Origin of the sequence: Pseudomonas syringae group sp. J254-4 (genome assembly GCF_032586855.1) — a bacterium.
Taxonomy (GTDB): Bacteria; Pseudomonadota; Gammaproteobacteria; order Pseudomonadales; family Pseudomonadaceae; genus Aquipseudomonas; species Aquipseudomonas amygdali.
Genome location: NZ_JAWHOO010000021.1, coordinates 57,672 through 114,781, shown reverse-complemented (window position 1 = coordinate 114,781; position 57,110 = coordinate 57,672). Strand labels below are relative to the sequence as shown.

Annotated in this window: 8 protein-coding genes (1 of these 8 only partly in view); 4 read left to right on the top strand and 4 right to left on the bottom strand. The window is 61.0% G+C overall.

Annotated elements, in window-relative coordinates; translation table 11 throughout:
• The 4 genes from RYB09_RS21615 to RYB09_RS21600 form a co-directional block, all read right to left on the bottom strand.
• A partial coding sequence (locus RYB09_RS21615; protein ID WP_316890159.1) for a non-ribosomal peptide synthetase occupies positions 1-10,214 on the bottom strand: 10,214 nt, incomplete at its 3' end.
• Positions 10,215-10,252: 38 nt separating this feature from the next.
• Positions 10,253-26,284 carry a non-ribosomal peptide synthetase gene (locus RYB09_RS21610; protein WP_316890155.1) on the bottom strand — a complete coding sequence of 5,344 codons (16,032 nt, stop codon included), beginning with the start codon at positions 26,282-26,284 and terminating at the stop codon, positions 10,253-10,255.
• Positions 26,285-26,422: 138 nt separating this feature from the next.
• Positions 26,423-28,123 (bottom strand): cyclic peptide syringomycin export ABC transporter SyrD, encoded by a 1,701-nt coding sequence (gene syrD / locus RYB09_RS21605; protein WP_316890153.1) that lies wholly within the window; start codon positions 28,121-28,123, stop codon positions 26,423-26,425.
• A gap of 79 nt (positions 28,124-28,202) precedes the next feature.
• On the bottom strand, positions 28,203-29,264 hold the full coding sequence (locus tag RYB09_RS21600) for a TauD/TfdA family dioxygenase (RefSeq protein ID WP_316890150.1): 1,062 nt from the start codon (positions 29,262-29,264) through the stop codon (positions 28,203-28,205).
• Between the two features lie 333 nt (positions 29,265-29,597).
• On the opposite strand from RYB09_RS21600, the gene syrB1 reads away from it, so the two are divergent.
• From syrB1 to syrE, 4 genes are all read left to right on the top strand, one after another.
• Complete coding sequence (gene syrB1, locus RYB09_RS21595; RefSeq protein ID WP_058402103.1) at positions 29,598-31,442, top strand: syringomycin E biosynthesis L-threonine--[L-threonyl-carrier protein] ligase SyrB1; 1,845 nt, start codon at positions 29,598-29,600, stop codon at positions 31,440-31,442.
• A 17-nt stretch (positions 31,443-31,459) separates the two neighbouring features.
• Positions 31,460-32,392 (top strand): syringomycin E biosynthesis L-threonyl-[L-threonyl-carrier protein] 4-chlorinase SyrB2, encoded by a 933-nt coding sequence (gene syrB2, locus RYB09_RS21590; protein ID WP_003349549.1) that lies wholly within the window; start codon positions 31,460-31,462, stop codon positions 32,390-32,392.
• Between the two features lie 70 nt (positions 32,393-32,462).
• Positions 32,463-33,674, top strand: coding sequence for a syringomycin E biosynthesis aminoacyltransferase SyrC (syrC, locus tag RYB09_RS21585; RefSeq protein WP_316890144.1), 1,212 nt, complete (start codon positions 32,463-32,465; stop codon positions 33,672-33,674).
• A 387-nt stretch (positions 33,675-34,061) separates the two neighbouring features.
• Positions 34,062-57,110: the 5' portion of a syringomycin E biosynthesis non-ribosomal peptide synthetase SyrE gene (gene syrE, locus RYB09_RS21580; protein ID WP_316890142.1), read on the top strand. It continues 5,325 nt past the right edge of the window; 23,049 of the gene's 28,374 nt are visible here — the first part of the coding sequence; its start codon is at positions 34,062-34,064; its stop codon lies beyond the right edge, outside the window.

Genomic DNA, 57,110 nt, shown 5'->3' with positions numbered 1-57,110 from the left:
TCGATGGCCACCTCTTCCAGACTCAGTTTCGCGTTGCGCCAAACCACCTGTACCGGCTGCTCAAGCCCTTCCCAGACCACGCTGGTACGCAGGATGTCGTGACGTTCGACCACACTCTGCAAGGCCGCGGCGAAACCGGCCAGGCACTCGCGATCATCGAACGTGAAGAGCATCTGCAAGATGTAGGGGTCACCTTCATCCGCAGCCAGATGGTGATAGAGAATGCCTTCCTGCAAGGGCGCCAGGGCATAGATGTCCTGAATGTTGGCCAGGCCGCCCGGCACGCTCGCAACGACCCGATCAATCCCTGCCTGATCGAGGTCAGCCAGCGGCAGCATGTCCGGGGTAATACGCTCGCAGCCCGGCACGATCAGGTTATCCGGCACTTGCACGTCGGTGTGCCCGCCCACCGCTGCGGCGAGTGCGGCAAGGGTCGGCTGGTTGAACAGCGCACGTACGTCGGTACTCAGGCCGACCTGACGCATGCGTTCGATGAGCATCACTGCCAGCAGCGAATGGCCGCCCAGTTCGAAGAAGTGATCATGACGACCGACCTGTTCGACCGTCAGTACATCCGCCCAGATCGCTGCCAGCAGGGTCTCGACTTCGCCTTGCGGTGCTTCATAACCACGGCTGATCAGCGCTTGCGCATCCGGCACTGGCAGCGCCTTGCGGTCAAGCTTGCCGTTGGCGTTCAGCGGCAGAGCGTCAAGCTGCACGTAGGCTGCCGGCACCATGTAGTCCGGCAACGTGCCTTGCAGATGGTTGCGCAGGTGTTCGATGTCGACAGGCTGCTGTGCGGTGAAATAAGCCACCAGACGCTTGTCGCCAGGCACATCCTGACGGCACAGCACTACGGCTTCGCGAACAGCGGAGTGTTCGGCCAGGCGCGCTTCGATTTCACCCAGTTCAACGCGGAAACCACGAATCTTCACCTGCTCGTCATTGCGGCCGAGATACTCCAGGTTGCCGTCGGCGCGCCAGCGAACCAAATCGCCGGTGCGGTACATCAGTGCGTTTTCCGACGGATTGAACGGATCGAAGACAAACTGCGTGGTGCTCAATTCATCACGGTTCAAATAGCCCTTGGCAACGCCTTGCCCGCCGATATACAGCTCGCCGGGCACGGCCAACGGCACGGGTTGGCCTTGGCTATCGAGCACATACAGGCGGCTGTTGCCTACGGGTTTGCCAATAGGAATCGAGCCATTGCCGACCGAAACAATCTCGTAGGTTGCGGAAAAGGTCGTCGCCTCGGTCGGGCCATAACCGTTGAGCAGATGCTGTGGCGGATTATTCGCCAACACCCGGCCTATAACGGCCTGGTCCAGCACGTCGCCGCCGGCAATCAGGTAGCGCAGGCGCGAAAAGGCCTCGCCCAGCCCCGAAGCGTATTGATGGAATAAACCGGCGGTCATCCACAGCACGGTTACCGATTGCTCCAGCAGCAGGCGCTGGAAATTCAATGGGGAGAGCAAGTCGTTCTGCCCGATCACCACCACACAGCCGCCATTGAGCAGCGGTGCCCAGACATCCAGCGTACTGGCATCAAACGCCGGGTTGGAGGCAAATGCCACACGATCCTGTGCATTGAAATCGGCGTAACCGTTGTTGATCACCAGACGGCTTATGGCCCGATGCGGCACCAACACACCTTTAGGCGTGCCGGTAGAGCCAGAGGTGTACATGATGTAGGCGACGCTTTCGCCGGACTGCGGCAACGCCAGATCAGTGTCTTTCAGATCGTTCAGGGGCAAACCGTCGAGATCGACACGCTGGGCAGCGGTTTCCAGCGACACTTGGCTTTGGGTGAGCAGTACACTCGCCTGGCTGTCCTCAATCATGAACGCCTGACGTTCGACCGGTGCATTGACGTCCAGCGGCACATACACCGCCGCGCACTTGAGCACTGCCAGCTGACTGGCGAGCAGGTCATGGCTGCGTTCCAGCAAAATCGCCACGCTGTCACCCGGCTGCACACCAAGCCCCAGCAGATGCCGCGCCAGACGGTTGGCCCGAGTGTTGAGCTCGGCATAGCTCACTGCAACGCCGTCGTGGATTGCCGCACAAGCCTCGGGGCACGCCCGCACCTGAGCTTCAAACAGGCTATGCACGGTCTGTTGCTGCGGATAGTCCCGCGCGGTGTCGTTGAACGTCACCAGCAACTGCTCACGTTCGGCAGCGGGCAGGATCGGCAGGCTGTCGAGGGTCGAGGACGGTGACTGCTCCAGGGCATTCGACAGATGCTCCAGCACGGTCTGCATGTAGCCACAGACGCGTTTGGCACCGACGGTGCTGCTGACCAGTACCGTCAGGTTGAAACCGTTGCCTACGTCATCGATATTCAGGGTCAACGGGTAGTTGGTATGGTCTTTGGCACCGAAGGACTCGATCCCCTCCCAGGCAGTGGCGGTTTCCGCTGAAACGTCGCTCACGACGCTGTGTCGATAGTTGAGCAACGCACTGAACAGTGGTGCCGGGGCATCCACGCCGCTGCAGCGTTGGGCGAGTACCAGTGGCGCGTGTTCGTGGCCCAGCAAAGCCGTTAGTTGCCCGTGGGTCGCTTTCAATCCCTCGACCACCGTTGTCGCGCCGATATCGACGCGCAGTGGCAAGGTGTTGATAAACATGCCCAACGAGTGGTCTGCACCCTCGCCGGCCTGCATACGGCCCAGCAGTACTGTACCGAACACCACCTGTTCACGGGCCGAGACGCTGCCGAGCACCCGTGCCCAGGCCAGATGCATCAGGCTCGCGGCGCTGACGCCTGCCTGTCGAGCCTGAGCTCGCAAACGCAGGTTCAGTTCAGCGGGCAGGATCACGCTCGCCTCTTCGATGTCACCGCCGCCGTCCTGCACATCCTGCAAACCGAACGGTAGCGTTGGCTCGTCGATATCGCCGAGCATTTCGCGGAAGAAAGCTTCGTGCTGCGCATCGCTGACACCCAGCCGGGCCTGGGCCAAGTAGTTGCGATACGGCACGCTCTGACCCAGAGAAGCGCCCTGACCTAGCAAGTGCGCCTGCATTTCATGCAGCACCACGTACAGCGAGGTTGCGTCATTGACCAAGTGATGGAACAGCAGCATCGCCAGCCAGCGATCGTTGAGCGGGTCATGGGTAAAGACAATCTGCATCAAGGGCGCTTGACGCACATCGAGGCGGTAATGCCGGGGATCGAAGCGCTCGTGCAACTGCTCATCAATCGGGCCGTTTACCGGATCGAGGCACAACTCGGTGACGTGCATTTCAGCTTGGCGCAGCACCACTTGCACCGGTTCGTCGAGACCTTCCCACAGTACAGCGGTACGCAGGATATCGTGACGATTGATAACCGCTTGCAAGGCGTGGCTGAAATCGTCCAGTCGTGCGCGGTCGCGCAGACTGAACAGGGCTTTCAGGGTGTATGGATCGCCCTGCTCGGCACTGATGTGGTGATAAAGAATACCTGCCTGCAAAGGCGCCAGCGGGTAAATGTCCTGCACGTTAGTAGCACCGCCGGGCACATGCTTTACCACGCAGTCGATCTGCGCCTGAGTCAGGCTGATCAGCGGCAGCAGGTCCGGGGTAATGTGTTCGCAGCGTTCCGGAATCAGATTGGCTGGCACCACGACTTCCGTGCCACCGCCGACCGCTGTCGCCAGTGCCGCCAGCGTAGGCTGGCTGAACAGTACGCGCACATCGGCACTCAGGCCGACCTGACGCATGCGCTCGATCAATTTCACTGCCAGCAGCGAGTGGCCGCCCAGTTCGAAGAAGTGGTCATGGCGACCGACCTGTTCGACCGTGAGTACATCAGCCCAGATCGATGCCAGTTGGATCTCGACCTCGCCCTGTGGTGCTTCATAGCCACGACTGATCAGCGATTGCGCATCCGGCATTGGCAGGGCCTTGCGGTCGAGCTTGCCGTTGGCGGTCAGCGGCAGCGCATCGAGCTGCACATAGGCTGTCGGCACCATGTAGTCCGGCAATGTGCCTTGCAGATGGCTGCGCAGGTGTTCGATGTCGAGCACCGTTTCAGGCTGCTGCGTCGTGACATACGCCACCAGACGCTTGTCACCAGGAACATCCTGGCGGCACAGCACCACGGCTTCACGAACATCGGCGTGTTCGGCCAGGCGTGCTTCGATTTCACCCAGCTCAACGCGTAAGCCGCGGATTTTTATCTGATCATCGTTACGCCCCAGGTAGTCGAGAGTGCCATCGGCGTTCCAGCGTGCCAGGTCGCCGGTGCGGTACATCCGGGCGTTGGCGTGGAACGGATCACGCAGAAAGCGCTCGGCGGTCATCTCCGGTCGGTTCAGATACCCCCTCGCCACGCCTTCTCCGGCGACGTACAGCTCGCCCGCCACACCCAGCGGCACCAGTTGCTGATGCTCATCGAGCAGGTACACGCGGGTATTGGCAATCGGTGTGCCGATGTCGAGGCTGCCGTCGGGCAGCAAACGCCCCGACGTGGCGACCACTGTGGCTTCGGTCGGGCCGTAGTTGTTGATGACGGTGAAGCCCGGATCGCGATGGAACTGGCGCAGACGGTCGCCACCAATCAAGAGCGTACGCAAGGTGGGGTGAGACAGGTCGCGGCTGAAGGCATATTCGGCAACCGGCGTTGGCAGGAAAGCCACCTGCAGCGGCTGGGCGATCCACCAGTCGAGCAGCGCATCGATCTGTTCATTGCTCACGTCCGCAGGCGGCAGGTGCAGGGTCGCCCCGGCACACAGCGCCGGCCAGACTTCCCAGGCCATGGCGTCGAAGCCGAAGCCTGCGACGCTGGCGGTATGACTGCCAGCCTGCAGATCGAAGGCCTGGCAATGCCAGTCGATCAGGTTACCGAGGGTACGGTGCTCGACCATCACGCCCTTTGGTTGGCCAGTGGAGCCGGAGGTGTAGATTACGTAAGCCAGATGCGTGGGGTTGAGCCCCGCCACTTGCGGGTTTTCCAGGCGTTGCGGCCATTCAGGGCGGTCAAAGGCGATGACCGGTGCAGACGTTTGCGGCACACGGTTCATCAGGGCCTGCTGGGTTAGCAGCACTTTGGGCGCGCTGTCGGTCAGCAGATAGGCAATGCGCTCGTCAGGGTGCGACGGATCGACCGGGACATAGCCGGCGCCTGCCTTGAGGACGGCGAGCATGGCCACCAGCGTGTCCAGCCCGCGACGGGCCATGACCGCCACGCGATCATCGACACCTACGCCGAGACTGATCAGGTGGTGGGCCAGTGCGTTGGCGCGATGGTTCATCTCGCCGTAGTGCAGGCAATGCTCGCCCACCTGAGCCGCGACATTTTCGGGTGCGCTGACTGCCCGGGCTTCGATCATGGCGTGCACGGTCTGCTGCCGCGGGTAGTCTTGCTTGGTGTCGTTGAACGCCAACAGCAGTTGTCGACGTTCTGCTTCCGGCACCACCTGCAGGTTGCACACGGCTGAATCCGGGGCGGATTCAAGGGCCTCGACCAGATGACTCAAGGCGGTCTGCATGTAATCGCAGATGCGCCGCGCATCGATACCCGCCACCGCCTGTGCATTCAGGCTGAAACCGTCGCCAAAGTCATCGACGCTCAAGCTCAGTGGATAATTGGCACGTTCTTCACTGCTCAGAACATGAATACCGTACCAGGCCTGGACCGCCTGTTCGGAAACGCTGGCAGCTGCACTGTGGCGGTAGTTGAGCAAGGCGCTGAAAAGCGGCGTCGGTGCGGCAACGCCGCTGCAACGCTGAGCCAGGGCAAGGGATGCATGTTCGTGACCGAGTAACGCGGTCACGCGCTTATGGGTCGCCTTGACCTCGTCACGCACGCCCTGCTCACCTACCGAAACCCGCAGCGGCAAAGTGTTGATGAACATGCCCAAGGCGCGTTCGGCGCCCTCACCGGCCTGCATCCGCCCCATCAACACCGTACCGAACACCACGTCACGCTTGCCCGACACAGTGCCGAGCACCTGGCCCCAGGCCAGATGCACCAGGCTGGCGGCGCTGACGCCTTGCTGCCGGGCCTGAGCCCGCAGGCGCAGATTCAGTTGAGGGTCCAGCGTCAGGCTGGCTTCCTTGACGTGGCTGCCATCGCCCTGCACATCCAGCAGGCCGTACGGCAGGGTCGGCTCGAGGATATCGCCCAGCATGTCGCGGAAGAACGTTTCGTGATCAGCCTGGCTGACACCCTGGCGTGCCTGAACCACATAGTTGCGGTACGGCACGGGCACCGACGCTGCCAAGGCTTCGGCCTCGCCGAGCAAGCCGTTCTGTATTTCGTGCTTCACCACATCCAGCGCAGTGTGGTCCAGGGCCATGTGGTGGAACAGCAACATCGCGCAAATCCGCTGGTTGGGCGGATCTTCGGCATAGACCACGCGCATCAACGGTGCCTGACCGATGTCCAGGCGGTAGTGACGCGGGTCGAAGCGGCTGTGCAGTTGCTCGCCGATATCGCCGTTCACAGGATCCAGTTCGAGCGCTTCAAGGTGCAATTGGGCCTTACGCCAGACCACCTGCAGCGGGGACTCAAGGCCTTGCCACACCACACTGGTGCGCAGAATATCGTGACGGTCTATAACCGTTTGCAACGCTTGAACAAAAGCGTCCATACGTTCGCGGTTATCAAAGGCGAACTGAGTCTGCAACACATAGGGATCGCCGCTTTCGGCGGCCAGGTGGTGATAGAGGATGCCTTCCTGCAACGGTGCCAGCGGGTAGATGTCCTGCACATTCGCCACGCCACCCGGCACGCTTGCCACGACCTGATCGATCTGCACCTGGGTCAGATTGATCAACGGCAGCAGCTCAGGCGTAATGCTTTGGCAATCCCCGGCGATCAGATTGGCCGGCACCATGACTGGCGTGCCACCACCGACCGCAGCAGCCAGTGCGGCCAACGTCGGCTGGCCGAACAGCGCACGCACATCGGCGCTCAGGCCCAACTGACGCATGTGCCCTATGAGGCTGACTGCCAACAGTGAGTGTCCGCCCAGCTCGAAGAAGTTGTCATGTCTACCGACCTGTTCAACGCCCAGCAAGTCTTTCCAGATAGCAGCGATCTGCGTTTCGGTTTCACCTTGTGGGGCTTCGTAGCCACGGCTGATCAGTGAGTCACTGTCCGGCGCTGGCAGGGCTTTGCGGTCGAGTTTGCCGTTCGGGGTCAGCGGCATTGCGTCGAGCAGCACATAGGCTGCCGGGATCATGTGGGCCGGCAGTTGTTCCTGCAGCCAGCCGCGCAGGATTTCGATGCTCGGTTCCGTTTGCGCGGACTGGACCGTGTAATACGCCACCAGGCGTTTGTCGCCCGGAATGTCCTCGCGGGCGGTGACTACCGCTTCATGGACCGCGGGGTGTTTGGCCAGGCGTGCATCGATCTCGCCCAGCTCGATACGGAAGCCGCGGATTTTCACCTGATCGTCGTTACGGCCCAGGTATTCGATATTGCCGTCTGGCAGGTAGCGACCCAGGTCGCCGGTACGGTACATGCGTGCCGCTGGGTTTTGGCTGAACGGGTCTTTGAGGAAACGCTCGGCAGTCAGGTCGTCACGGTTCAGATAACCCCGCGCCACGCCAGCACCGCCGATGTAGATCTCACCGGCAACGCCCAGTGGCACAGGCTGTTGCTGTTCGTCCAGCAGGTAAAACTGTGTATTGCCGACTGGCTTGCCAATGTGCGCTGCGAAGCCATCTTCGCGGTCCATCGCCACCCAGCTTGAGTAGGTGGTGGTTTCAGATGGGCCGTAGAGGTTGCACAGGCGCTGCACGCCGGTTTTTTCGAATAGGTTTTCCACGAGGCTGCGTTTCAGCGCTTCACCGGCGACGTTGACTGTATGGACCGATTTCGGCAAACCATCGACTTCCAGCAAAGCCTTGAGCGCCGACGGTACGGTGTTGATCAGGCCGATATCGTGCTCGCCGTGTTGCAGTTCAAGGACGTTTTTTACCACTTCGATGCTGCCGCCCGAGGTCAGCGGCGCAAAGCACTCATAGACTGCGAGGTCGAAGTTCAATGAGGTGGAGAACAGCGTTTTTTCGAGCGCAGAGCCGTCAAAAGCCGTGTGCGCCCAGGTCAGGAAGTTAACGGTGTTGCGGTGTTCGATCATCACGCCTTTCGGCAGGCCGGTGGAACCCGAGGTGTAGATCAGGTAGGCAAGATGCGCTGAAGTCAGCCCCGGCACCTGCGGATTCTGGAAGGATTGGTCCTGCCAATCGTTCAGATCAAGATTTATGACAGGCACTGAAACGTCGGCCAGCAAGCCCTGAGTCGCGGTTTGCGCCAGTACTGCTGCCGGAGCACTGTCCTGCAACATGTAGGCAATTCGTTCTACCGGATACGACGGGTCCAGCGGCACGTAACCGCCGCCCGCCTTGAGAATCGCCAGCAAACCGACGACCATCTCCACGCCGCGCTCAACGCAGATGCCGACGCGAGAATCCGGCTGCACGCCCTGCTTGCGCAGGGCATGGGCCAGGCGGTTGGCCTGCTGGTTAAGCTCGCGATAGGTCAGGCGTTGTTCGCCATGAACCACTGCCATGGCTTCCGGTGTGCGCTCGACCTGTGCTTCAAACAGCCCGTGAATGGTCTGTTGCTGCGGGTAATCCAGCGCGGTGTCGTTGAACTGCACCAGTAACTGCTCACGCTCGTCGGCCGGCAAGATCGGCAAGCTGTTCAACGACGTTTGCGGTGTCTGCTCCAGTGCATGCACCAGGCTTTCCAGCGCCGTCTGCATATACCCGCAAACCCGCTGGGCACCTATACCGGTGACAGCCTGAACATTCAGGCTGAATCCTTCGCCAAAATCGTCGAGGGATAAAATCAACGGGTAGTTGGTGCGTTCTTCGCCGCCCCTCACCTCGATCCCTTCCCAGAGTTGAGCGGTCTGATCGGTGATTTCCTGATCGGTCGCCGCTTCAGCGGAACTGTGGCGATAGTTGAGCAGTGCGCTGAACAGTGGCGTCGGTGCTGATACACCGCTGCAACGCTGGGCCAACGCCAGCGAGGCGTGTTCGTGGCCGAGCAATGCAGTCAAACGTATATGGGTCGCCTTGACCCCGGCGCGCACATCCTGCTCACCCACGTCCACCCGCAGCGGCAAGGTATTGATAAACATCCCCAAGGCCCGGCGAACCCCCTCGCCGCCGCGCATACGCCCGAGCAGTACGGTGCCGAATACGACATTGCTGCGCCCGCACAGGCGCCCGAGCACCTGTGCCCAGGCAAGGTGATGCAAGCTCGCCGCGCTCACCCCTTGCAGTCGGGCCTGATTTCGCAAGCGCCGGCTCAGCTCTAAAGGCAGGGTCTGATGCGCTTCTTCGATACCATGGCCGTCGCCGCGCACATCGTGCAGGCCGAACGGCAGCGTAGGTTCGTCGACGTCGCCGAGCATCTCGCGGAAAAACCCTTCGTGCTGCTTGTTCGTGACGCCGAGCCGGGCCTGGGCCACATAGTTGCGATACGGCACTGGCTCGCCCAGGGTGTGGGCCTGACCGCTCAGGTGCGCGTGGAGTTCATGATGGATCTGGTCCAGCGCCGCATGGTCGATGGCGATGTGGTGAAACAGCAACATCGCCACCCAGCACTGGTTGGCCACGTCGTGGGTGAAGGCCAGCCGCAGCAAGGGTGCCTGGCTGATATCGAGGCGGTAATGCCGTGGGTCGAAGCGTTGTTGCAACTGCTCGCTGGCGGTACCGGCGTCAGGCTCAAGGGTGATTTCGCTGAGCACCAGATCAGCCTTGTGCCACACAACTTGAACCGGCTCGTCCAGGCCTTCCCATACCACGCTGGTACGCAGGATGTCGTGGCGGTCGATGATCTGCTGCAAGGCCGTGGTGAACTCGTCGAAAAGCTCCCGGCTGGCAATCGTAAACTGTGCCTGTAGCACGTATGGATCGCCTTGTTCGGCGGCAATATGGTGATAAAGAATGCCTTCCTGCAACGGCGCCAGCGGGTAGATGTCCTGCACATTGCGCACGCCGCCAGGAACGCGGGCAACGATGCTTTCGATGGCTGCCTGGTCGAGTTTGATCAGCGGCAACATTTCCGGGGTGATGCGCTCGCAGCCCGGCACAATCGCCTGGGCGGGAACCTCCACTTCATCGGCCTTGCCGCTGTAATACTCGCCGGCATTGATCAGTTCGATCAATGCCGCCTTGTTCTCGCGCAACAGCGCCAGCACGGCGGGCTCCATGAGGGACTGTCGCTTGCCGCTGACGACCAGTTGGTCGCCCTTGACGGCGAGCTGCACATCTTTCTCTTCCAGTACTGCCAACAGTTCAATCATGCTCACAGAACAATCTCCATTCTTTCCGTTGTTGCTGCGTATTCCATGAGGGTGGGGTGTTTGAACAGCGACTTGACCTCGGCCTCCAGGCCTTCCTGACGCATGCGTTCCATCAGGCTGACGGCGAGCAGGGAGTGACCTCCCAGCTCAAAAAAATGGTCATGTCGGCCAACCTGCGTCACACCCAGCAAGTCTTGCCAGATCTCGGCGATCAGTACTTCTCTCTCGCCTTGCGGAGCTTCGTAGCCACGGCTGATCAACGCGCCCTCGCCCGGCGCAGGGAGCGCCTTGCGGTCAAGTTTGCCGTTGGGGGTGAGAGGCAATGCATCGAGACGCACGTAGGCCACCGGGACCATGTATGCCGGCAACTGCCCTAGCAGCCAGCCGCGCAGGCTGTCGATGGCTGGTTCCGTTTGCGCCGACCGGACCGTGTAATACGCCACCAGGCGTTTGTCTCCGGGGACGTCTTCACGAGCGGTGACTACCGTATCCTGGACGGCAGGATGCCTGGCCAGACACGCGTCGATCTCGCCGAGCTCGATACGGAAGCCGCGAATCTTCACCTGATCGTCGTTACGGCCCAGGTATTCGATATTGCCGTCTGGCAGGAAGCGGCCCAGGTCGCCGGTGCGATACATACGTGCCTGGGGCTGCTGGCTGAACGGATCCGCGAGGAAGCGTTCGGCAGTCAGGTCGTCACGGTTCAGGTAGCCGCGGGCCACGCCAGCGCCGCCGATGTAGATCTCTCCGGCAACACCCAGTGGCACGGGCTGTTGTTGCTCATCCAGCAGGTAAAACTGTGTATTGCCGACTGGTTTGCCGATGTGCGAAGCGAAGCCGTTTTCGCGATCCATCGCCACCCAGCTTGAGTATGTGGTGGTTTCCGACGGGCCATAGAGATTGCACAGGCGCTGCACGCTGGTTTTCTCGAACAGGTTTTCCACCAGACTGCGCTTGAGTGCTTCACCTGCGACGTTGACGGTATGGACCGACTCTGGCAAACCGTTGATTTCCAGCAGCGCTTTCAGCGCCGACGGTACGGTGTTGACCAGGCCGATATCGTGCTCGCCGTGTTGCAGTTCCAGCACGTTTGTGACCACCTCGATGCTGCCACCCGAGGTGAGCGGCGCAAAGCACTCGTAGACCGCGAGGTCGAAGTTCAGCGAGGTGGAGAACAGTGTTTTTTCCAGCGCAGAGCCGTCGAATGCCGTGTGCGCCCAACTGAGGAAGTTCACAGTATTGCGGTGCTCGATCATCACGCCTTTCGGCAGGCCGGTCGAACCTGAGGTGTAGATCAGGTACGCAAGATGCGCTGAGGTCAGCCCCGGTACCTGCGGATTCCGGGCGGATTCGTCCTGCCAGTTGCTTGCATCAAGATTGATCACAGGTACCGATACGTCGACCAGTAACGCCTCAGTCGCCGACTGCGCCAGCACAGCGGCAGGCGCGCTGTCCTGCAACATGTAGGCAATTCGTTCTACCGGGTAAGCCGGGTCGAGTGGCACGTAACCGCCGCCCGCCTTGAGGATCGCCAGCAAACCGACGACCATCTCCACGCCGCGTTCCACACAGATCCCGACCCGCGAATCCGGCTGCACGCCCTGCTTGCGCAAGGCATGCGCCAGGCGGTTGGCCTGTTCGTTAAGCTCGCGATAGGTCAGGCGTTGTTTTCCATGAACCACTGCCATGGCTTGCGGTGTGCGCTCGGCCTGCGCTTCAAACAGCCCGTGAATGGTCTGTTCGTGCGGGTAATCCAGCGCAGTGTCGTTGAACTGCACCAGCAACTGCTCACGCTCGGCAGCAGGCAGGATAGGCAGGCTTTCGAGCGCGGCGTCCGGTGACTGCTCCAGCGCAACAAGCAGATTTTCCAGCGCGGTCTGCAGGTACCCGCAGACTCGCCCGGCACCGACTTTGCCGGTCACCAGCACTGAAAATCTGAAACCGTCACCCTGATCATCGACGTTCAAGGTCAACGGGTAGTTGGTGCGTTCCTCACCATTCTGCACGTCGATGCCGCGCCAGGCCTCGATCGATTCGTTGGCGGGTTCTGCCACGCTGCTGTGGCGGTAGTTGAGTAGCGCGCTGAACAGTGGCAACGGTGCCGCCACGCCGCTGCAACGCTGCGCCAGCACCAGCGGCGCGTGTTCATGACCGAGCAATGCGGTGAGTCGGGCATGGGTCGCTCGTACGCCGTCCCGTGCACCCTGCCCGGCCAGATCGACGCGCAGCGGCAAGGTATTGATGAACATGCCCAACGCCCGTTCGGCGCCTTCGCCACTGTGCATGCGGCCCATCAACACGGTGCCGAATACGACGGTGCGCCTGCCCGATACCTGACTCAATACCTGAGCCCAAGCCAGATGCATCAGACTTGCGGCGCTTACCCCCAGCTGCCGTGCCTGGGCGCGCAGACGCCTATTCAACTGCCGGTCCAGTGTCAGGCTGCTTTCTTCAACATCGCGGCCATCCCCTTGCACATCCAGCAGCCCGAACGGCAGCGTCGGTTCGTCAATGTCACCGAGCAATTCGCGGAAAAACGCTTCGTGGGCCTCGCGGCTTACACCCAGGCGAGCCTGGGCCACATAGTTACGATACGGAATGGCTGCTTCGAGTTGGTCAGCCTGCCCCAGCAGATGCGCCTGCATGTCGTGGAGCACAATCTCCATCGCTGTATGGTCGAGGACCATGTGATGGAACAGCAGGATCGCCGCACAACGCTGGTTGGGCTGGTCTTCGGCGAAGATCAGCCGCAGAAGTGGTGCCTGGCTAATGTCCAGCCGCGAATGGCGAGGGTCGAAGCGCTGTTGCAGTTGCTCCATGATCGGCCCCTCGAGCGGGTCGAGTTCGACCTGCTCCAGCAACAGCCGAGCCTGACGACAGACAACCTGCACCGGTGTTTCCAGGCCTTGCCAAAGTACTGCAGTTCGCAGGATGTCGTGGCGATCAATCACACTTTGCAAGGCATCGACAAAGGCATTCAAACGCGTTCGGTCAGCAGTCTCGAATACCGTTTGCAGGACGTACGGATCGCCTTGTTCGGCAGCCAGATGGTGGTAGAGAATCCCCTCCTGCAGTGGTGCCAGCGGGTAGATGTCCTGCACATTTTCCACGCCGCCGGGCACGCTGGCGACAATGAGGTCGATGGCGGCCTGATCGAGATCGACCAGTGGCAGCAGCTCTGGCGTAATGCGCTTGCAGTCGTCCGGGATGGCGTTTTGCGGGACTGTTATTTCATTCAGGCTACCCACCGCCGCAGCCAGCGCGGCCAGCGTCGGCTGTGTGAACAGGGTGCGAATATCGGCATCGAGCCCCTGGCGCCGCATTTGCGCGATCAGGTTGACGGCCAACAGCGAGTGCCCGCCCAGCTCGAAGAAGTGGTCATGACGACCCACCCGCTCGACGTGCAGCAACGAACTCCAGATCTCGGCCACGGCCATTTCCACCGGCCCCTGGGGTTCCTCGTAGTCCCGATCTGGAAGCGCGTTGCGATCCGGCATTGGCAGGGCCTTGCGGTCGACTTTGCCATTGGCCGTCAGCGGCCAGGCGTCCAGACGCACGAAGGCGCTGGGCACCATGTAGCCAGGCAGCACTGTCAGCAAGGCAGAGCGCAGTTCTGCCACCGGCGTCGACAGCGAACCGTCGCGCTCGATGAAATAAGCCGTCAGCCTTGGCTGGTCCGGTTCGTCCTCTCGGGCCAGCACCAGCGCTTCTTCGATGCCCGGCAATAGGCTTAGCTGCGCTTCGATCTCGCCCAGTTCGATGCGCGCGCCGCGAATCTTCACCTGATCATCGTTACGCCCCAGGTAGTCGAGAGTGCCATCGGCGTTCCAGCGTGCCAGGTCGCCGGTGCGGTACATCCGTGCGTCAGCGTGGAACGGATCACGCAGAAAGCGCTCTGCGGTCATCTCCGGTCGGTTCAGATACCCCCTCGCCACGCCTTCTCCGGCGACGTACAGCTCGCCCGCCACACCCAGCGGCACCAGTTGTTGATGCTCATCAAGCAGATACACGCGGGTATTGGCAATCGGTGTGCCGATGTCGAGTCTGCCGTCGGGCAGCAAACGCCCCGACGTGGCGACCACCGTGGCCTCGGTCGGGCCGTAGTTGTTGATGACGGTGAAGCCCGGATCACGCTGGAACTGGCGCAGACGGTCGCCACCAATCAAGAGCGTACGCAAGGTGGGGTGAGACAAGTCGCGGCTGAAGGCGTACTCGGCAACCGGCGTCGGCAGGAAAGCCACCTGCAGCGGTTGAGCGATCCACCAGTCGAGCAGTGCATCAAGCTGTTCATTACCCACGTCCGCAGGCGGCAGGTGCAGGGTCGCCCCGGCACACAGCGCCGGCCAGACTTCCCAGGCCATGGCGTCGAAGCCGAAGCCTGCGACGCTGGCGGTATGACTGCCAGCCTGCAGATCGAAGGCCTGGCAATGCCAGTCGATCAGGTTGCTGAGGGTGCGGTGCTCTACCATCACGCCTTTTGGCTGGCCAGTGGAGCCGGAGGTGTAGATTACGTAAGCCAGATGCGTGGGGTTGAGCCCCGCCATTTGCGGGTTTTCCAGGCGGTGCGGCCATTCAGGGCGGTCAAAGGCGATGACCGGTGCAGACGTTTGCGGCACACGGTTCATCAGGGCCTGCTGGGTCAGCAGCACTTTGGGTGCGCTGTCGGCCAGCAGATAGGCAATGCGCTCGTCAGGGTGCGACGGATCGACCGGGATGTAGCCTGCGCCTGCCTTGAGGACGGCGAGCATGGCCACCAGCGTGTCCAGTCCGCGACGGGCCATGACTGCTACACGATCATCCACACAGACACCGAGACTGATCAGGTGATGGGCCAGTGCGTTGGCGCGTTGATTCATCTCGCCGTAGTGCAGGCAATGCTCGCCCACCTGAGCCGCGACACTTTCGGGTGCGCTGGCTGCCCGGGCTTCGATCATGGCATGCACGGTCTGCTCGTCATTAACTTGCGCCAGCGCCGTCGTGTTGAGCGTTTCCAGCAGGTAACGCCGTTCCTCTTCGCCGACCAGCGGGATGCGATCAAGATGCGTCTGCTCATCAGCCGCCAGTGCTTCGAGGATCTGCATGAAATAGCCGAGATACCGTTGCGCCGTGGTTTCGTCGAACAGCGCCGTGGCGTAGTCCAGCGTCCCTGCCAGCGTCTCGCCCTGCTCGCTCAGGTTCAGCGAAAGGTCGAATTTGGACACCTGACTGTTCTGCTCGACCGGCTCCACTCTCAGGTCGCCAAGCGAATCGGCAACGTTTTTTCCCGGCATCCAGTTCAGCGTGGTCTGGAACAAAGGGGGATGGGCCAGGCTGCGTGTCGGGCGAACGACTTCCACAACCTGTTCGAACGGCAGGTCCTGATGCTCCTGTGCTTCCAGTACGCGGGCCTTGACTCGGGCCAGCAGCGCCTCGCCGCTCGGATTGCCCGAGGTGTCGATGCGCACCGCCAGGGTGTTGACGAACAGGCCGATCAGGTCTTCAAGTTCGGTATGACCTCGCCCTGCCACCGGGCTGCCAATCACCACGTCGGCCTGACCCGAAAGGCGCGTGAGTGTCGTCGCCCAGGCGGCCATCAGCGCCATGTACAGCGTGACGCCCTGACGTTGTGCCAGTTTGCGCAGGTCTGCTGCCAGATTTGCATTCAGTTGCACGGCAAGGCTGGCACCGGCGAAGTCCTGCTGCGCCGGACGTGGCCGATCAGTCGGCAACGTGAGCAGCGTCGGCGCTCCCTCCAGTGCCTGATGCCAATAGGCGGCCTGGTGTTTCAGGCGTTCGCCGGACAGCCAGCGACGTTGCCATACCGCGTAATCGGCGTACTGGATCGCCAGCGCCGGCAGTGGATCGGGCTGTCCCTGGCAGAACGCCGGGTACAGCGCCAGCAGTTCCTGGCTCAGGACAGCCATCGACCAGCCATCGGCGACGATATGGTGCACAGTCATCAGCAGCACATGACGGTCGTCGGCCACTTGCAGCAAATGAGCGCGAATCAGCGGGCCGTTAGCCAGATCGAACGGTGCTACCGCCTCGACCCGAATAAACTCTTCCAGGCCATGAGGCGCATGACGAATGTCTTCGACAGACAGCCCGGCGTCTGCGCAGGTGGGCACGAACAGTACTTGCGCAGCGCCTTCACAGGTCACAAATCGACTGCGCAAGGTTTCATGGCGTTCGACGATACGTGCCAGGGCTCGCGCCAGAGCGGTGACGTCGAGCGCCCCCACAAGGCTCAGTGCCATCGGGATGTTATAGGCTTCGTTACCGCCGTCCATCTGTGCCAGGAACCACAACCTTTGCTGGGCGAAGGACAATGGCATTGGCTGATCACGCTTCACCGGCAGGATTGCTGTCAGTTCACTGCGCGCCACGCCATTCAGCGCTGCGGCCACCGCTGCCAGTTCACCGAGTGCAAACAGCTCGCCCAGCGGTAATTCCACGCCCAGCTGTTGGCGTACTTGAGACACCATGCGCATGGCCAGCAGAGAGTGCCCGCCCAGATCGAAGAAGTTATCGTAGCGACCAACCCGCTCGACCTGCAGTACCTCGGCCCAGATCTCGGCCAGCACTGCTTCGACCTCACCTTGCGGTGCTTCGTAACCACGACTGATCAGCGCTTGCGCATCCGGCACTGGCAGGGCCTTGCGATCGAGCTTGCCATTGGCGGTCAGCGGCAGCGCATCGAGCTGCACGTAGGCTGCCGGCACCATGTAGTCCGGTAACAAGCCTTGCAGATGGTTGCGCAGGCGTTCGATGTCCAGCGCAGTTTCAGTCTGCTGCGCCGTGACATAAGCGACCAGACGCTTGTCACCAGGCTCATCCTGACGGCACAGCACCACGGCTTCACGAATATCCGAATGCTCGGCCAGGCGTACTTCGATTTCACCCAGTTCAACACGGAAACCACGGATTTTCACCTGATCGTCATTACGACCCAGGTATTCCAGATTACCGTCGGCACGCCAGCGAACCAGGTCGCCGGTGCGGTACAAGCGCGCCTGTGGGTCGCTGTCGAACGGGTCGGCAACGAATTTCTCAAGGGTCAGTTCATCCCGATTCAAATAACCCCTGGCGACACCCTGCCCGCCGATATACAGCTCGCCGGGCACGCCCAATGGCACGGGTTGGCCTTGGCTATCGAGCACATACAGGCGGCTGTTGCCTACGGGTTTGCCAATAGGAATCGAGCCATTGCCGACCGAAACAATCTCGCAGGTCGCGGAAAAGGTCGTCGCCTCGGTCGGGCCATAGCCATTAAGCAGGTGTTGCGGTGCACTGTTTGCCAATACTCTGCTTATGACAGCAGGATCCAGCACATCACCGCCAACAATCAGGTAGCGCAAGCGCGAAAAAGCCTCGCCCAGCCCCGAAGCGTATTGATGGAATAAACCGGCGGTCATCCATAGCACGGTTACCGATTGCTCCAGCAGCAGACGCTGGAAGTCGCGCGGAGACAGCAAGTCGTTCTGCCCGATCACCACCACGCAGCCGCCGTTGAGCAACGGTGCCCAGACATCCAGCGTGCTGGCGTCAAATGCAGGGTTGGAAGCGAACGCCACGCGGTCCTGAGCGTTGAAATCGGCATAACCGTTGTTGATCACCAGACGGCTTATGGCCCGATGCGGCACCAGCACACCTTTCGGAACACCCGTCGAACCAGAGGTGTACATGATGTAGGCAACACTTTCGGCGGACTGCGGCAACGCCAGATCAGTGTCTTTCAGATCATCCAGGGTCAAACCATCGAGATCGACACGCTGCGCAGCGGTTTCCAGCGACACTTGGCTGTGAGTGAGCAGTACACGCGCCTGGCTGTCCTCAACCATGAATGCCTGACGCTCGACCGGTGCATTGATGTCCAGCGGCACATACACCGCCGCGCACTTGAGCACTGCCAGTTGACTGGCGAGCAGGTCATGGCTGCGCTCCAGCAAAATCGCCACGCTGTCACCCGGCTGCACACCAAGCCCCAGCAGATGCCGCGCCAGACGGTTGGCCCGAATGTTGAGTTCGGCATAACTCAAGGAAACGCCGTCGTGGATTGCCGCACAAGCCTCGGGGCACGCCCGCACCTGAGCTTCAAACAGGCTATGCACGGTTTGTTGCTGCGGATAGTCCCGCGCGGTGTCGTTGAACGCCACCAGCAGCTCCGTCCGTTCGGCTTCCGGCACCACCGGCAGATCGCGCACTGCTGAGTCCGGCGCGGATTCAAGGGCTTGAACCAGATGGCTCAGGGCGGTCTGCATGTAGTTGCAGATCCGCTGGCCATCGAAGCCGGCTGCTACCTGTACGTTCAACAGGAAGCCTTCGCCTTGATCGTCCACCGACAGGGTCAACGGGTAATTGGTCCGTTCGAGTACGCCGAGCACCTGGGTATCCGCCCAACGATCGCCACCGCTGGCTTCACGTGCCGGGCTGTGGCGATAGTTGAGCAACGCGCTGAACAGCGGCGACGCTGCGTCCACCGCGCTGCAACGTTGCGCCAGCACCAGCGGCGCGTGTTCGTGACCGAGCAATGCGGTCAAACGGGCGTGGGTCTGACGCACGGCCTGACGCACTGCACACGTACCGACATCGACCCGCAGCGGTAAGGTATTGATGAACATGCCCAAGGCGCGGTCGGCACCCAGGCCGCTTTGCATGCGCCCCAGCAACACCGTGCCGAATACCACGTCTTCACGCCCGCTGGCGCTGCCCAGCACTCGCGCCCAGGCCAGGTGATGCAAGCTTGCTGCACTCACCCCCAGTTGCCGAGCCTGAGTGCGCAGACGCTGACACAAATCAGCCGCAAGCGCGTGGCGAACCTCCTTGATGCCCTGCCCGTCACCCTGCACCTCAAGCAGACCGAACGGTAGCGTCGGTTCATCGACATCGCCGAGCATCTCGCGGAAAAATGCTTCATGTTGTTCGCGACTCACGCCCAGATGGGCCTGCGCCACATAATTCCGGTAAGGCATCGCCGCCGGCATTTGCGCCGCGGTGCCTTGCACGTGAGCGAGCATTTCTGCGCTCATCACGTCCAGCGCGGTGTGGTCGAGGGCAATGTGATGGAACAGCAGGATCGCCACCCAGCGCTGGTTCTCCGAGTCCTGCGCAAAGGCCAGATGAACCAGTGGGGCCTGGCTGAGATCGAGGCGGTACTCGCGGGGATCAAAACGGCGTTGCATCTGGGCGACGATATCGCCGCCGCCCGGTGCCAGGGTGATTTGCTCAATCGACAGCTCGACCCGGCGTAGAGCCACTTGCAGCGGTTGTTTCAGACCTTCCCAGACCAGCGCCGTGCGCAGGATGTCATGGCGATCGATCATTGCCTGCAAGCCTTCGGCAAAACGTCGTACGTGCGCCGGATCATGCAGGGCGAAGGTTGCTTGCAGCAGATACGGGTCGCCCTGCTCCGCGGCGATGTGGTGATAAAGAATACCTTCCTGCAATGGTGCCAGCGGGTAGATGTCCTGCACATTGGCCGCACCACCGGGAACGCCGGCGACAATGCGATCGATAGTCCCTTGGTCCAGCGAAGTGAGGGTCAGCATGTCCGGGGTGATGTGCTCGCAGCCGTCGGGAATGCCGTTGGCCGGAACCTCGATCTCGATACCGCCGCCCACAGCCGCCGCCAGTGCGGCAAGGGTGGGCTGGCCGAACAGCACGCGTACATCGGCACTCAGGCCAACCTGACGCATGCGCTCGATCAGCTTCACCGCCAGCAGCGAGTGACCACCCAGCTCAAAGAAATGGTCGTGCCGACCGACTCGCTCAACACTCAGCACGTCGGCCCAGAGCTCAGCCAGCATGATTTCGGTGTCACCGATCGGGGCCTGATAGTCGCGACTGACGAAGGCATCGGCTGATGGCTGCGGTAGTGCGCGACGATCCAGCTTGCCGTTGGGCGAGACCGGCAGTTTTTCCAGGTGCACATAGGCTGCGGGGATCATGTAATCCGGCAGCAGCGCCTGTAAATGCAGACGCATCTGGTCGGCCTCGGGCACCACCTGCCCGGTCTGCACGCTGAAATAAGCGACCAGGCGCTTTTCACCGGGAACGTCTTCGCGGGCCAGCACCGCTGCATCGCGCAGGCCCGGAAATTGACCGAGGCGCGCCTCGATTTCGCCCAGTTCGATACGGAAACCTCGGATCTTGATCTGATCGTCGTTACGGCCCAGATAGACGATCTTGCCGTCGGCCTGCCAGCAACCCAGGTCGCCGGTCTTGTACAGGCGCGCGTGTGGGTTGCCGACATCGCAGGCGGCAAACGGATCAGCGATAAAACGTTCGGTGGTCAGGTCATCACGGTTCAGGTAGCCACGCGCGACACACGCGCCGCCGATGTACAGTTCGCCTGCCACGCCCACCGGCACCGGGCGCATGTGTTCGTCGAGCAGGTAGATGCGGGTGTTGGCCACCGGCTGGCCGATGCTTGGCAAGGTCGGCCAGGCCTGCGGGTCACCCTCAAGGGTCAGCGCCGTGACCACATGGGACTCGGTCGGGCCGTAGTGGTTATGCAGGCGGGCGTCGTTCAAACGGGCGAATAACTGCCGCATCGGTTCGGTGATTCGCAGTTGCTCACCGGCAGTGATTACGTCCTGCAACAGGCAATCAGTCTGTTCGGGTTCAGCGACCACCGCCTCGGCCAATGCCTGCAGGGCAATACACGGCATGTACAGGCGTTCGATACGCTGCTCGCAGATATGTTGGAACAGGCGGCGGAAATTCAGACGAGTATCGCCGTGGATCAGCGACAGTTCGCCACCTGCACACAAGGTGCTGAAGATTTCCTGAAAGGCCACATCAAAACCCAGCGCGGCGAACTGCAAGGTGCGTTGCCTTGGGCGACCGTGCTCGACAGTCTGGGCGATCTGCCAATGCATCAGATTGACCAACGGCGCATGGGGCATGGCCACGCCTTTGGGCTGTCCGGTAGAGCCCGAGGTGTAGATCAGGTACGCCAGGTGCTGTGCACCAAGCCCCGCGAGCTGTGGATTGGTCACCGGCGTGCGGTCGATACCGTTCTCGGCGCGGGCGTCAGCTTCCAGCAGCAACACCGGCAGGACGGCCTGCGCAAACCGCTCGCGCAAACCGCGCTGGGTCAGCAGCATTTTCGGTGCGCTGTCCTCAAGCATGTAGGCCAGGCGTTCGGCAGGGTAAGAAGGGTCGAGTGGCACGTAGCCTGCGCCGGCCTTGAGAATGCCCACCAGGCCCGCGATCATTTCCAGACTGCGTTCTACACAAATAGCCACACGGTCATCAGCGCCAATGCCTTCGGCGATCAACCGATGGGCAATCTGGTTGGCCCACTGATTGAGCTCAAGGTAGCTCAGCTGCTGGCCTTCGTAGGTGACTGCTACCGAGTCGGGTTGCGCAGCCGCCTGAGCCTCAAACATCTGGTGCAGCAGTAGATCTTGCGGGTAGGCATCATTGAACGCGTTGAACTCTTCCAGTAACTGGCGGCGCTCGTGCGCGGGCAACCAGTCGAGGCTGTGCAAGGGTGCATTTGGCCGACTGTCCAGCGCGTCGGCCAGTTGCTCCAGCACGGTGTGCATGTAACCGCAGATACGCCGGGCACCGATTCCGGCCACTGCCTGAACGGTCAGGCCGAAGGATTCGCCGAGGTCGTCCACCGACAAGGACAGTGGGTAGTTGGTGCGCTCTTCACCGCCGAGTACCTCGACACCGCCCCAAAGCCTGGTCTGCCCTGCCTCTTGAGGTGTCTGGGCGCCGACCGCGACATGGCGGTAGTTCATCAGTGCACTGAATAACGGTGTCGGTGCCGCCACGCCGCTGCATGCCTGGGCCAGTGACAGCGGCGCTTGCTCATGACTGACCAACGCCGCCAAGCGTGCATGGGTGGTGCGCACAGCAGCCTGAATACCCTGCTCGCCGGCAGCGACGCGCAGTGGCAAGGTATTGATAAACATCCCCAAGGCTCGTTCGGCGCCCTGACCACTGAGCAGACGGCCTAGCAGCACAGTGCCGAAGACCACATCCTGACGACCAGACAAGCGCCCTACCACCTGTGCCCACGCAAGGTGATGCAGGCTCGCGTTGCTGACACCCAGGCGCCGGGCATGAGCGCGAAGACGTCTGGCCAGCTCCGGGTCAACCGGCAACAGGGCTTCTTCGACTCCGCTGCCGTCGCCTTGTACGTCCTGCAGGCCGAACGGCAGGGTCGGCTCGTCAATATCGGCGAGCATGTCGCGGAAAAACGTTTCGTGCTCCTCACGGCTCACGCCCAATCGGGCCTGAGCCACATGATTGCGATACGGCACTGACGCTGGCAGATGTTCGCCGCGCCCTTGTCTGAACGCCTCGATCTCTGCGCCCAGCAAGGCCAGCGAGGTGGCATCATCGATCAGGTGATGGAACAGCAATACCGCAACCCAGCTATGGTCGACGGGATCTTCGGCATAGTGCAGGCGCATCATCGGGGCTTGATGCAAATCCATACGTACCCGCCGTGGATCGAACTGTGCCTGCAACTGGGCCGCGACATCACCCTGCTCCGGGTGCGGTAAAAACGCCTCGACCCGCAGCTGCGCCTGACGCCAGACCACCTGCACCGGTTCGTCGAGTTCTTCCCAGGCCACCGCCGTACGCAGAATGTCGTGACGATCGATGACTTGCTGCAAGGCTTCCGTGAAGTCCAGCAACTGCTCGAAGCTATTGACCCGCAACACAGCCTGCAACAGGTACGGATCACCGTCCTCACTCGTCAAATGGTGATAGAGGATGCCTTCCTGCAGCGGCACCAGCCCATAGATGTCCTGCACATTGCTCACCCCCCCAGGTACGGTGGCGACCACGCGGTCGATCTGGGCTTGAGTGAGTCGGGCCAGAGGCAACATGTCCGGGGTAATGTGCCGACAGTCGGAGGGAATCTTGTTGGCGGGCACCTTAACGTCTGTGACCTTGCCGCTGGCGGCCGCCAGGGAGGCCAGGGTTGGCTGGCCGAACAGCACGCGCACATCGGCATTCAGACCGACGTCGCGCATGCGTTCGATCAGTTTCACTGCCAGCATGGAATGCCCACCCAGTTCGAAGAACTGGTCATGACGGCCTACCTGCTCGACGCCCAGCAACTCGGTCCACAACCCGGCCAGGCGCATTTCCGTCAGGCCTTGCGGTGCCTCGTATTGGCGCCGGGCAAAGGCCTCGGCCGCAGGCAGCGGCAGAGCCTTGCGGTCGAGCTTGCCGTTGGCGGTCAGCGGGAAACTTTCCAGGCTGACAAAAGCGCTCGGCAGCATGTGCTCGGCCAGTGACAGGCGCAGCTGTTCACGTAAGTAGGTGGCGTCCGGTTCCAGGTCTGCTGTGCCGATGACATAGGCCACCAGACGTTTATCGCCCGGTTCGTCTTCACGCACCACGACCACTGCTTCACGCACGCCTCTGCAGGCGATCAATTGAGCTTCGATCTCTCCCAACTCGATACGGAAACCGCGAATTTTCACCTGCTCATCGTTACGGCCCAGGTATTCCAGGCTGCCGTCCGGCAACCAACGACCCAGGTCGCCAGAGCGGTACATCCGCGCGCCGGGTACCGAGGCAAATGGATCGTCGAGAAAGCGCGTCGCGTTCAATTCATCGCGATTGAGATAACCACGGGCCACGCCTGCCCCGCCGACGTGTAACTCACCCACCGCACCCGGTGGCAGCGGATGACCAAAGGCATCGAGCAGATAGAGTTGCAGGTCAGGGATGCGCTTGCCGATCGGGCTGGCACCGACGCGCTGGGCGTCTTCAGGCTGCAACGGGTAATAGGTCACATGCACTGTGGTTTCGGTAATGCCGTACATGTTTACCAGTTGTGTACCGGCATTCATGTTACGGGCGTACCACGGCTTGAGCATCGCCGTTTCCAGCGCTTCACCACCGAAAATCACCTGACGCAGCGAATGCGCCTGCGCGTTCTCGCCCTGGGCAGCAATCAGTTGCCGAAACGCACTCGGCGTCTGGTTAAGCACCGTCACCCCGGCACTGCACAGCAGGTTGTAGAAGTCTTCCGGCGAGCGGCTGACCAGTTGCGGCACGATCAACAAACGGCCGCCGTGCAGCAGTGCGCCCCATATTTCCCAGACCGAGAAGTCGAAGGCGAACGAATGGAACAGCGCCCACACGTCCTGTTCATTGAAGCTGAACCACTCTTCGGTGGCCGAGAACAGCCGCGCAACGTTGCGATGCTCGACCATTACGCCCTTGGGCAGTCCGGTGGAGCCGGAGGTGTAGATGACGTAGGCAAGGTCGCTGGACTTGACCGCTACCTGCGGATTGCACACGGATTCGTTCTGCAGGTCGGCGTCGTCGAGATAGATCAGCGGCACTTCGCAGACAGGCAACGCTTGTTGTACTGACTGTTGGCTCAATAATGCCACTGGCGTGCTGTCGCCGAGGGTATAGGCCAGGCGCTCAAGTGGGTAAGCCGGGTCCAGCGGTACATAACCGGCACCGGATTTGAGGATACCCAGCAAGCCGATAATCATCGCCGGGCCACGCTCGACGCAGATCGCTACGCGATCGTCCGGGCGCACACCCAGCGCGAGCAAGCGATGCGCGACCTGGTTGGCGCGGGCGTTGAGTTCGCCGTAGCTCAGGGTCTGCTCTTCGAACATCAGCGCCACGGCGTCTGGTCGTTCTGTAGCGCGTGCTTCGAACTGCTGGTGGATAGTCAGGTCATCAGCGAAATGTGGCTGATCGGCATTCCACGCCTGAACCCGGGAGGTGTCGGTCTCGCTGATCAGCGAGAACCCGTTCACCGGGAGTTGTTCATTCGTCAGCCCCTGCTCCATAACACGCTGCAAGCGCTCGGCAAGGAGGACAATCTCGTCGTGCTGAAAAAACGCCTCGTTGTAGATGTAGTGCATCCACGATTCAGTTTCGCAGGCGTTGGTGCGCAGGTAGATAGCTAGCGGCGTCTGTTCGTGGTTGTTCGAACACTTGGTAGTGCTGGCGGCTGCCTGATTGAAATGCAGCGGAAGGTTCTGGCGCTCATAGGAGAACGTCAGATCGAACAATTGGGTACGCTCGGTACGGCGCAATTCCAGCAGCCGGTTGAGGTCGCTGACCGGGAACCGCTGGTGGCGGTAATCCTGCTTGACTGCCCGACATATACCCTGGACCAGTTCTGCGAACGGCAGGTCTGGACTGAATTTCAGGCGCACCGAACTGAGTTGGGTAAAAAGCCCCAGGGTCTTCTTGTAGCCGGCATTGGAGCGGTTGAGAATCGGCAGGCCGATGACCAGTTCATCACGCTGGTAGACGCGGGTGAAGTACACGTACAGCACTGCCAGCAAAACATGGAACGACGAGGCTTGCAGTCGAAGCGCCAGATCGTCGATCTGCTGCTCCAGACCACGGTCAAGACCGGAGCTGATGTGGCCGCTGCGGCTGGGTGCCTGGTTCTGAATGGAGGCCTGGCGCGGGCGCGCTATCAGCAACGGATCGGGGATCTCACGGTATTTGTCCAGCCAGTAGGCTTGATCGAGCGAAAAACGTCGCGACCCGCGATACTTGAGGTCGTCCTTGATGAAATCGACATAGGACGGTGCGGCAACGTCAGGCGTGCGCTGATTGAGCAGCGCATTGTAAATCTCACTGAGGTACGTACAGACACCGTCGATGCTCCAGCCGTCGAGCACGATGTGGTGGGTATAAAACACAAAGTAGAAGCGCTGCTCTTCGAGTTTGAGCAAATGCATTCGGTAGAGTGGCCCACCCTCGAGCCTGAACGCTTTTTCAAGCCGGGTCTGCACCCAGTGTTCGGCTGCCTGACGCGGGTCGTCATGCCCTTGCAGGTCGATCGGAGTCATACACTGCGGCATGCTTGAGGCGAAGGCCTGTAGCGGCAAGCCCTCCTCGTCACGTTCGTCAAGCAGGACCATGCGCAGAGCATCGTGTTCTTCAATCAACAGGTCCACGGCCTGCTGGAACAACACGGAATCGACGGCACCATCGATCTCCATATAGCCGCCGATGTTGTATAACGGCGAGTCGCCCTGGGTCATCTGATCCAGCCAGATATTGCGTTGCGCAGCGGTCAGGGCAAATGCCATACATTTCTTCTCGCAAAGGGTCGGCCTGGCCGCATACAAAAGGCAGCGATAACCGGTAGTCGATTCGGAGCCAGGGACGAGCCTGCTTCATGCAGTTTTGTGAAGGACCATCCCTGGGAATTTGGACTGCGCTTGAGTTCAGGCGCGCTTGCCCTGGACCTCGCACTTCACGTCGGAGACGATGCAACCGTCGGCCAACTTGATGATGCGGTCGGCCAACTGGAAGTACTGATCGTCGTGAGTAATGATCAGGATCGTCTTGCCGCGACGTTTGAGGTCCGGCAGCAATTCCTCGTAAAAGAAACGCTTGAACGGCGGGTCCTGGTCGGCGGCCCACTCGTCCAGCAGGTAAATCGGACGGTCCTCCAGGTAGGCGCAAACCAGTGCCAGGCGTTTCTGCTGGCCGTACGACAAGTCCGTGGTGGTCGAGTAACCAAGTCCCTCGATCTTGACCTTTTCTTCCAGGCCCAGAGTCGACAGGTATTTCTGCGCCTGATCGGTGCTGGGATGTTCTTTCTCGTCAGGACCTATCAATCGGTTGAACACATGGAAGTCAGAGAACACCGCCGAGAACAGATCGCGATAGTTGCCGCGCGAGTCGTCTGTGACCGCCGTACCGTCGAGCAGTAGTTGACCCTCTTGCGGGATGTACAGGCCGCAAAACACTTTGGCCAGGGTGCTTTTGCCACAACCGTTGCCGCCGACGATGTAGACCAGCTCACCGGAGTGGATCGTCAGGTCGATAGGTCCCAAGGCAAAACCGGAACTGCTCTGCGGGTCCTTGTAGTTCATGTGTACGTTCTTCAGCTGGATACTGCCCCATGACTTCTTGTGATCGAGGAGCAGCACATTGTCGGCATCGCTGGTTTCCGGTTCCGGATGCGGCTCGTTAATGGAAAAACCGAAATCCGCCAGGCGCGTGCAGGCAATACGTCCCTGGGCCAGCATCGGCATGGCGCTGACCAGCATTACCAGCGGGCCCATGATGTACAGCACCGCCAACACACTGGCACTCATGGTCCTGGCATCGATAACAGCGAACATCGGCGCAACGAACAGCAGGCAGCCGACCAGCAACGACAGGGTCAACTGGCCAACGTTTTCGGCGCCAGTGAACCAGAGCCGTTCAATGTAGTTGTACTTCGCGACCCGTACCGAAGACTCCTGGATCGCCGAGCGGCTGAACCAGCGGCGGCGAATACCGTTGAGTTTCAGTTCCTTGAGGCCGAACACCAGCGCGTGTGTGTATTCGTTGAAGGCCGTGAACTCGTCGCGCACCTTGTGGGTGAACTTCATGCCACCCATGAAAAACAGCATGTACATTGCAACGCCCAGCACCATCAGCGAGATGGTTATTGCAAACACCACCCAGGACAGGTAGGCCAGGTAGGCAATACCGAACAGGAACACCGCCGACTCCACCAGGATCGTTGGCATGACCAACAGCGTAGCGTTGAGTTGCGGCATATCACTGGTCAGCAGGGTCAGCACATTCGGCGCACCACGGCGGTCGATTTCCTCAAGCGGCGTGCCGAGGATCTTGCGGCACAGGGCAATGCGCATACGGGTCATGATGCGCATGCTGGCGTAGGCCGGAAACAGCGACGCACCGTTGCGGAAAACCAGGGCAACCAGGCTCAGGCCAACGAACCAGAACAACGACTCACGCTGAAAGGTCTCTTCGTGAATCGCCTGGTTAATCACATTGACCACGGCAATGGACGCAACGCCGCTGATGAGCCCGGTCAGCAGCGTAAAGAACGTCAGCCAGGGATGGTTGCTCCACAACAGACGCATGATCGAGCCTGGTCTGGCCTTCTTTTCTTGCTTGGTTTTCATTGGTTGCTGTCCTTGGATGCTTGGTCCGCGTGGGCGCCGATGTGTGAAAGCCCTGACGGTATCAATGGATGTCGATCATTCAGGCCGGTTGCCAGACATCGCCCCGATCAGTCATTTCACCCATGGCCACAACGATCAGCCGGGGCTCTTCATAAGGGTCTCGGGCATGGGCGACGAGCATGTTGTCAAGCATCACCACATCGCCCTTGCGCCAGTCGAAGCGCACTGCGCAAGCCTCGTAGGCATCACCGATCAAGGCCATCACCGAGTCTTCGATGGCTGAGCCGTCGCCATAGCTGACCAACCTTGGCAGGCGGTCGGGGCCGAACATATCGAGCAGGTCCTCGCGTAGCTCTTCGCCCATGCAATAGGGGTGATGCAACTGCACCTGATTGAAAAAGCCACGCTCGCCGGTGAACGGATGGCTGATCACCGCCGGGCACCGGGTGCGAAGCTGCAGCGTGTCGCCGTCAAGCCATTCGAAGTCTGTACCTTGCTCGCGGCAACGCTGTTCAATAACGCTGCGCTCAGAGGTGCCGAAGAACGATTCCCAGCTCGGCTCGACACCGGCAGTGAAGGTGCGGCTGTAAAGCAGGCCTTTGCTTTCAAAGCGCTCGACCACCTCTTTGGGCAGATAGGCGAGCACCTGGCGAATGTCCGCCAGCGGCGTTGCCCCGCCCACTTTCGATGGCTTCTCACAGAAGAACCACTGCTTGCGAGGCCAGCTTTCCAGGTGCGAACTCTCGTTGTGATAAAGGATCATTTCGCGCTCGGGATACGGCGTTGAGCGATAGACATTGCGCCCGCCTTCCTTCTTTGGAAGATCGCCGTATGTGCCGTGCAGGCCAGGCGACAGCGCCTCGGCAAATGCTTCGAAGGCGGCGACCGAAGGCAGGTCAAACCCGCGAAACAACACCGCGCCGTGACGACACAACAATGCCTCGATTACCTCGCGTCGCTCGCTGGCCCATTGAGCCGGGTCCAGCCCGTCAGCGATTGGCTCGACGACCATTGGCAAACTGATGCCAGCAGCCAGCAGGGACAACCGCACCGAGGGGTCAGCGGCTCCGTCGGGCCACGTTGGCACCTCCGCTCGCTGTTCGTCAGCGAAAACGGGCGCAGTGTTAGCTTGAAGACTCATGCATAAACTCCTGGACCTCAGCCCTTCACATCCACGTTGTTTGGTGCCAGACCAACACGTTCCAGCACCGCGCAAGAATAAAAACACTGATGGCCGGGGGGCGTCTGTCACCGCATTCCGGGACAGCGGTCGCGCAGCATGTCAAAGCGAATTCATGGTGTTCGCCAGGGCCTTGTCCCCATTTCCCTCGACAGACGCAAGCCGGCAGTCGGTGCTGAAATGCGCCAACTGCGGATTTTGCCGGCCCTTCGAACAGATCCTTCAGGCCGCAGGGATGTCTTGAGTGCAGTGGATTTGAACGCTGCACCTGGTTACTAAACAGGAGCCTTTGTCATGCCGATCAAGAACACTGACGAATCGCTTGGCGCCGCGTCAGCCCCTCTCAAGCCCGGTGCTTTTCTGCACGAGATATTCACTGACAGGGCACGTCAATTTCCTGAGCGCATCGCAGTCAGTGATACGCTCAGGACCTTGAGCTACGCACAGCTCGAAGCACTCTCGACCAAGCTGGCTGCGCGTTTACGCAGTGAAGGTGTGACCCACGGAATGCGTGTGGGGATGTACATGTCGCGTAGCGTCGATCTGGTCATCAGCCTGCTGGGCATTCTCAAGGCCGGCGGCGCGTATGTGCCGGTTGACCCGCAATACCCTGGCAAGCGCGTCGAACACATCATGCGCGACAGCGGCCTCAGCCTGATCATCGGCGATGCTGCAGATCTGCCGAAAATACCGTCTCTGCGCGTATTGGCCCTTGACGAGTTGCTGTCCGCACCGGCGCTGAAACTGGCTGCCGAAGACGGCCGTTCAGACCCGGATCAGGTCACTGCCTACATCATCTACACCTCTGGCTCCACCGGTGAGCCCAAAGGCGTGCAGGTTTCCCATGGCAACGTCAGTCGCCTGCTGGAAAGTACCCAGCGCGCCTATGACTTCAACGCCCAAGACGTCTGGTCGATGTTCCACTCCATCGGTTTTGACTTCTCGGTCTGGGAAATCTGGGGTGCCCTCGCCCACGGCGGCCAGGTGGCTATAGTGCCGTATGAAGTGTCGCGCTCTCCTGCCAGCCTGCGTCAGTGGCTTGCCGATCAGCGCGTCACCGTGCTCAGCCAGACACCATCGGCCTTCCGCGGTCTTGATGAAGCTGATCGTGGCAATACTGCACCTCTTGCCCTGCGCTACGTGGTCTTCGGCGGCGAAGCGTTGCCCGCTACCGTGCTGCGTCCCTGGGTCGAGCGCCATGGCGACCAGAAGCCTGCGCTCATCAACATGTACGGCATCACCGAGGCCACCGTTCACACCACCTTCAAGCGAGTGTTGGCGCAGGACCTGGAAACAGCCGCCATGGTTTCTCTCGGCAAACCGCTGGACGGCTGGCGCCTGCACCTGCTTGACGCAAGCCTGGCCCCGGTCGCGGAAGGCACCACGGGTGAGCTGTACATCGAAGGCGCCGGCGTGGCTCAGGGCTATCTGAACCGTGAAGCGCTTAACGTCGAGCGTTTCGTCGAGTTGCCCGGTGCTGTACGCGCCTACCGCACTGGCGACCTGATGACCCTGGAGAGTAATGGTGAATACCGTTACGCCGGTCGTTGCGATGAACAATTGAAAATCAGCGGTTTCCGCATCGAGCCGGGCGAGATCGAGGCCTCTCTGCAAACCAGCCCGAACGTCGCCGCTGCCCATGTCGGTGTACACGATTACGGTGATGGCGACCTGCGTCTGGTGGCTTACGTGGTGCCAGGCAAGGGCGTCGATGCCTGGACAGAACAGACTCGCAGCGAAGTTGCCGCACTGCTGGCCGAAAGTTTGCCGGAGTACATGCGGCCCTCGGTGTATGTGCCGCTGGCATCGCTGCCGGTGACCCACCACGGCAAAATCGACAAGCAACAACTGCCCTCGCCTACCGCTGACACAGCGCCTTTACGTGCGGCAGACGTCAAGGGCCTCAGTGAACAGGAGCACTTCGTGCTCAAGGTCTGGAGCGAAGATCTGGGTCTGAAAAACATCGGCGTCAATGATGATTTCTTCGATTCCGGTGGCACCTCGCTGGCGCTGATCCGTTCGCTTAGCAAGCTCAAAGCGCACTACAAAATCAACCTCGACCCAGGAATCCTGGCGGATGGCGCAACGGCCAAAGTCCTGGCCGACCACATCTCCCGTAGCCTTGTTCAAGCCCATTGACCGAAAAGGAAAAGCTCATGAGCAAAAAATTCGCTTTAACTGCGGAACAGCGTGCCTCGTTCGAGAAAAACGGCTTTATCGGTCCGTTTGACGCCTACTCGCCAGAAGAAATGAAAGAAACCTGGAAGCGCACCCGCCTGCGTCTGCTCGACCGTAGCGCCGCGGCCTACCAGGATCTGGACGCCATCTCCGGTGGTACCAACATCGCCAACTATGACCGCCATCTGGACGATGACTTTCTGGCCAGCCACATCTGCCGCCCGGAAATCTGCGACCGCGTCGAAAGCATCCTCGGTCCGAACGTGCTCTGCTGGCGCACCGAGTTCTTTCCTAAATATCCGGGTGATGAAGGCACCGACTGGCATCAGGCCGATACCTTCGCCAATGCCTCCGGCAAACCGCAGATCATCTGGCCGGAGAACGAAGAGTTCGGCGGCACCATCACCGTCTGGACGGCGTTCACTGACGCGAACATTGCCAATGGTTGCCTGCAGTTCATTCCTGGCACCCAGAACAGCATGAACTATGACGAAACCAAGCGCATGAGCTATGAGCCCGATGCCAACAATTCGGTGGTCAAGGACGGCGTGCGTCGCGGTTTCTTCGGTTACGACTATCGCCAGTTGCAGATCGATGAGAACTGGAAACCTGACGAGGCCTCTGCTGTACCCATGCAGATGAAGGCCGGGCAGTTCATCATTTTCTGGTCGACGCTGATGCACGCGTCCTATCCGCACAGCGGCGAATCACAGGAAATGCGCATGGGCTTCGCGTCACGCTATGTACCTTCCTTCGTGCACATCTACCCGGACTCGGACCACATCGAAGAGTACGGCGGCCGCATCAGCCTGGAGAAATACGGCGCGGTGCAGGTGATCGGTGACGAAACGCCGGAATACAACCGTCTCGTGACCCACACCACACGCGGCAAAAAATTCGAAGCGGTCTGATCCAACTACGTCAGACGACAGTAGCCTTGCGCAATGTGCCTGAAAAAGCGCCCAAAAAGAGTAACGATCCATGACTATTTCCTCCGACGCAGCGATGCGTCTGTGCGAGACGGTGAGGATGCTCAGGCACCTTGCCCTCAATTTGCCCGATCCCGTGTGCCTGAGCTTTCTCGCCCAGGCCAACGGCCCGCTGCCAGAGCCGGCTTGCTCCAGCGTGCGAGCCACAGAGCGGGCGATCAATGCCGCGTTTGCGCGCATCGGCGTGCGCACCCTGCAGTACTTGCACGGTGGCGAGGCACAACTGTCGTCGTTCGAATACTTTATAAGCCGAAAAATCTGTGAAGCGCTCGACTATAGCTACGAGCACTTCGACGATGCTGGAGACGTCACCGCATTCAGTCGACTGCTCAAGCATTTTGAATTCAGCGGTGCAGTACCGCACATAGAGACACTGCACCTGACCACCCGTGACAATGCGCAATTGCTGGTGCATGCCAGCGCCAACCGAGAACTGCCTCCTGTAGTTCTGGCACTGCCTTGCGGCATTCCGTTCGATCTCTGCCGCGACTGGTTCGACGCCTTGAGCGAGCGCTTTTTTGTCGTGACCTGGGAGACCCGAGGGCTGTTCGGTGCCTGCGAGGCGTTCGACCAGATTGCGGTGGACACCGATGCTCAGGTCGCCGACATGATCAGCGTGATGAATCACTTCAGGCTATCGACCGCACACCTGATGGGCATCTGCGGCGGCGCGGTGATCGCCCTGAGCGCCGCCGCTTCCCACCGCGAACGGGTCAGCTCTCTGAGTTTGTGGCATGGCGATTACAACCTGGGCGACAACGATCTGCGTACCGCTCATCAGCAAAACTTCGAATGGCTGATGGAAAGCGCAGCTCAGGATCGCGGCGAGGCTGCTGACCTGCAAGCGATGTTCCTCGACCAGTCGACGCTGGCCACCACCCCTGAGTCCATTGCCCACGTGGTGCTTTACCCCTATGTCAATCCCGAGTTGTTCTATCGCTATGCGCGTTTGAATGATGCACTGAACAAGACCGAACTGGCACCACGACTGGCGCGCATCAGCGCGCCAACTCTGGTCGTGGCTGGCGATGCCGACTCGACGACGCACATCGGTGGCTCACGGCATATCGCTGCGTCGATCAAGGACGCCACGCTGCACATAGAACACAATGGCAGCCACCTCGCGTTCTTTGTCTCCAGCCCGCAATCGAAACACACCGCCTTCAGCTTCCTGGACGAAGTTCTTCAGCCCGCTGTCGCCTGACAGTCGCGCGATACCTCGGCGAATAAAAGGGCGGGGGCTCAGGCCCCCGACTTCACTCTGCGCTGCGGCCTTGAGCGCGGCTGTAACCGGCTCACCTCCCAGGCGGCACACTGGCGCAGCACCAATCAACAACCTTCCCTTCACCACCCCGCTCCACAAGCCAGTCGAATCGGTCCGGGCCTTATACCGAACAGTCTTGAATCATTGAACACCCAGCCCGGAAGCCCGCAGTTGTCCCAGCTTCCCACGACAGACATCCCCAAGGGGATGCTCTATTTTTTTTTCAATGTTTTTAGTCCTCCCTCCGACTGGCAGTCGTCCAGCCACATGCCACGCCGCCCTTCGACCGGAGACGAGCCAATTGATTTCGCAAACAGGTGCTTTGAGATGAATTCGTTGATCGACAATCTGTGCACGCAAGAACAAGAACCCCTTTCGCTGGCTTCGGTTCAGCAAGGTATCTGGCTCGATCAGCTCACACACCCGCACCTGCCTTACTACAACATCGGCATGACTCTGGAGATCAAGGGCGAGATCGATATTGTGCTGTTCGAAAAAGCCATCCAGATGGTCATCGACAGCCATGACGCGTTGCGTCTGAGTTTCAGTCACGAGAGTGGTATGGGCGGCCAGCGTGTTCTGTCCGAGGCGCCGTTCAAGCTTGAAGTGACCGACTTGCCTGAGGTCGACGGCGACGCCGAGCATGCCATTGCGCATCTGCGCGAGTCCTTCCGCCAACCCTTTGAGTCAATGACCGGACAACTCTGGGAGTCACGCCTGGTTCGTTGCGGGCCGCAACTGCATTACTGGTTCAATCGCTTGCACCACCTGGTCGCCGACGGTATCGGTGCAGTGCTGATTGCGCATGCCGTGGGCGATGCCTACTCAGGCTTGCTGGAAGGCAAGCAAACGCTTGCCGAGGGGCCTTCTTACCTCTCGTTCCTTGAAGAAGACAAGGCCTACATGACGTCTTCTCGCTACGAGCGTGATCGACTGTTCTGGGAGCAGACCTACGCCCAACTGCCGCCGGTTCTGCTGCAACGCAGAGCAGATTTCAAGGCAGGCGTAACCAACGGTCCAGCCCCCAGTGACCAGGTTCAAGCCATGTTGCCCCGCGCGCTTTACAACGCGCTTACGCAGTTTGCCAGCGAATGCAACCTGTCTGTGGCTCATGTACTGGTCGGAGTTATCAGCACCTATTTCTGCCGTACCGTAGGCGTCGATGAGATCGTTGTCGGAATGCCGGTGCATAACCGTACCAATGCTCGTCAGAAAGCCACCATCGGGATGTTTTCCTCGATCAGCCCGATTCGCGTGGGCTTCGATCCGCATGCAACGCTGGTCGACCTGATGAATAACATCGGTACGCAACTACGTCGCACTTACCGTCACCAGCGTTTCCCGATTGCCGAACTCAACCGTAGCCTGCGGCTGGCGCAAACCGGACGCCATCAGCTGTTCGATGTTTCACTGTCATTCGAAAGCTTCGATGGTGACGTCACGTTCGGCGGCGAGGACCCGGCGCGGGTGCTGATGCTGGACAACGGCTACGAACAGACGCCCATGGCGATCTTCGTACGCGATTACCATCCCTCTGAAGACATCCACCTGGACTTCAACTTCAACACGGCTTACTTCACCTTCGAGGAAGTTCAGCGCATACAGCAGCGCATTTTCGCCATGCTTGAAGCTGTGCTGAATCAACACGACAACCCTTTGGCACACTTCCCGCTGATGAGCCAAAACGAGCATCAGCAACTGGCAACTTTCAACCAAACCGCCCTCGCCTATCCTCGCGATATCCTGATTCACCAACTGATCGAGCAACAGGCCGCCCAGCGTCCTGATGCCTGCGCTGTGCGCGGCGACAGCGGGCCGTTGCTCACCTACGCCGAACTCAACCAGCAGGCCAATCAGCTGGCCTATCGCCTGATCGAACTGGGTGTGAAGCCGGATACGCGGGTTGCGGTAAGCCTGCGGCGCGGCGCGGAAATGGTCGTGGCACTGTTGGGTATTCTCAAGGCCGGTGGCGCCTATGTGCCGATCGATCCGGACCTGCCGAGCGCCCGTCAGGCCTATATGCTTGAGGACAGTTCGCCGCAGGCAGTGCTGACCAGCAGCGATCTGCTTGCAGATCTGCCAGCCCTAAGCGTTCCGGTGCTGGTGCTCGATAATCGCGATGACCTCGCGCAACTGGCTAAGCAGCCGAGCGGCAACACGGATGCCAAGGCTCTGGGTCTTCAGCCGAATCATCTGGCCTATGTGCTGTACACCTCGGGTTCCACCGGCACGCCCAAAGGCGTGATGAACGAGCACCTTGGAGTCGTTAACCGCCTGCTCTGGGCCCGTGACGCCTATCACGTGGACAGCAATGATCGCGTGCTGCAAAAGACCCCGTTCGGCTTCGACGTGTCGGTCTGGGAGTTTTTCCTGCCGCTGCTCGCCGGCGCCGAACTGGTCATGGCCCGTCCCGGTGGCCATCAGGACCCTGACTATCTGGCGCAGGTCATGAGTGACACGGGCATTACCCTGCTGCACTTTGTGCCTTCAATGCTCGACGTATTTCTGGGACACCGTTCAACCCGCGACTTCCCGCAACTGCGCCGCGTACTGTGCAGCGGCGAGGCCTTGCCTCGCGCGTTGCAGCGCCGCTTCGAGCAACAGCTCAAGGGTGTTGAACTGCACAACCTGTATGGCCCGACCGAAGCGGCCATCGACGTTACTGCGTGGGAATGCCGCCCGACGGATCCGGGCGAAAGCGTGCCCATCGGCCGTCCGATTGCCAATATTCAAATGCACGTGCTGGATGCGTCAGGTCACTTGCAACCACTGGGCGTTGCCGGTGAGCTGCACATTGGCGGCATTGGCGTGGCCAGGGGTTACCTGAACCAGCCAGAATTGAGTGCCGAGCGTTTCGTCGCTGACCCGTTTTCCAGCGACCCGCAGGCCCGCCTGTACAAAACCGGCGACGTGGGTCGCTGGCTGGCCAATGGCGCGCTGGAATACCTGGGCCGTAATGACTTCCAGGTGAAGATCCGCGGCTTGCGTATCGAGATCGGCGAAATCGAGGCCGCTCTGGCCTTGTGCGCCGGTGTGCGTGAAGTGGTAGTGGTTGCCCGTGCAGACGACCCGACACAACCTGACAGCAAGCGTCTGGTGGCCTACCTGTGTGGCGAACCGGCACCCGCCGAAAACCTGCGCAAAGAGTTGCTTGAACACCTGCCCGAATACATGGTTCCCAGCGCTTTTGTGCAGCTGGACAGCCTGCCCTTGACGCCCAACGGCAAGCTGGATCGCAAGGCACTACCTGCTCCGGATGCGCAATCGCTGATCAGCCGCGGTTACGAAGCGCCGCAAGGCGAAGTGGAAACGCTGCTGGCGTCGATCTGGGCCGACGTGCTCAAGGTTGAACAGGTGGGTCGTCATGATCACTTCTTCGAACTGGGCGGCCACTCGCTGCTGGCGGTGAAATTGATTCAGCAAATGCGCGATGTCGGTCTGAGTGCCGATGTGCATGTGCTGTTCGGCCAGCCGACCGTGGCGGCGCTTGCCGCAGCAGTCGATGGCGGCACGGACGTCGTGGTGCCGGCCAACCTGATTCCCGAACGTTGCGAACACATCACCCCTGACTTGCTGCCGCTGATCAGCCTTACTCAGGCGCAGATCGACCGCGTGGTGAAAGATGTGCCCGGCGGTGCTGCCAATGTGCAGGACATATACCCGCTGGCACCGTTGCAGGCGGGGATTCTTTACCACCATATCAGTGCCGAACAGGGCGACCCCTATACCCTGAAAGCACTGTTCGGCTTATCTGACCGGGCGCGGCTGGACGCTTTCAGCGGCGCTTTGCAAGGCGTGATCAACCGCCACGATATCCTGCGCACCGCGGTGCTGTGGGAAGATCTCGATGAACCGGTGCAAGTGGTGCTGCGCCAGGCTGAACTGCAAGTCACCGAGTTGTTCCTCGACCCTGCAGACGGCCCGGTTGACGAGCAATTGCACCAGCGCTTCGACCCTCGGCATTACCGCCTTGATGTGCGTAACGCGCCATTGATGCGCATTGTCTATAGCCATGACCCGGTCAACGACCGCTGGCTGGCGATGCTGCTGTCCCATCACCTGGTCAGCGACGCCACTTCCCTGTCCGTGGTCCTGCATGAAATTCAGGCGCACCTGCTCGGTCAGGGCGATGCGTTGGCTGAGACGGTGCCGTATCGCAACTATGTCGCCCAGGCTCGCCTGGGGGGCCGTGATGCTCAGCACCAAGCGTTCTTCCGCGAGATGCTCGGCGACATCGTCGAGCCGACCCTGCCATTCGGTGTGCAGGATGTGCAGGACGGCGGCCGTGACCTCAAAGAGGCCAGCGTGCCCCTGGCCGCCGAGCTGAGCCTGCGTTTGCGGGCTCAGGCTCGACAGGCAGGCGTCAGCGTCGCGAGCCTGATGCACCTGGCCTGGGCGCGGGTGCTGGGCAATGTCTCGGCCTGTGAAAAAGTGGTGTTCGGCACGGTACTGCTGGGCCGTATGCAGGCCGGCGACGGTGCCGACCGTGCGTTGGGCATGTTTATCAATACCTTGCCGCTGCGCGTCGATATCGACGCGACGACAGTGGCCGAGGGATTGAAGGCGACCCACGAGCGGCTGACATCCTTGCTGGGGCATGAGCATGCTCCGCTGGTGCTCGCCCAGCGCTGCAGCGGCGTGGCCGCACCGACGCCGCTATTCAGTGCATTGCTCAACTACCGGCACAGTGTCGTGGGCGATGTTTCGGCACAAGCTGCCGCCGCCTGGGAAGGGATCGAGTCTTTCGGCACCGAAGACAATACCAACTACCCGTTGACCCTGAACGTCGATGACCTGGGCGATGCTTTCACGCTCACTATTCAGGCCGTCCAGCAAATCAATGCTCAGCGCATCGGCGAGTACATGCAGGTTGCACTGCACAGCCTGGTGGAAGCACTGGAACACACCCCGCATGCCGCGTTGAACAGCCTGTCGATACTGCCGGACGATGAGCGCGAGCTGTTGCTGGCGGGCTTCAATGACACTGCCCACCCTTATCCTCGCGATGTGTTGATTCACCAACTGATCGAGCAACAGGCCGCCCAGCGTCCGGGTACTTGCGCCGTACGCGGCGACAGCGGACCGCTGCTCACTTACGCCGAACTCAACCAACAGGCCAACCAGCTCGCCCATCGCCTGATCGAACTGGGCGTGGAGCCGGATACGCGAGTTGCAGTCAGCCTGCGTCGCGGACCGGAAATGGTCGTGGCGCTGTTGGGTATTCTCAAGGCCGGTGGCGCCTATGTACCGATTGACCCGGACCTGCCGAGCGCGCGTCAGGCCTATATGCTTGAGGACAGCTCGCCGCAGGCAGTGCTGACCAGCAGCGATCTGCTTGCAGATCTGCCAGCCCTAAGCGTTCCGGTGCTGGTGCTCGATAACCGCGATGACCTCGCGCAACTGGCTAAGCAGCCGAGCGGCAACACGGATGCCAAGGCCCTGGGCCTGCAACCGAATCATCTGGCCTATGTGCTTTACACTTCCGGTTCCACCGGCACGCCCAAAGGCGTAATGAACGAACACCTGGGTGTGGTCAACCGACTGCTCTGGGCGCGCGACGCCTATCACGTGGACAGCAACGATCGGGTACTGCAAAAGACCCCGTTCGGCTTCGACGTGTCGGTCTGGGAGTTTTTCCTACCGCTGCTGGCCGGTGCCGAACTGGTCATGGCCCGTCCCGGTGGCCATCAGGACCCTGACTATCTGGCGCAGGTCATGAGTGACACGGGCATTACCCTGCTGCACTTCGTGCCCTCGATGCTCGATGTATTTCTGGAGCACCGTTCAACCCGCGACTTCCCGCAACTGCGCCGCGTACTGTGCAGCGGCGAGGCCTTGCCTCGTGCGTTGCAGCGCCGCTTCGAACAACAGCTCAAGGGCGTTGAACTGCATAACCTGTATGGCCCGACCGAAGCGGCCATCGACGTTACTGCCTGGGAATGCCGCCCGACGGATCCGGGCGACAGCGTGCCTATTGGCCGTCCGATTGCCAACATTCAGATGCACGTGCTGGATGCCCTGGGCCAGCTGCAACCACTGGGCGTGGCCGGTGAACTGCACATTGGCGGCATCGGCGTAGCGCGGGGTTATTTGAACCAGCCAGAACTGAGTGCCGAGCGTTTCATCGCCGACCCGTTTTCCAGCGATCCGCAGGCCCGCCTGTACAAAACCGGCGACGTGGGCCGCTGGCTGACCAACGGCGCGCTGGAATACCTGGGCCGTAATGACTTCCAGGTGAAGATCCGCGGCTTGCGTATCGAGATCGGCGAAATCGAAGCCGCTCTGGCCAAACACCCGGCGGTCCACGAAGCGGTGGTCACTGCTCGTGAAGATGTGCCGGGCGATAAACGCTTGGTAGCTTATTACACCCTGATAGCAGAGCATGCTTCGGTAGACATCGACAGCTTGCGCGATTCGCTGCAGGAACAACTGCCGGCCTACATGATCCCGATGGCCTATGTGCTGCTCGACTCAATGCCACTGACGCCGAACGGCAAGCTGGATCGCAAGGCGCTGCCAGCACCAGACGGTGATGCACTGATCAGTCGTGGCTACGAAGTGCCGCAAGGCGAAACCGAAGAGCAGATCGCGGCTATCTGGCAAGACCTGCTGGGCATTGAGCAGGTAGGCCGTCACGACCATTTCTTCGAACTGGGCGGCCACTCACTGCTGGCCGTCTCGCTGATCGACCGTCTGCGCAAGCAGGGCCTGAGTCTCAGCGTAAACACTGTATTCACTGCGCCCAGCGTGCGCGAAATGGCCTTGGCTATCAGCCAGGACAAACAAGCCCTGTTCCAGGCACCGGCTAACCGCATCCCGACCGACTGCACGCAATTAACGCCAGACATGTTGCCGCTGGTGGAGCTAAGCGTTGATGAGATTGAACTGATCACCTCCGCCGTTCCGGGTGGAGCCGGCAATGTCCAGGACATTTACCCGCTGGTACCGCTTCAAGAAGGCATCCTGTTCCATTACCTGCTGAATCATGAACGCGACGCCTACCTGGTGCGCTCGACGATCGAGTTCGACAGCCGTGCGCGTCTTGACGCCTTTCTTGAGGGGCTGCAAACGGTTATCGACCGTCATGATGTCCTGCGCAGTTCGGTGCATTGGACCGGCCTGCCGCAAGCGGTACAAGTGGTGCATCGCCAGGCACAATTGCCGGTACACACACTCACGCTGACGCCGGATGAAGACGCGCTCAGTCAGGTGGATCGTCTCACTGATCCAGGTCGTCTGCGCCTGGACCTGAGACAGGCACCGCTGCTATCGGCCTACATTGCTGGCGACCCACACTCGGATCGTTGGCTACTGGCGCTGATTGATCACCATATGATCAGCGACCACACCACCCTGGAACTCATAGTCGAAGAAATTCGCCTATTGATGCGAGGTCAGAGCGAAGACCTGCTGCCACCGCAGCCTTATCGGGAGTTTGTTGCACAGACCCTCGCCAGCCCTTCAAGTGCCCACGAAGCCTACTTCACGCGCCGTCTGGCTGATGTTGATTCACCCACCGCTCCGTTCGAACTGCTGGAAGTTCAGGGCGACGGCAATGACGTTGAAGAGGCCGAACTGGCATTGAGCAGTGACCTCTGCGCACGTATCCGCACTCAGGCCCGGGAGCGCGGCATGTCCCCGGCGGTTCTGTTCCATGTTGCCTGGGCTCAGGTGCTGGCGCGTTGTACCGGTCGCGATGATGTGGTGTTCGGCACCGTGGTCACCGGCCGCCTGCAAGGTACGTTCGGCGCCGAGCGGGCCATGGGCATGTTCATGAACACCCTTCCGGTTCGCGTGCAACTGGCCACGCAAGGCGCCCAGGAACTGGTCATGGCCACCCACCGTGATCTCAGCGAATTACTGAGCCACGAGCAGGCATCATTGGCCCTCGCCCAGCGTTGCAGTAGCGTGGCCACGGCAGTGCCGTTGTTCTCCAGCCTGCTCAACTACCGGCATCAGGGCAAGGACAGCCAGTTGCAATGGCCGGGCATGCGCTTGCTCGACAGCTCTGAGCGCACCAACTACCCGCTGTGCTTGTCGGTTAACGATTACGGCAGTGACCTCGGCCTGTTGATACACAGCGTGCAGCCCGCGGACCCGCAACGTCTGTGCGCCATGATGCAGTGTGCGCTGGAGCAATTGACTAACGCGCTGGCGCATACACCGCAGATGGCCGTTACGCAGCTGGATGTGCTGCCCGCCGCCGAGCGCAATCGGCTGTTGGAGACCTTTAACCAGACCCGCCAGGACTACCCGACGGACCTGTGCATTCAGCAGCTGTTTGAAGCGCAGGTACGCACCCGACCTGATGCCATCGCCGTGGCTTTCCAGGCGCAGCGCGTGAGCTATGCCGAATTGAACCGTCAGGCCAACCGTCTGGCGCATCATCTGATTGGCCTGGGCATCGGCCCGGATAATCGGGTGGCGATCTGCGTCGAGCGCGGCGTGGAAATGATGGTCGGCCTGCTCGGTGTGCTCAAGGCCGGAGCGGCTTACGTGCCACTGGACCCGGCCTACCCGGCCGAGCGCCTGGCCTACATGATCGAAGACAGCACGCCGTCGGCGTTGCTGACACAGAGCCACTTGCAGGAATATCTGCCGACTCTGACCTTGCCACTGGTGTTGCTCGACGATGATCAGCGCAGCACCTTTACCGAGCGTGACGACAACCCGGTGGTGCAAGCCCTCGGTGCGCGCAACCTGGCGTATGTGATTTACACCTCGGGCTCCACTGGCAATCCGAAGGGCGTGATGATCGAACACCGTGGCCTGGTCAACTACAGCGTCGATGCCGCGCGGCTTTTTGCTCTGTCCCCAACCGACACCGTGCTGCAACAGAACACCCTGAACTTCGACCTGTCGGTGGAGGAAATCTTCCCGGCCTTGCTGGCTGGTGCCACTCTGGCGCCAAGCAGCGATATCTTCGGCAGCGAAGGCACTGAAACTCACGGCATTCAACTCACCGTCCTGCACCTGACCGCTGCGCACTGGCATACGCTGGTGGCCGAATGGCACAACCACCCGCAGGTCGCTGAGCAACGTCTGCAGCATGTGCGCTTGATCAACGTCACGGGTGACGCACTGTCGGCGCAGAAGCTCAAGCTCTGGGACGAGATGCGCCCGGCGCACACTCGCCTGATCAACACCTACGGTCCGACCGAGGCCACCGTTTCCTGCACCGCCGCCTACGTCAGTCATGACGCCGTGGCCGGCAGCGAAGGCAGCGGCAACGCGACCATTGGCAAGCCGATGGCCAACACCCGTATCTACCTGCTTGATGCTCAGCAGCAGCCAGTGCCATACGGCGTGGCCGGTGAGATTTTCATCGGTGGCGACGGCGTGGCACGCGGCTACCTTAACCTTGAAGAGGTTAATGCCGAGCGTTTCCTGGCGGATCCGTTCAGCAACAGCCCTGACGCCAGGATGTACAAGACCGGCGACCTGGCACGCTACATGGCCGACGGCCGTATTGAATACCTGGGCCGTAACGACTTCCAGGTCAAGGTGCGTGGTTTCCGTATCGAACTGGGCGAAATCGAAGCCCGTCTGGGCAATTGCGCCGGGGTCAAGGAGGCGGTAGTGGTCGCTCGGGAAGATAATCCGGGAGACAAACGCCTGGTGGCCTATGTGGTTGCCCAGCCGCAAAGCCAGCTTACAACTGCTGAACTGCGTGCCGAACTGGCACCGCAACTGGCCGAGTACATGCTGCCGAGCGCGTTCGTGATCCTCGACGCCTTGCCATTGACGCCGAACCGCAAGCTGGATCGCAACGCCTTGCCAGCCCCGCAAGCCGATGCACTGATCAGCCGTGGCTATGAAGCCCCGCAAGGCGAAACCGAAGAGCAGATCGCGGCTATCTGGCAAGACCTGCTGGGCATTGAGCAGGTAAGCCGTCACGACCATTTCTTCGAACTGGGTGGCCACTCACTGCTGGCCGTCTCGCTGATCGAGCGTCTGCGCAAGCGCGGCCTGAATCTCAACGTAAAGACTGTATTCACTGCGCCCAGCGTGCGTGAAATGGCCTTGGCTATCAGTCAGGATAAACAAGCCCTGTTCCAGGCACCGGCTAACCGGATCCCGGCCGACTGCACGCAATTAACGCCAGACATGTTGCCGCTGGTGGAACTGAGCGTTGATGAGATTGAACTGATTACCTCGGCCGTTCCGGGTGGAGCCGCCAATATCCAGGACATCTATCCGCTGGCACCGCTTCAAGAAGGCATCCTGTTCCATTACCTGCTGAATCGTGAACGCGACGCCTACCTGATGCGCTCTACGATCGAGTTCGACAGCCGTGCGCGTCTTGACGCCTTTCTTGAGGGCCTGCAAACGGTTATCGACCGCCATGATGTCCTGCGCAGTTCGGTACATTGGATCGGCCTGTCACAAGCGGTGCAAGTGGTGCACCGCCAGGCGCAATTCGCGGTACATACCCTCACGCTGACGCCGGACGAAGACGCACTCAGCCAGGTGGATCGTCTCACTGATCCCAATCGTCTTAGCCTGGACCTGCGACAGGCCCCGCTGCTACTGGCCTACATTGCTGGCGACCCACACTCGGATCGTTGGCTACTGGCGCTGCTTGATCACCACATGGTCAGCGACCACGTCACTCTGGAGCTCATACTCGAAGAAATTCGCCTGCTGATGCAAGGCCAGAGCGCAGACCTGCTGCCACCGCAGCCTTATCGGGAGTTTGTCGCACAGGCCCTCGCCAGCCCTTCAAGTGCCCACGAAGCCTACTTCACCCGCCGCCTGGCTGATGTTGATTCACCCACCGCTCCGTTCGAACTGCTGGAAGTTCAGGGCGACGGCAATGACGTTGAAGAAGCCGAGCTGGCATTGAGCAGTGACCTTTGCGCACGTATCCGCACTCAGACACGGGAACGCGGCATGTCCCCGGCTGTGCTGTTTCATGTCGCCTGGGCTCAGGTGCTGGCCCGCTGTACCGGCCGCGATGATGTGGTGTTCGGCACCGTGGTGACCGGTCGTCTGCAAGGTACGGTCGGTGCCGAGCGGGCCATGGGCATGTTCATGAACACCCTGCCGGTTCGCGTGCAATTGGCCACACAAGGTGTCCAGGAACTGCTCATGGCCACCCATCGTGATCTCAGCGAGTTACTGAGCCACGAGCAGGCATCATTGGCCCTGGCTCAGCGTTGCAGTAGCGTGGCCACGGCGGTGCCGTTGTTCTCCAGCCTTCTCAACTACCGGCATCAGGGCAAGGACAGCCAGTTGCAATGGCCGGGCATGCGCCTGCTCGACAGCGCCGAACGCACCAACTACCCGCTGTGCTTGTCGGTCGACGATTACGGTAGTGAGCTCAGCCTGGTGATACACGGTGTGCAGCCCGCGGACCCGCAACGCCTGTGCGCCATGATGCAGTGCGCACTGGAGCAATTGACCGACGCGCTGGCGCATACACCGCAGATGGCCGTTACGCAGCTGGATGTTCTGCCCGCCGCCGAGCGTAACCGGTTGTTGGAGACCTTCAACCAGACCCGCCAGGACTACCCGACTGACCTGTGCATTCAGCACCTGTTTGAAGCACAGGTACAGGCGCAACCTGACGCCATCGCCGTAGCTTTCCAAGCGCAGCGCTTGAGCTATGCCGAGTTGAACCGTCAGGCCAACCGTCTGGCTCACCACCTGATCGGCCTGGGCATCGGCCCGGATGATCGAGTGGCGATCTGCGTCGACCGCGGCGTGGAAATGATGATCGGCCTGCTGGGTGTGCTCAAGGCCGGAGCGGCTTACGTGCCATTGGACCCGGCCTACCCGGCCGAGCGCCTGGCCTACATGATCGAAGACAGTACGCCGTCGGCGTTGCTGACACAGCGTCACTTGCAGGAATATCTGCCGACTCTGAGCTTGCCACTGGTGTTGCTCGACGATGATCAGCGCAGCACGTTTACCGAGCGTGACGACAACCCGGTGGTGCAAGCCCTCGGCGTGCGCAACCTGGCCTATGTGATCTACACCTCGGGTTCCACTGGCAATCCGAAGGGCGTGATGATTGAACACCGTGGTCTGGTCAACTACAGCGTCGATGCTGCACGCCTGTTTGATCTGTCCCCAACCGACACTGTGCTGCAACAAAACACCCTTAACTTCGACCTCTCGGTAGAGGAGATTTTCCCGGCACTCCTGGCCGGTGCCACCCTGGCGCCGAGCCGCGAGATCTTCGGCAGTGAGGGCAGTGAAAATCACGGCATCTACCCAACCGTCCTGCACTTGACCGCCGCGCATTGGCATACGCTGGTGGCTGAGTGGCACAACCAACCGCAGGCTGTTGAACAACGCCTGGCTGAGGTGCGCCTTATCAACGTCACCGGCGACGCATTATCGGCACAGAAACTCAAGCTCTGGGACGAGATGCGCCCGGCACACACTCGCCTGATCAACACGTACGGTCCGACCGAGGCCACCGTTTCCTGCACCGCCGCCTATGTTAGTCATGACGCTGCGGCTGGCAGCGAAGGCAGCGGCAATGCGACCATCGGCAAACCGATGGCCAACACACGCATTTACCTGCTTGATGCTCAGCAGCAGCCAGTGCCCTATGGCGTGGCTGGTGAGATTTTCATCGGTGGCGACGGCGTGGCACGCGGTTACCTGAACCTTGAAGAGGTCAACGCCGAACGCTTCCTCGCTGATCCATTCAGCAACAGCCCTGATGCCAGGATGTACAAAACCGGTGACCTGGCGCGCTACATGGCTGACGGCCGTATTGAATACCTCGGCCGTAACGACTTCCAGGTCAAGGTGCGCGGTTTCCGTATCGAGCTTGGGGAAATCGAAGCCCGACTGGGTAATTGCAAAGGGGTCAAGGAAGCGGTGGTGGTCGCTCGGGAAGATAACCCGGGAGACAAACGCCTGGTGGCCTATGTGGTTGCCCAGCCGCAAAGCCAGCTTACAACTGCTGAACTGCGTGCCGAACTGGCACCGCAACTGGCCGAGTACATGCTGCCGAGCGCATTCGTGATCCTCGACGCCTTGCCGTTGACGCCGAACCGCAAGCTGGATCGCAACGCCTTGCCGGCTCCGGAAGCCGATGCCTTTGCCAGCCGCGAACACGTGGAGCCGCAAGGTGAAACCGAGATTGCGCTGGCGCAGATCTGGCAAAACCTGCTCGATCTGGAACAAGTGGGCCGTCATGATCAGTTCTTTGAACTGGGCGGCCACTCCTTGCTGGCGATGCGTCTGATTTCTCAGGTACGCCATCAATTGGGCGTCGAACTGGGTCTGGCTGCGCTGTTCGCACATCCTGAACTGAGCACCCTGGCCGTAGCCATCTCTCAGGCCGGGCGCAGCAACTTGCCGGACATCGTGCCGGTGGCACGCGATCAGGCGTGGCCATTGTCATTCGGCCAGCAACGTCTGTGGTTCCTCGCTCAGATGGAAGGCGCCAGCGCGGCCTACCACATACCTGCCGGTCTGAGCCTGCATGGCAAACTGGACCTCAAGGCAATGCAACGGGCGCTGGAGAGCCTGGTTGCACGCCACGAAGGCTTACGCACCACATTCATTCAGGGTGATGACGGACAGCCGGTACAACGCATCAGCCCGGCGGATGCCGCTTTCAACCTGCAACTGCAAGACCTGCAAGGGCTGGCGGATGCCGAGGAACAACTTCAGGCGCTGGCCAGCGAAGAGTCGCTGCAAAGCTTCGACTTGCAACAGGGCCCGCTGATTCGTGGCCGCCTGATTCGCATGGCCGAGGACCATCACGTCCTGTTGCTGACCATGCACCATATCGTTTCCGATGGCTGGTCGGTTGATGTGCTGACCCGCGAATTGTCTGCTCTCTATGCAGCATTCAGTCAGGGCCAGGACGACCCGCTTGCACCGCTGGAGCTGCAATACCTGGACTACGCCGTGTGGCAACGTCGCTTGCTGAGCGGCGATCTGCTGCAACAGCAAAGCAGCTTCTGGCAGAAAACCCTGGCAGACGCTCCCGCGCTGTTGATGTTGCCCACCGATCGTGCGCGTCCGGCGCTGCAGGACTATGCCGGCGCAGCACTGCCCATCGTTTTCGACAAAGACCTTACCCAGCGCCTCAAGGCATTGAGCCAACGTCACGGCAGCACCCTGTTCATGACGGTCATGGCCGCGTGGGCCGGGCTGCTGGGGCGCTTGGCGGGTCAGGACGATGTGGTCATTGGTACCCCAGTGGCCAACCGTACACGCAGTGAAGTCGAAGGGCTGGTGGGCCTGTTCGTCAACACCCTGGCGATCCGTGTTGACCTCAGTGACAAGCCTACCGCAGAGACTCTGCTGGCGCGGGTCAAGCGGCAGACGCTCGATGCACAGGCGCATCAGGACTTGCCGTTCGAACAGGTCGTGGAAGTCATCAATCCGCTACGCAGCCTGTCCCACAGCCCGATTTTCCAGGCCATGTTGTCGTGGGAGCACAACGAGGCGTCTGATCTGACGCTCGGCGACATGACCCTGAAAAGCATTGAATTGGCCGCTGATACCGCTCAATTCGACCTGACGCTGGACATGGCCGAGGTGGATGAGCAACTGGTCGGCACACTGGAGTACGCCACAGCGTTGTTCGACGAGAGCACCATGCGGCGGTATCTGGGCTACTTCCAGCGTGTGCTGGAGGCCATGGTCGCCGACGACCAACAGGTGCTGGAGCACGTAACCTTGCTGGGTGTCGACGAACGTGAACATCTGCTGGCGGGCCTCAACGCAACCGAGGCGCCCTACCCGCAGGACTGCACGATTTATCAGCTGTTCGAAGAAAGGGTCCAGGCGCAGCCCGACGCCATCGCCGTGGCCTTCGAGGCGCAGCGCTTGAGCTATGCCGAATTGAACCGTCAGGCCAACCGTCTGGCGCATCATCTCATCGGCCTGGGGATCAGCCCGGATGATCGAGTGGCGATCTGCGTCGAACGCGGCGTGGAAATGCTGATCGGCGTGCTCGGTGTACTCAAGGCCGGTGCCGCCTATGTGCCACTGGACCCGGCTTACCCGGCCGAGCGTCTGGCCTACATGATCGAAGACAGTACGCCGTCGGCACTGCTGACCCAGCGTAATGTGCAGGAGCGTCTGCCAACGCTGGCCTTGCCGCTGGTGCTACTCGATGACGATCAGCGCGACACCTTCACCGAGCGTGACGACAACCCGCTTGTGGCAACTCTCGGCGCACACAATCTGGCGTATGTGATCTACACCTCGGGCTCCACCGGCGTGCCGAAAGGCGTAATGGTCGAGCATCGCGGATTGGTCGCCGTCAGCGCGGCGTGGAAGCAATTGTATCCGTTACACGCGCCACTCAATCACTTGCAGATGGCCGGGTTTTCCTTCGATGTGTTCAGCGCCGACCTGATCCGCTCACTGGGTTTCGGCGGCACACTGGTGCTGTGCCCACGTGAAACCTTGATGGACCCGCCTGCGCTTTACCGTCTGCTGCGTGAGGGGTCGATAGGTTTTGGGGATTTCGTACCTGCAGTGCTCAACTCGTTGCTGGGCTGGGTGGAAGAGACGGGGCACGACCTGTCGTTCATGCGCACCGTGGTCTGTGGTTCGGATATCTGGACCGCGCACAGCGCCCGGCAACTGCGCAAACTCTGTGGTAATCACGTGCAGATCGTACAGGCCTATGGTGTCACTGAAGCCAGCATCGACAGCACCTGTTTCGAGTTCGAGGCAAACAGCCAGGTCGACGGGGTCTTGCCGATTGGCCGGGCACTGGCCAACACGCGGATTTATCTGCTCGATGAGCTTGGCCAACCGGTTCCACCGGGTGTTGCGGGCGAGCTGTATATCGGTGGCGCAGGTATTGCTCGCGGCTATCTGAATTTGCCGCAACTCACCGCCGAACGCTTCATGGACAGTCCCTTTGTCAAGGGCGAACGGCTGTACCGCAGCGGCGATATGGCGCGCTACCGGGCTGATGGCAATATCGAATTCCTCGGCCGCAACGATTCACAGGCCAAGCTGCGCGGGCTGCGTCTGGAGCTGGGCGAAATCGAAGCACGTCTGGCCGAGGTCGCGGGCGTGCGCGAAAGCCTGGTCGTGATTCGCGAGGACAGCAGCGGCACGCCGAAACTGATCGCGTATTTTGTGGAATATGCCACCCGCGAACCTGCCGCCCCTGCCCTTACGCCACGCGCGCTGCGTCAGCAACTGCAACTCAACCTGCCGGAATACATGGTCCCGGCAGCGTTCGTGCGCATGGCCGCATTGCCGCTGAGCGCCAATGGCAAGCTGGATCGCAAAGCGTTGCCCGAGCCGGATGCCGAAGCTTTCGATCAGCATGATTTCGAGGCAGCCGACGGTCCGCTGGAGACGGCAATCGCCGCAATCTGGGCCGATGTGCTGGGCGTCGCACAAGTCGGTCGGCATGATGACTTTTTCGCGCTCGGCGGTCATTCATTGCTGGTCATGCGCGTGCTGGCTCAGGTCCGTCAGCAATTGAATCTGGAGGTTTCACCATCAGCGTTTTTCGCGGCACCGGTGCTGCAGCAGTTCGCCGAGCGGCTGGGCAATACGCAGAGCAACGCCCGCCTGGCGATCACGCCTGTGCAACGTTCGGGTGCGCTACCGCTGTCGTTTGCCCAACAGCGCCTATGGTTCCTCGCGCAATTGGAAGGTGGCAGCGCCGCTTACCATATTCCGGTGGGACTGCGCCTGCGCGGCAGCCTTGATCAGGCGTCGCTGCAACGCGCGCTGGATCGTATCGTGGCCCGCCATGAGGCGCTGCGTACCACTTTTGTACAAGAGCAGGGGCAGCCTGCGGAACAGCGCATCTCTGCCGCTGATACTGGTTTCGAACTGCAACTGCAGGTACTGGCCGGGCAGACCGATGCCGAAGAAAAGTTGCTTGCCATCGCTGCACAAGAGGCCGGCGAGCACTTCGACCTCGTCAATGGACCACTGGTGCGCGGGCGTCTGGTGCGCATGGCCGATGATGACCACGTGTTGCTGGTGACCATGCACCACATCGTCTCCGATGGCTGGTCAACCGGGGTGTTGAACCGCGAGCTGGGCGCCCTTTATGCAGCCTTCAGTCAGGGGGCGGAAGATCCGCTGCCGGCCTTGCCGGTGCAATACGTCGACTACGCACTGTGGCAACGTGAATGGTTGAGTGGCGACGTGCTGCAACAGCAGCGTCAGTACTGGCAGCAGGCCCTGGCCGGTGCGCCAGCCTTGCTGACCCTGCCGACCGATCGGCCACGTCCGGCGCAACAGGACTACAGCGGGCAGACGCTGGAACTGGTGCTCGATACACAATTGACCCATGGCCTCAAGGCGTTGAGCCAACGATATGGCAGCAGCCTGTTCATGACGGTCATGGCTGCCTGGGCCGCGCTGTTGGCACGTCTGTCCGGTCAGGATGACGTGGTGATCGGTACGCCGGTGGCCAACCGTATGAGCGCCGAGGTGGAGAGCCTGATCGGGTTCTTCGTCAACACCCTCGCTGTACGGGTCGACCTCTCGGGTGCCCCGAGCGTCGAAGCGCTGCTGCAGCAAGTCAAACAGCGGACTCTGGCTGCCCAGGCAAACCAGGACCTGCCATTCGAACAAGTGGTTGAAGTGGTTCGACCACAACGCAGTCTGTCTCACAGTCCGATTTTCCAGGCGATGCTGTCATGGCAAAACAACGAGGACACCGCTCTGGTGCTCGGCGACATGACCCTGCAAGGCGTCGCAGTGGCCGGTGATACGGCAAAATTCGATCTGACGCTGGACATCGGCGAGGTGGACGGGCAACTGATCGGCACGCTGGAGTACGCCACGGCGCTGTTCGACGAAAGCACCATGCGCCGTTACCGCGGCTACTTCCTGCGTTTGCTGGAGGCCATGGCGGCCGATGATCAGCAAGTGCTGGAGCAGGTGCCGTTGCTCGACACTGCGGAGCGTGAGTACCTGCTGAGGGATATCAATGCCACCGAGCGCGCCTACCCGCTCGGTCAACTGATGCATCGCTTGTTTGAGGCTCATGCCGAGGCTGCACCGCATGCAATTGCAGTCCGCCAAGGTGAGCAAACGCTGACCTATGCCGAACTCGACAGCCGCGCCAACGCCCTGGCTCAGCACCTGCGTCAGCACGGTGTGGGGCCTGGAACCCGGGTGGCGATCCTGCTGGATCGTTCGGTGGAATTGCTGGCCAGTATGCTGGCCACCCTGAAATGCGGCGCGGCGTATCTGGCGCTGGATCGCCTGGCCCCTGAAGAACGCCTGCGCTTCATGCTTGAGGACAGCGAAGCCATCATGCTGCTGAGCCGTAGCGACCTGACGGCACCTGACATGACGCCAAGACTGGATCTGGACACCCTGGAGCTGTCAGCGCTGAACCAGGCGCCAGTCGTGCTTGCAGATGAGGTTGCAGGCGAGACCCCTGCGTGCATCATCTACACCTCCGGCTCCACCGGTCTGCCCAAAGGCGTGATCGTGACCCACAACGGTATTGTGCGGCTGGTCCAGGACAACGGTTACTACGACTTCTCGGCCGAGGACCGTGTAGCGTTTTCGTCCAACCCGGCATTCGACGCCAGTACTCCGGAAATCTGGGGTGCGTTGCTCAATGGTGGCCAGTCGGTGATTATCGAGCCCCATGTGCTGCTCGAGCCGGTGGCGTTCGCCGCCCTGCTGAAACGCCATGGTGTAACAGCCATGATCAGCTCGACCGCCCTGTTCAACCTGTATGCCGGGTTGATTCCAGAGGCCCTGGCAGGCTTGCGCATGATCATGTGTGGTGGCGAGCGGGCTGATCCGGCCTCGTTCCGTCGGGTCCGTGAACACTCCGCTCAGGTACGCCTGTTCAACGGTTATGGCCCGACCGAAGGCACCACTTGTGCCACCAGCTACGAAATCTTCGATGTACTGCCTGACACCCTGAGCCTGCCGATCGGCAAGCCCAACGCCAACGTGCGGGTCTATGTGCTTGACGCCCGGCGCGAGCCGGTGCCGATGGGTGTGGTTGGCGAGATCTACATCGGTGGTACTGGCGTTGCACTCGGCTACCTGAACCGCCCGGAACTGACCGCCGAACGTTTCAGCGACGACCCGTTCAGCCCGCAGGACAGTGCGCGGCTCTATCGCACCGGCGACCTGGCGCGCTGGTTGCCGGACGGTAATCTTGAATACATCGCGCGTAACGATGGTCAGGTGAAGGTCCGCGGCTTCCGCGTCGAGCTTGGCGAAATCGAAAGCGTCCTGCACCTGTGCGACGGCGTGCGCAACTCCGTGGTGGTGGCGCACGAGGCCAGCCCGGGTGACACCCGTCTGGTCGCCTATTACACCGTGCATGCGGGCGTTGAAGCACCTGATCCAGAGGATCTGCGTGCGCAATTGAGTGCCGGTTTGGCGGAATACATGGTTCCGAGTGTGTTCATGCGCCTGGATACCTTGCCGCTGACGCTCAATGGCAAGGTCGACCAGAAAGCACTGCCGGCACCGGACCTGAACGCCATGTCCGAGCGAATCTACGTTGCGCCGGAGGGCGCCACCGAACAGGCCCTCGCAGAAATATTCCAGGAACTGCTGAGCCTCGAACGAGTGGGCCGCAATGACGGCTTCTTTGAGCTTGGCGGCCACTCGCTGCTGGCTGCGCAACTGGTTTCCAGGGTGCGCCAGCAGTTGAACGGCGACATGGCGCTGCGCCAGCTGTTCAGTCACCCGACCGTTGCCGAACTGGCGAAGGTGGTCGACGGTCTGCAAGCGGCCGACACCGACAGTATCGAACCCATCGAGCGTAACGCGCCGTTGGCACTGTCCTTTTCCCAGCAACGCCTGTGGTTCCTCGACAGGCTCGACCCTGGTGCCAGCAGCGCTTACCATATGCCGATGTCGCTGCTGCTGCGCGGCGAGCTTGATCACAGCGCGCTCAAGGCTGCGCTCGACCGTCTGGTCGCGCGTCACGAAAGCTTGCGCACCACGTTCGAGTTGCACGGCGAACAGCCGATGCAGGTCATCGCTGCGGCGGACAGTGGTTTCGCCCTGGCGGAGCAGGACTTGCGCTCGCAGCCTTATGAACAGGCCAGCCTCAGCGCTTCACGTATCGCCGACAGCGAGGCCGCTGCACCGTTTGACCTGTGCCAGGGCCCGCTGATTCGCGGGTGTCTGCTGCGTTTGGCGGATGACGAGCACATGCTGTTGATCACTCAGCACCACATCATCTCCGACGGTTGGTCGGTGGGTGTGCTGGTCAACGAATTTGCCGCCCTCTACCAGGCTTTCAGTCAGCATCAGCCAGACCCGCTGCCGGCCCTGTCGATTCAGTACGCTGACTACGCCGCCTGGCAACGCCGCACCTTTACGGGTGAGCGCCTGGCAGAGCAAGCCGGTTTCTGGCGTGAGCACCTGGGTGGTGCACCGACGCTGCTGTCGCTGCCCACCGACCGACCACGTCCGGCGGTGCAAAGCTATCGCGGTGGCAACGTGCCGTTCAAGATCGATTCAGCGCAATATCAGCGTCTGGAACGCTTCTGCCAGACCCAGAACGTCACCCTGTTCATGGGGCTGCTCAGCGCCTGGTCGGTACTTATGGCGCGTCTAAGCAATGAACGCGATGTGGTGATCGGCGTGCCCACCGCGAACCGTGGGCGCACCGAAACCGAGAACCTGATCGGCTTCTTCGTCAACACCCTGGCACTGCGAGTTGATCTGGCGCAAAACCCGAGCGTGGCGCAACTGCTGCAACAGGTCCGCCAGACCATTCTGGCGGCCCATGAGCATCAGGACATTCCGTTCGAGCAAGTGATCGAGGCCCTGCAGCCGCCACGCTCCATGAGCCATAACCCGCTGTACCAGGTCGCCCTGTCGCTGGATAACACCAGCGTCGGTGGCGAGTTGAGCCTGCCGGGCCTTAGCCTGCATCCGATGTTGCAAGCCCATGAAACCGCGCAGTTCGACCTGATGCTGATTTTGGGTAGCGAAAACGGCACGCTGACCGGCATGATCGAGTACGCCAGCGACCTGTTCGACCACGCGACCGTCGAGCGTTTTGCCGAGCATTTCCACACGCTGCTGGAAGCGATGGTCGAGGATGTCGCGCAACCTGTGCTCGGCCTGCCGTTGCTCAGCCCTGCGCAACGCCTGGCCTCGCCTGCGCTATTGCAGCCCAAGGCGGTATTCGCGTCGGGTCTGATGGTGCATCAGCGCTTCGAGCAGTTCGCCGCCGCCCATCCGCAGAACATTGCGCTGGTCTTTGGCGGGCATGAGGTGAGTTACCAGGCGCTCAATCGCCGAGCCAACCGTCTGGCCCATGAACTGCTCGCCCAAGGCGTGCGTCCCGATGACCGGGTTGCGATCCTTGCCGAGCGTGGTACACAGATGGTCTGCGCGGTGCTGGCCGTGCTCAAGGCCGGTGCGGCCTACGTACCGCTGGACCCGACATACCCCGCCGAGCGTCTCGGCTACCTGCTGACCGACAGCGCGCCGGTGGCGTTGCTGGCCCAGTCGGCCTGCCTCGACGTGCTGCCGGCACACAGCGTGCCGGTACTGACCCTCGGCGCGGATAACGACAGTACTGATTTGGCGGATGAATCGCTGGACTGCAACCCTGAGCCTGCTGCTCTGGGGCTGTCCCGCGAGCACCTGGCTTATGTCATTTACACCTCAGGGTCTACAGGCCTGCCCAAAGGTGTACTGGTGGAGCACGGCAACGTGGCACGCCTGTTCGACGCCACCGCCGGACAATTCAACTTCGGGCGTGGGGATGTCTGGACGCTGTTCCACTCCTTTGCCTTTGACTTCTCGGTCTGGGAAATCTGGGGCGCGCTGTGTTACGGCGGCAAACTGGTCATCGTCCCGAGTGATGTGGCGCGTTCGCCGGATGACTTCTATGCGCTGGTCTGCGAGCAGCAGGTCACCGTTCTGAACCAGACGCCAAGCGCTTTCCGCCAGTTCATCCAGGCCCGCGAACGCAGCCCGCGCGAGCATGCGCTGCGTGAAGTGGTGTTCGGAGGTGAGGCCTTGGATTTCCGCAGCCTGCAGCCCTGGACCGCACGCACACCGCTGTCGCGTACCCGTCTGGTGAACATGTACGGGATCACGGAAATCACCGTGCATGCCACCTACTACCCGATCAGCCAGGCGGAAATCGACACTGCCATGCCAAGTCTGATCGGGCCGGCACTTGATGACCTGTGCCTGCGTATCCTCGACGACTATCAGCAGCCGGTGCCGGTGGGCGTCAATGGCGAGATTTACATCGGCGGTGCCGGAGTTGCCCGGCATTATCTGAACCGTACGGAGCTGAATGCCGAACGTTTTATTGCCGACCCCTATGCATTGCAAAGCGGCGCACGGCTCTATCGTACTGGCGACGTTGCGCACTACCGCAGCGACGGCGGCGTGGTCTACGTCGGCCGTAATGACTCGCAAATAAAGATTCGCGGCTTTCGTATCGAGTTGGGCGAGATCGAGTCGCAATTGCTCGCCTGCTCCGATGTCCGTGAAGCGATGGTCATCATGCGTGAGGATCGCCCCGGCGACAAACGCCTGGTCGCCTACCTGATTGCCGAGGACGGCACCGCGCCCGATTCAGCGCTCCTGCGCAGCCAGCTGGCCAGCGTGCTGGCCGAACACATGCTGCCCAGTGCCTTTGTGACCCTCGAAAGCTGGCCGTTGACCACCAACGGCAAGCTGGACCGTGCCGCCCTGCCCGCGCCGGACCAGTTCGCGACGGTGAGTCGTGACTACGAAGCACCGCTAGGCGCTATCGAAACGACCCTGGCCGCTGCCTGGCAGGAATTGCTCGGGGTCGAACGTGTCGGTCGCCAGGATCACTTCTTCGAACTGGGTGGTCACTCCTTCCTCGTCATTAACCTGATAGAACGCTTGCGTCAGATCGGCTTGGTACTGGATGTGAGCACGGTGTTCTCGGCGCCAACCCTGCAAGCCATGGCCGCGGTCCTGGCGGGCGGCACTGCGGCGGAACGGGTCGCCCCGGCGAACCTGATTCCGGTCGATTGCACCGCGTTGACCCCGGACATGCTGCCGTTGGTGAAACTGACCCGGCAGGAACTGGAGCATATCGTTGCCGATGTGCCAGGCGGCGTCGCCAATGTTCAGGATATCTACCCACTGTCGTCGCTGCAGGAAGGCATCCTGTTTCACCACCTGCTGCAGTCAGAAGGCGATGCCTACCTGATGCGCACCATAGCGACCTTCGACAGCCGTGCGTTGCTCGACAAATTCCTCGGCGCGCTGCAAGTGGTGATCAACCGCCACGACATCATGCGCAGCTCCCTGCGCTGGCAAGGTCTGCCGCAACCGGTACAGGTGGTCCATCGCCAGGCACCGTTGCCAGTCATTCAGCTCGACGCCGCGCCCGGTGAAGACGCCCTGCAGATGCTGCGTGAACGCACCAATACCTACCATATGCGCCTGGACCTGCAACAGGCACCGCTGATA

Coding starts and splice junctions, on each gene's coding strand:
- RYB09_RS21610 (WP_316890155.1), bottom strand. CDS start 26,284: ATGGCATTTGCCCTGACCGCTGCGCAACGCAATATCTGGCTGGATCAG.
- syrD (WP_316890153.1), bottom strand. CDS start 28,123: ATGAAAACCAAGCAAGAAAAGAAGGCCAGACCAGGCTCGATCATGCGT.
- RYB09_RS21600 (WP_316890150.1), bottom strand. CDS start 29,264: ATGAGTCTTCAAGCTAACACTGCGCCCGTTTTCGCTGACGAACAGCGA.
- syrB1 (WP_058402103.1), top strand. CDS start 29,598: ATGCCGATCAAGAACACTGACGAATCGCTTGGCGCCGCGTCAGCCCCT.
- syrB2 (WP_003349549.1), top strand. CDS start 31,460: ATGAGCAAAAAATTCGCTTTAACTGCGGAACAGCGTGCCTCGTTCGAG.
- syrC (WP_316890144.1), top strand. CDS start 32,463: ATGACTATTTCCTCCGACGCAGCGATGCGTCTGTGCGAGACGGTGAGG.